Annotated in this window: 43 protein-coding genes and 3 pseudogenes; 17 read left to right on the top strand and 29 right to left on the bottom strand. The window is 65.9% G+C overall.

Features of this window, described 5'->3' with window-relative positions; all coding sequences use genetic code 11:
• The coding region (locus ACLQI9_RS13690; RefSeq protein ID WP_442391770.1) for a heme o synthase at positions 1-566 on the bottom strand (566 nt) is incomplete at its 3' end.
• A gap of 194 nt (positions 567-760) precedes the next feature.
• Between ACLQI9_RS13690 and tkt the strand changes: the two genes are divergently transcribed.
• The 7 genes from tkt (at position 761) to ACLQI9_RS13655 (ending at position 9,243) form a co-directional block, all read left to right on the top strand.
• Positions 761-2,851, top strand: a complete 2,091-nt coding sequence (gene tkt / locus ACLQI9_RS13685) for a transketolase (RefSeq protein WP_442391769.1) — start codon at positions 761-763, stop codon at positions 2,849-2,851.
• Between the two features lie 14 nt (positions 2,852-2,865).
• Positions 2,866-3,984: a transaldolase gene (tal, locus tag ACLQI9_RS13680; RefSeq protein ID WP_442391768.1), complete on the top strand. Its 1,119-nt coding sequence runs from the start codon at positions 2,866-2,868 to the stop codon at positions 3,982-3,984.
• Positions 3,981-5,534, top strand: coding sequence for a glucose-6-phosphate dehydrogenase (zwf, locus tag ACLQI9_RS13675; RefSeq protein ID WP_442378172.1), 1,554 nt, complete (start codon positions 3,981-3,983; stop codon positions 5,532-5,534). Before tal ends, zwf begins: the two co-directional genes overlap by 4 nt.
• 76 nt (positions 5,535-5,610) lie before the next feature.
• Positions 5,611-6,522: a glucose-6-phosphate dehydrogenase assembly protein OpcA gene (gene opcA / locus ACLQI9_RS13670; RefSeq protein WP_442378171.1), complete on the top strand. Its 912-nt coding sequence runs from the start codon at positions 5,611-5,613 to the stop codon at positions 6,520-6,522.
• Positions 6,523-6,628: 106 nt separating this feature from the next.
• A complete protein-coding gene (gene pgl, locus ACLQI9_RS13665) occupies positions 6,629-7,372 on the top strand; it encodes a 6-phosphogluconolactonase (RefSeq protein WP_442378170.1) in 744 nt (247 codons plus the stop codon).
• A 176-nt stretch (positions 7,373-7,548) separates the two neighbouring features.
• Positions 7,549-7,947: an ATPase gene (locus tag ACLQI9_RS13660; RefSeq protein WP_442378169.1), complete on the top strand. Its 399-nt coding sequence runs from the start codon at positions 7,549-7,551 to the stop codon at positions 7,945-7,947.
• Positions 7,948-7,950: 3 nt separating this feature from the next.
• Positions 7,951-9,243: a cytochrome P450 gene (locus ACLQI9_RS13655; RefSeq protein ID WP_442378168.1), complete on the top strand. Its 1,293-nt coding sequence runs from the start codon at positions 7,951-7,953 to the stop codon at positions 9,241-9,243.
• 109 nt (positions 9,244-9,352) lie between these two features.
• Here ACLQI9_RS13655 and ACLQI9_RS13650 read toward each other — a convergent pair whose 3' ends face one another.
• Entirely contained in the window at positions 9,353-10,519 is a 1,167-nt protein-coding gene (locus ACLQI9_RS13650; RefSeq protein ID WP_442391767.1) for a C40 family peptidase, read from the bottom strand.
• Positions 10,520-10,573: 54 nt separating this feature from the next.
• Here ACLQI9_RS13650 and ACLQI9_RS13645 point away from each other — a divergent pair, with 54 nt between their 5' ends.
• Positions 10,574-11,380, top strand: a complete 807-nt coding sequence (locus tag ACLQI9_RS13645) for an adenylate/guanylate cyclase domain-containing protein (RefSeq protein WP_442378519.1) — start codon at positions 10,574-10,576, stop codon at positions 11,378-11,380.
• Between the two features lie 896 nt (positions 11,381-12,276).
• Here the strand turns inward: ACLQI9_RS13645 and ppc are convergent.
• The 9 genes and pseudogenes from ppc to ACLQI9_RS13600 form a co-directional block, all read right to left on the bottom strand.
• Positions 12,277-15,060 (bottom strand): phosphoenolpyruvate carboxylase, encoded by a 2,784-nt coding sequence (gene ppc, locus ACLQI9_RS13640; protein ID WP_442378517.1) that lies wholly within the window; start codon positions 15,058-15,060, stop codon positions 12,277-12,279.
• 50 nt (positions 15,061-15,110) lie between these two features.
• Positions 15,111-15,347 carry a preprotein translocase subunit SecG gene (secG, locus tag ACLQI9_RS13635; RefSeq protein ID WP_442391766.1) on the bottom strand — a complete coding sequence of 79 codons (237 nt, stop codon included), beginning with the start codon at positions 15,345-15,347 and terminating at the stop codon, positions 15,111-15,113.
• Positions 15,348-15,391: 44 nt separating this feature from the next.
• Positions 15,392-16,594 carry a PecA family PE domain-processing aspartic protease gene (locus tag ACLQI9_RS13630; protein WP_442378640.1) on the bottom strand — a complete coding sequence of 401 codons (1,203 nt, stop codon included), beginning with the start codon at positions 16,592-16,594 and terminating at the stop codon, positions 15,392-15,394.
• Positions 16,595-16,833: 239 nt separating this feature from the next.
• A complete protein-coding gene (locus tag ACLQI9_RS13625; RefSeq protein ID WP_442378639.1) occupies positions 16,834-18,570 on the bottom strand; it encodes an FUSC family protein in 1,737 nt (578 codons plus the stop codon).
• Between the two features lie 26 nt (positions 18,571-18,596).
• Positions 18,597-19,382, bottom strand: a complete 786-nt coding sequence (gene tpiA, locus ACLQI9_RS13620; RefSeq protein ID WP_442378638.1) for a triose-phosphate isomerase — start codon at positions 19,380-19,382, stop codon at positions 18,597-18,599.
• Between the two features lie 13 nt (positions 19,383-19,395).
• The gene (locus ACLQI9_RS13615; RefSeq protein WP_442378637.1) at positions 19,396-20,607 is read right to left on the bottom strand and encodes a phosphoglycerate kinase; all 1,212 of its coding nucleotides are present in this window, start codon (positions 20,605-20,607) and stop codon (positions 19,396-19,398) included.
• A 2-nt stretch (positions 20,608-20,609) separates the two neighbouring features.
• Entirely contained in the window at positions 20,610-21,632 is a 1,023-nt protein-coding gene (gene gap, locus ACLQI9_RS13610; protein ID WP_442383214.1) for a type I glyceraldehyde-3-phosphate dehydrogenase, read from the bottom strand.
• 99 nt (positions 21,633-21,731) lie between these two features.
• A pseudogene (locus ACLQI9_RS13605) lies at positions 21,732-22,901 on the bottom strand (phytoene desaturase family protein).
• Positions 22,898-24,664, bottom strand: a complete 1,767-nt coding sequence (locus ACLQI9_RS13600; RefSeq protein ID WP_442383216.1) for a DUF3556 domain-containing protein — start codon at positions 24,662-24,664, stop codon at positions 22,898-22,900. The pseudogene ACLQI9_RS13605 and the gene ACLQI9_RS13600 overlap by 4 nt, the downstream one beginning before the upstream one ends.
• Before the next feature lie 220 nt (positions 24,665-24,884).
• Here ACLQI9_RS13600 and glnA point away from each other — a divergent pair, with 220 nt between their 5' ends.
• Positions 24,885-26,321, top strand: a complete 1,437-nt coding sequence (glnA, locus tag ACLQI9_RS13595; protein WP_442383218.1) for a type I glutamate--ammonia ligase — start codon at positions 24,885-24,887, stop codon at positions 26,319-26,321.
• A 131-nt stretch (positions 26,322-26,452) separates the two neighbouring features.
• Here glnA and ACLQI9_RS13590 read toward each other — a convergent pair whose 3' ends face one another.
• Positions 26,453-27,079, bottom strand: coding sequence for a helix-turn-helix domain-containing protein (locus ACLQI9_RS13590; RefSeq protein WP_442383220.1), 627 nt, complete (start codon positions 27,077-27,079; stop codon positions 26,453-26,455).
• A gap of 110 nt (positions 27,080-27,189) precedes the next feature.
• Between ACLQI9_RS13590 and ACLQI9_RS13585 the strand changes: the two genes are divergently transcribed.
• Positions 27,190-27,609: a limonene-1,2-epoxide hydrolase family protein gene (locus tag ACLQI9_RS13585; RefSeq protein WP_442383222.1), complete on the top strand. Its 420-nt coding sequence runs from the start codon at positions 27,190-27,192 to the stop codon at positions 27,607-27,609.
• Positions 27,610-27,829: 220 nt separating this feature from the next.
• On the opposite strand, the gene ACLQI9_RS13580 is transcribed toward ACLQI9_RS13585, so the two are convergent.
• Together ACLQI9_RS13580 and ACLQI9_RS13575 are read right to left on the bottom strand one after the other, a co-directional pair.
• A complete protein-coding gene (locus ACLQI9_RS13580) occupies positions 27,830-28,639 on the bottom strand; it encodes a sulfatase-like hydrolase/transferase (RefSeq protein WP_442391771.1) in 810 nt (269 codons plus the stop codon).
• A complete protein-coding gene (locus tag ACLQI9_RS13575; protein ID WP_442391765.1) occupies positions 28,567-29,730 on the bottom strand; it encodes a restriction endonuclease in 1,164 nt (387 codons plus the stop codon). Before ACLQI9_RS13575 ends, ACLQI9_RS13580 begins: the two co-directional genes overlap by 73 nt.
• 306 nt (positions 29,731-30,036) lie before the next feature.
• Between ACLQI9_RS13575 and ACLQI9_RS13570 the strand changes: the two genes are divergently transcribed.
• Positions 30,037-30,249: a hypothetical protein gene (locus ACLQI9_RS13570; RefSeq protein ID WP_442383226.1), complete on the top strand. Its 213-nt coding sequence runs from the start codon at positions 30,037-30,039 to the stop codon at positions 30,247-30,249.
• Positions 30,250-31,226: 977 nt separating this feature from the next.
• On the opposite strand, the gene ACLQI9_RS13565 is transcribed toward ACLQI9_RS13570, so the two are convergent.
• The 8 genes from ACLQI9_RS13565 to ACLQI9_RS13530 form a co-directional block, all read right to left on the bottom strand.
• Positions 31,227-32,987, bottom strand: coding sequence for an NAD-binding protein (locus tag ACLQI9_RS13565; protein ID WP_442383228.1), 1,761 nt, complete (start codon positions 32,985-32,987; stop codon positions 31,227-31,229).
• Between the two features lie 368 nt (positions 32,988-33,355).
• Positions 33,356-34,333 carry a DNA-binding protein WhiA gene (gene whiA / locus ACLQI9_RS13560; RefSeq protein ID WP_442383230.1) on the bottom strand — a complete coding sequence of 326 codons (978 nt, stop codon included), beginning with the start codon at positions 34,331-34,333 and terminating at the stop codon, positions 33,356-33,358.
• Positions 34,330-35,394, bottom strand: a complete 1,065-nt coding sequence (yvcK, locus tag ACLQI9_RS13555) for a uridine diphosphate-N-acetylglucosamine-binding protein YvcK (RefSeq protein ID WP_442383232.1) — start codon at positions 35,392-35,394, stop codon at positions 34,330-34,332. Before yvcK ends, whiA begins: the two co-directional genes overlap by 4 nt.
• The gene (gene rapZ, locus ACLQI9_RS13550; RefSeq protein WP_442383234.1) at positions 35,391-36,347 is read right to left on the bottom strand and encodes an RNase adapter RapZ; all 957 of its coding nucleotides are present in this window, start codon (positions 36,345-36,347) and stop codon (positions 35,391-35,393) included. Before rapZ ends, yvcK begins: the two co-directional genes overlap by 4 nt.
• Before the next feature lie 11 nt (positions 36,348-36,358).
• Positions 36,359-38,335: an excinuclease ABC subunit UvrC gene (uvrC, locus tag ACLQI9_RS13545; RefSeq protein ID WP_442383237.1), complete on the bottom strand. Its 1,977-nt coding sequence runs from the start codon at positions 38,333-38,335 to the stop codon at positions 36,359-36,361.
• Between the two features lie 88 nt (positions 38,336-38,423).
• Positions 38,424-38,903, bottom strand: coding sequence for a PH domain-containing protein (locus ACLQI9_RS13540; RefSeq protein ID WP_442383255.1), 480 nt, complete (start codon positions 38,901-38,903; stop codon positions 38,424-38,426).
• On the bottom strand, positions 38,903-39,382 hold the full coding sequence (gene ribH / locus ACLQI9_RS13535; RefSeq protein ID WP_442383239.1) for a 6,7-dimethyl-8-ribityllumazine synthase: 480 nt from the start codon (positions 39,380-39,382) through the stop codon (positions 38,903-38,905). Before ribH ends, ACLQI9_RS13540 begins: the two co-directional genes overlap by 1 nt.
• Before the next feature lie 22 nt (positions 39,383-39,404).
• A complete protein-coding gene (locus ACLQI9_RS13530) occupies positions 39,405-40,682 on the bottom strand; it encodes a bifunctional 3,4-dihydroxy-2-butanone-4-phosphate synthase/GTP cyclohydrolase II (RefSeq protein ID WP_442383241.1) in 1,278 nt (425 codons plus the stop codon).
• Between the two features lie 256 nt (positions 40,683-40,938).
• On the opposite strand from ACLQI9_RS13530, the gene ACLQI9_RS13525 reads away from it, so the two are divergent.
• Positions 40,939-41,490, top strand: coding sequence for a chitin-binding protein (locus tag ACLQI9_RS13525; protein ID WP_442391764.1), 552 nt, complete (start codon positions 40,939-40,941; stop codon positions 41,488-41,490).
• A gap of 53 nt (positions 41,491-41,543) precedes the next feature.
• Here ACLQI9_RS13525 and ACLQI9_RS13520 read toward each other — a convergent pair whose 3' ends face one another.
• The gene (locus ACLQI9_RS13520) at positions 41,544-42,146 is read right to left on the bottom strand and encodes a riboflavin synthase (protein WP_442383245.1); all 603 of its coding nucleotides are present in this window, start codon (positions 42,144-42,146) and stop codon (positions 41,544-41,546) included.
• Between the two features lie 102 nt (positions 42,147-42,248).
• Between ACLQI9_RS13520 and ACLQI9_RS13515 the strand changes: the two genes are divergently transcribed.
• Genes ACLQI9_RS13515 through mddA form a run of 3 tightly spaced genes read left to right on the top strand, consistent with a single transcriptional unit; the run spans position 42,249 to position 45,342 of the window.
• The gene (locus ACLQI9_RS13515; RefSeq protein WP_442383247.1) at positions 42,249-42,953 is read left to right on the top strand and encodes an LppX_LprAFG lipoprotein; all 705 of its coding nucleotides are present in this window, start codon (positions 42,249-42,251) and stop codon (positions 42,951-42,953) included.
• Positions 42,950-44,497: an MFS transporter gene (locus ACLQI9_RS13510; RefSeq protein WP_442391763.1), complete on the top strand. Its 1,548-nt coding sequence runs from the start codon at positions 42,950-42,952 to the stop codon at positions 44,495-44,497. The genes ACLQI9_RS13515 and ACLQI9_RS13510 overlap by 4 nt, the downstream gene beginning before the upstream one ends.
• A 32-nt stretch (positions 44,498-44,529) precedes the next feature.
• Positions 44,530-45,342 carry a methanethiol S-methyltransferase gene (gene mddA, locus ACLQI9_RS13505; RefSeq protein ID WP_442384647.1) on the top strand — a complete coding sequence of 271 codons (813 nt, stop codon included), beginning with the start codon at positions 44,530-44,532 and terminating at the stop codon, positions 45,340-45,342.
• Here the strand turns inward: mddA and ribD are convergent.
• The 5 genes from ribD to ACLQI9_RS13480 all read right to left on the bottom strand — a co-directional run bounded on the left by ribD (position 45,260) and on the right by ACLQI9_RS13480 (position 50,118).
• A complete protein-coding gene (gene ribD / locus ACLQI9_RS13500; RefSeq protein WP_442384649.1) occupies positions 45,260-46,381 on the bottom strand; it encodes a bifunctional diaminohydroxyphosphoribosylaminopyrimidine deaminase/5-amino-6-(5-phosphoribosylamino)uracil reductase RibD in 1,122 nt (373 codons plus the stop codon). The genes mddA and ribD overlap by 83 nt on opposite strands.
• Positions 46,382-46,436: 55 nt before the next feature.
• Positions 46,437-47,123, bottom strand: a complete 687-nt coding sequence (gene rpe, locus ACLQI9_RS13495; RefSeq protein ID WP_442384651.1) for a ribulose-phosphate 3-epimerase — start codon at positions 47,121-47,123, stop codon at positions 46,437-46,439.
• 90 nt (positions 47,124-47,213) lie between these two features.
• The gene (locus tag ACLQI9_RS13490; RefSeq protein WP_442391762.1) at positions 47,214-48,635 is read right to left on the bottom strand and encodes an RsmB/NOP family class I SAM-dependent RNA methyltransferase; all 1,422 of its coding nucleotides are present in this window, start codon (positions 48,633-48,635) and stop codon (positions 47,214-47,216) included.
• On the bottom strand, positions 48,632-49,573 hold the full coding sequence (fmt, locus tag ACLQI9_RS13485) for a methionyl-tRNA formyltransferase (protein WP_442384655.1): 942 nt from the start codon (positions 49,571-49,573) through the stop codon (positions 48,632-48,634). Before fmt ends, ACLQI9_RS13490 begins: the two co-directional genes overlap by 4 nt.
• A gap of 59 nt (positions 49,574-49,632) precedes the next feature.
• Positions 49,633-50,118 carry a MarR family transcriptional regulator gene (locus ACLQI9_RS13480; RefSeq protein ID WP_442384657.1) on the bottom strand — a complete coding sequence of 162 codons (486 nt, stop codon included), beginning with the start codon at positions 50,116-50,118 and terminating at the stop codon, positions 49,633-49,635.
• Positions 50,119-50,330: 212 nt separating this feature from the next.
• Here ACLQI9_RS13480 and ACLQI9_RS13475 point away from each other — a divergent pair, with 212 nt between their 5' ends.
• Positions 50,331-51,209 carry a class I SAM-dependent methyltransferase gene (locus ACLQI9_RS13475; RefSeq protein ID WP_442384659.1) on the top strand — a complete coding sequence of 293 codons (879 nt, stop codon included), beginning with the start codon at positions 50,331-50,333 and terminating at the stop codon, positions 51,207-51,209.
• Here ACLQI9_RS13475 and ACLQI9_RS13470 read toward each other — a convergent pair.
• Positions 51,193-51,747: pseudogene (locus ACLQI9_RS13470) on the bottom strand (LpqN/LpqT family lipoprotein). The gene ACLQI9_RS13475 and the pseudogene ACLQI9_RS13470 sit on opposite strands and share 17 nt — an antisense overlap.
• A 364-nt stretch (positions 51,748-52,111) precedes the next feature.
• Here ACLQI9_RS13470 and ACLQI9_RS13465 point away from each other — a divergent pair.
• Positions 52,112-54,562, top strand: a pseudogene (locus ACLQI9_RS13465) (NB-ARC domain-containing protein); the annotation flags it as partial.

The following is a 54,562-nucleotide window of genomic DNA, read 5'->3' as shown; positions in this document are numbered from 1 at the left end:
TGCGGCGGCGTCCAGAAGAAGATGATCGCGAACATCACCAGCGCCGGCCAACCGATGGTGCCGGTGACGGCCGACCAGGCGATCATCACCGGCATGCAGCCGGCCGCCCCGCCCCAGACCACGTTCTGCGAGGTGCGGCGCTTGAGCAACAAGGTGTAGACGAACACGTAGAACGCGATGGTGGCCACCGCCAGCAACCCCGACAGCAGGTTCGTTGTCCACCACAACCAGAAGAACGAAGCGACACTCAACACCACCCCGAACGCCAGGGCGTTCCGGGTGGGCACGGCAGCGCGCGCCAGCGGCCGTCGGGCGGTCCGCTTCATCAACTTGTCGATGTCGGCATCGGCCACACAGTTGAGCGTGTTGGCGCCCCCGGCGGCCAGCATCCCGCCGATCAGGGTATTGAGGATCAGCAGCGGGTTCACCGTGCCGCGGTCGGCCAGCAACATCGCCGGGATCGCGGTGACCAGCAACAGCTCAATGACCCGCGGCTTGGTCAGCGCCAAATAAGCCAACAAAGTCGTGCTGACTCGACTCGGCGCAACGCGCTCGCGAATGCTCACGCAATAACTCCTTGGATCGCAGCAGCGCGCAGCTTCTACTACAGAGGATGGTAGACCGCTTGCACGCACCGCTCGCAGTGCAGGGTCGACTCACAACAATTTGCCCGGAGTTCATGTGCTTCTGGACCTGCATCGACGTAGGTTCCCGCACTAGGGTAGGGGTCAATCACGTTGTCGACCCGAGGACCACATCTGTGACCACACTCGAAGACATCTCGACCCTCACCCAACCGCACCATCCCGACGACTGGGCCGAGATCGATTCGGCCGCAGTGGACACCGTCCGGGTGCTGGCCGCCGACGCGGTCCAGAAAGTCGGCAACGGGCATCCCGGGACGGCGATGAGCCTGGCCCCGCTGGCCTACACGCTGTTTCAGCGGGCCATGCGGCATGACCCGAACGACACCACCTGGCTCGGCCGCGACCGGTTCGTGCTGTCGGCCGGGCACAGCAGCCTCACCCTCTATATCCAGCTCTATCTGGGCGGTTTCGGTCTGGAGCTCTCCGACATCGAATCGCTGCGCACCTGGGGATCCAAGACGCCCGGACACCCGGAATTCCGGCACACCAGGGGCGTGGAGATGACCACCGGCCCGCTTGGCCAGGGTCTCGCGTCGGCGGTGGGGATGGCGATGGCGTCACGCTACGAGCGCGGCCTGTTCGATCCGGACGCCGCCCCCGGGACCAGCCCGTTCGACCACTACATCTTCGTGATCGCCTCCGACGGCGACATCGAAGAAGGGGTTACCTCGGAGGCATCGTCGCTGGCCGCGGTCCAGGAACTGGGCAACCTGATCGTGTTCTACGACCACAACCAGATCTCCATCGAGGACGACACCAACATCGCGCTCTGTGAGGACACCGCTGCCCGATATGAGGCCTACGGCTGGCACGTGCAGCGCGTCGAGGGCGGCGAGAACGTCGTCGGTATCGAGGAGGCCATCGCCAATGCCAAGGCCGTCACCGACCGGCCGTCGTTCATCGCGTTGCGGACCATCATCGGCTACCCGGCCCCGAATGCGATGAACACCGGGAAGGCGCACGGCTCAGCTCTCGGCGACGAAGAAGTCGCCGCCGTCAAGAAGATCCTGGGCTTCGATCCCGACAAGAAGTTCGAGGTCCGTGAGGACGTCCTCACCCACACCCGGGGGCTGGTGGCCCGCGGCAAACAGGCCCACGCTCGCTGGCAACCGGAGTTCGAGGCCTGGGCGCAACGCGAACCGGAACGCAAAGCGCTGCTGGACCGATTGACCGCGGAAAAGTTGCCCGACGGGTGGGACGCCGACATCCCGCACTGGGAACCGGGATCCAAAGCTCTGGCCACCCGCGCCGCGTCCGGGGCGGTGCTCTCCGCGGTGGGACCGAAACTGCCTGAGCTGTGGGGTGGTTCGGCCGATTTGGCGGGCAGCAACGACACCACCATGAAGGGCGTGGACTCCTTTGGCCCGCCGTCGATTTCGACCAAGGACTACACCGCCCACTGGTACGGCCGCACCCTGCATTTCGGTATCCGTGAGCACGCGATGGGGGCGATCTTGTCCGGCATCGTGCTGCACGGCCCCACCCGCGCCTACGGTGGCACCTTCCTGCAATTCTCCGACTACATGCGCCCGTCGGTACGGCTGGCCTCGTTGATGGAGATCGACACCATCTACGTGTGGACGCACGATTCGATCGGACTCGGCGAAGACGGCCCGACTCACCAGCCGATCGAGCACCTCTCGGCGCTGCGCGCCATCCCCCAGCTGTCGGTGGTGCGTCCCGCCGACGCCAACGAAACCGCGTACGCCTGGCGCACGGTCTTGGCTCGCGGCAACGGGAGCGGTCCAGTGGGCCTCATCCTGACCCGTCAAGGCCTGCCGGTGCTGGAGGGAACCAACGCCGAGGGCGTGGCCAGGGGCGGATACATCCTGGGCGATGACGGCGGCCAAGAACCAGACGTCATTTTGATCGCCACCGGCTCCGAGGTCCAGCTAGCCGTCGAGGCACAAAAGTTGTTGGCCGACAAGAACATTGTCGCGCGACTCGTGTCGATGCCGTGCGTCGAATGGTTCGAGTCGCAACCGTACGAATACCGTGACAGCGTGCTGCCGCCGTCGGTGTCGGCACGCGTCGCCGTCGAGGCCGGCATCGCACAGTGTTGGCACAAGCTGGTCGGCGACACCGGCGAGATCGTGTCGATCGAGCACTACGGGGCATCCGCCGACGCCAAGACTTTGTTCCATGAGTACGGGTTCACCCCGGAAGCCGTAGTCGACGCCGCCGAACGAACACTGGATAACTAAAAGAAGGAAATTCGATGACTCAGAATCCCAACCTCGCCGCGCTCAGCGCCGCGGGCGTATCCGTGTGGCTGGACGACCTGTCCCGACAGCGCTTGCAGTCCGGCAACCTACAAGAACTCATTGACACCAAGAGCGTCGTCGGCGTCACCACCAACCCGTCGATCTTCCAGGCTGCGCTGTCGCACGGCGATGCCTACGACGCCCAGGTCGCCGAGCTGGCCGAGCGCGGCGCTGACGTCGACGCCACCATCCGCACCGTCACCACCGACGACGTCCGCAACGGATGCGACGTGCTGGCACCGCAGTGGGAGGCGTCGGGCGGGGTCGACGGTCGTGTCTCCATCGAGGTCGACCCGCGGTTGGCGCACGAAACCGACAAGACGATCCAGCAGGCCATCGAGCTGTGGAAGATCGTCGACCGGCCGAATCTGTTCATCAAGATCCCGGCCACCAAGGCCGGGCTGCCGGCCATCACCGCCGTTCTGGCGGAAGGGATTTCGGTCAACGTCACGCTGATCTTCTCAGTGGAGCGGCACCGCGAGGTGATAGACGCCTACCTGGCGGGACTGGAGGGGGCCAAGCAGGCCGGACACGACCTCTCCAAGATTCATTCGGTGGCATCGTTTTTCGTCTCACGAGTCGACACCGAGATCGACAAGCGCCTGGAGAAGATCGGCTCCGGCGAAGCGCTGGCGCTGCGCGGACAGGCCGGAGTGGCCAACGCACGACTGGCCTATGCCGCCTACCAGGAAGTCTTCATCGGTGGCGATCGCTACACGCAGCTCGAGAAAGATGGTGCGCGGGTCCAGCGGCCGTTGTGGGCGTCGACCGGCGTGAAAAACCCCGACTACTCCGACACGTTGTACGTCACCGGGCTGGTCGCCCCGAACACGGTGAACACCATGCCGGAGAAGACGATTGACGCGGTAGCCGATCACGGTGTGGTTACCGGTGACACGATCACCGGCACTGCCTCGGAAGCCCAAGAGGTCTTCGACAAGCTCGGGGCGGTCGGCATCGACCTGACCGACGTGTTCCTCGTGCTGGAGAGCGAAGGCGTGGAGAAATTCGAAGCGTCCTGGAAGGAGCTCCTCGACGCGACTCAGGCGCAGCTGGATAGCGCCGCCAAATGAGTCCGGCCCGCAGCGCGGCCGGTGCCGCACGGTGGCAAAACCCGCTGCGAGACAAGCGCGATAAGCGGCTGCCGCGAATCGCCGCGCCGTGCGCGGTGGTGATCTTCGGCGTGACCGGGGACCTCGCCCGTAAGAAGGTTGTGCCAGCTATCTATGACCTGGCCAACCGTGGCTTACTACCACCCAACTTTGCCCTTGTCGGGTTCGCCCGCCGAGACTGGAACCACGACGACTTCACCAAGGAGATCTACGACTCCGTCAAGGAGCATTCGCGCACGCCGTTCCGCCAGGCGATCTGGGACAGGCTGGCCGAGGGATGCCGGTTCGTCAAAGGCACCTTCGACGACGACGCCGCATTCGCGCGGCTGGCCGAGACCCTGGACAAGCTCGACGCGGAACGCGGCACCAGCGGCAATCACGCGTTCTACCTGGCAATCCCGCCCAACAGCTTTCCCGCGGTCTGCGAGCAGTTGAGCAAAGCCGGGTTGGCCCGTCCCCAGGACGACAGCTGGAGGCGCGTGGTCATCGAAAAGCCGTTCGGCCACGACCTGGACAGTGCACGCGAGCTCAACCACGTGGTCAACAGTGTGTTCCCCGAGGAATCGGTGTTCCGCATCGACCACTACCTGGGCAAGGAAACGGTGCAGAACATCATGGCGCTGCGGTTCGCCAATCAGTTGTTCGACCCGATCTGGAACGCCCACTACGTCGACCACGTGCAGATCACCATGGCCGAGGACATCGGACTTGGCGGGCGCGCAGGCTATTACGACGGGATCGGCGCTGCCCGCGACGTGATCCAGAACCACCTGATGCAACTGATGGCGTTGACCGCCATGGAAGAGCCGGTGAGTTTTCATCCGTCGGAACTGCAGACCGAGAAGATCAAGGTGCTCTCCGCAACGCAACTCGCAGAGCCGCTCGACGAGACCACGTCTCGCGGCCAGTACAGCGCCGGTTGGCAGGGCGGAGAGCATGTGGTTGGCCTGCTCGACGAAGAGGGCTTTTCCAAAGACTCCACCACCGAGACGTTCGCCGCGATCACACTGGAAGTCGATACCCGTCGCTGGGCCGGCGTGCCGTTTTACCTTCGGACCGGAAAACGACTGGGCCGCAGGGTGACCGAGATCGCCCTGGTGTTCAAACGGGCACCGCATCTGCCGTTCGACGCAACGATGACCGATGAGCTGGGGGCCAACGCGCTGGTGATCCGGGTCCAGCCGGACGAAGGGATTACGTTGCGATTCGGTTCGAAGGTGCCGGACAGCGCAATGGAAGTACGCGACGTCAACATGGACTTCTCCTACGGCTCAGCGTTCGCCGAGGAATCACCCGAGGCCTACGAACGGTTGATCCTCGACGTGCTGCTCGGCGAACCGTCGCTCTTTCCGGTCAATGAGGAAGTCGAACTGGCTTGGGAGATACTGGATCCGGTGCTCGACAACTGGGCCGAAGACGGCAAGCCCGAACCGTACGAGGCGGGCACCTGGGGCCCGGCATCGTCGTTCGAGATGCTCCGCCGGACGGGCCGGGAATGGCGGCGGCCATGAGCGCCGGCGACGATGCAGAGCGAAGCGATGCTGAGGAGCGGCGCATGAGCCCCGCGGGCGGGGAGGAGCGGCGCAAATGATCGTCGATTTGCCGGAAAGCAGTACTAACGAAATCAACAAGAAGCTCGACGAGCTGCGCGAGAAGGTCGGCGCAGTGACGCTCGGCCGGGTACTGACACTGGTTATCGCGCCCGACAGCGAGACGATCCTCGAAGAATCCATCGAAGCGGCCAACGCGGCCAGCCACGAGCACCCCAGCCGGGTAATCGTGGTGATGACCGGCGACGCGGATGCCGCCGAGGCGCGTTTGGACGCGCAACTGCGGGCCGGCGGTGACAGCGGCGCCACCGAGGTGGTGGTGCTCCGGCTCGCGGGCCCACTCGCCGGACACAGCAGCAGCGTCGTCGTCCCCTTCCTGCTGCCCGATATCCCGGTGGTGGCGTGGTGGCCGGATCTCGCCCCGGCCGTGCCAGCGCAGGATCCGTTGGGCCAACTGGCAGTTCGGCGTATCACCGACGCAACCAACGGGGCTGACCCATTGGCTTGCATCAAAAGCAGGCTGCCCGGATACACCCCTGGTGACACCGACCTGGCCTGGAGCCGCATTACCTACTGGCGGGCGCTGCTCACGTCGGCGATCGACCTGCCACCGCACGAACCGATCACGTCGGCGTTGGTGTCCGGGCTCAAGACCGAACCCGCGCTCGACGTCCTCGCGGGCTGGCTGGCGAGCCGAATCGACGGGCCGGTGCGGCGCGCGGTCGGCGAGCTCAAGGTCGAACTGGTGCGCAACAGCGAGACGGTGACGCTGAGCAGACCGCAGGAAGGCGTGACGGCGACGTTGAGCCGGACGGCTAAGCCGGACGCGCTTGTTCCGTTGCAGCGCAGGGAAACCCGCGAGTGCCTCGCCGAGGATCTGCGCCGGTTGGACGCGGACGCGATCTACTTTTCAGCGCTGGAAGGCATCGACCACGTGGAGTACGCGTGAGCCGCGCCGGCGACGATGCAGCGGGGGCACCCCCAGCCGCGCAGCGGCGAGGGGGATGCAGCGATGGGGTGGGGGCACCTCCCGCTTGCGGGGGAGAGCGGCGCAAATGAGCACGACCGTCGAGACCTTCGCCGACAGCGACGGGCTGGTCGCTGCGGCCGGCGAGCGCCTGATCGGCGTCATCGACGCGGCCGCCGCCGCTCGCGGGCGAGCACTGATCGTGCTGACCGGCGGCGGAAACGGCAACCGGCTGTTGAGTTATCTCGGCGCCCAGGGGCAGCGCATCGACTGGGCCAAGGTGCATCTGTTCTGGGGCGACGAGCGCTACGTGGCCGAAGACGACGACGAACGCAACGACAAGCAGGCCCGCGATGCGCTGCTGAATCACATCGACATTCCGGCGCGCAACGTGCACGCGATGCCGGCGCTTGACGGCGAATTCGGCAATGATCTTGCGGCCGCCGCATTGTCCTACGAGCAACTCCTGGCCGCGAACGCCGAACCGGGCTATCCCGCACCGAATTTCGACGTCCACCTGCTCGGCATGGGACCCGAAGGCCACATCAATTCGCTGTTCCCGGACACTCCAGCCGTGCGCGAAACCACCCGGCTGGTGGTCGGTGTGGAGGATTCACCCAAGCCTCCGCCGCAACGAATTACGTTGACACTGCCGGCAATCCAGCGCTCTCGCGAGGTGTGGATACTGGTGTCCGGCGCGGAGAAAGCCGAGGCGGTGGCCGCCGCGATCGGCGGCGCCGACCCCGTGTCGGTGCCGGCCGCCGGTGCGGTCGGCCGGGAAGACACGGTCTGGTTCCTCGACAACCAGGCGGCAGCCAAACTTTCCGGCTAACGGCGCCGCTCGGCCAGCCGATCGGTGTAGCCGAGCGCGTAGTCCTGCAGCCGCCGAATGATGTCGGGTGGCGCGGGGCCCGTCGTCACGACGGGGCGGCAATGTTCGCAATGTCTGGGTTGCATACCCGATCAGATGCCGATTCGAGTCCGGGGGTTCCCGACCGGGCAGTAATAATGAGCGTCATGGCAGACAAAAGCGCCGGCAGCCGCCCGCCGAGACAGCGGATCAGGACGCTCACCCAGGCGGCAATGAACGCCGACGTCACCGTGGGGCAACTGGAAGACGTGCTCGGCGGCCTGGGCGATACCCTCTCGGACCTGAACAATTCGCTCTCCCACTTGAACGAGGCGGTGGACCGCCTGGACGCCGGCTTGGACCACTTCGAGGCCACGCTAGTCAGGATTGACGACCTGATGGGCCGGCTGGTCACGCTCGTCGCGCCGGTCGAGGCCATCGTCGAGCGAATCGACTACATGGTGGGAGTCGGCGAGACGGTGATGTCGCCGCTGTCAGTGGCCGACCACGCAGTGCGAAACCTGTTCAATTCCCTACGAAATCGAACGGCGCGCTAGACGGTGCCGGAGCCCTGCCCGGCTGCAGCGGCGCCTTATGCCGAAGGAACCGGCCTGCCGTGGGACGTCCCGGTCTCGGACGCGGTCGCTGCGATCGCGGCGGCCCGGGCCAGACACGGCGACACCTTCGCCGTGCAGAGCGGTCAGGATCACTACCTGTTCACGTTCTCTCCGACCGGCGTCGAATCGTTCTACGGACTGCCCGAGGAGAAGGCCAGCAAAGGCGTCGCCGACTACCTGATGCTGCGCCGCAAACTTCCCGACGAGATCTTCGACGGACGGCGCATCCTGCCCAACACCCTGTTCCGCCGCGACGACGTCGCGGGCTACTTGGCCAACCTGGATTGGGCGCTGCGGGAGACCACCATCGAGTTGGGCTCGTCAGGCTCGGTGGACGTCTTCGAGCTGACCCGCCGACTCGGCCACCGGATGGGGCTCGCGTCCTGGGCGGGGCCCGGATGTGCCGAAGGCGAGGCGTTTGATCGTCTCGTGCGGGCCTTCGACATCCTCGACGGCGCCGACGCATTCGTGCATCCCGACGCGATGGCCGCCGTCGCCGCCTCCAACAAGCGAGCCGAGCGTGCGGCCCTCGACGAGATTGTCGATATCGTCGCGGCCGCCGCGCACCGCTGGGACACCGGCGGTATGGACGATCAGGGTCTGTTCGGCAGGATCGTGGATGCCTGGTGTTCGAAGGCGCAGGACAACAGATTTCGCGGGATCGCGCTCGATGTCGCGCTGATACACATCGCCTCGATGTCCAATCTGGCCGCCGCACTCGGGTGGGCTTTGGTCGACCTGCTTGAGCACCCGGCACATCTGGAGCGGGTAGTCGCCGGCGATGCCGACCTCGCGCAGCGCTGTGCGCTGGAGTCCACCCGTCTGGCGCAGCGCTCGATCATGTCCCGCACCGTGCTGTCCCCGGTCTGTTTGGACACCGGCGAGGTCAGCTACCAGGTACCGCCGGGGTGGACCATCGCCACGTTGCTGCCCCTGCTCAACACGTCCGTTGCACCGGGGCTGGACAACTGGGACCCGGACCGATGGACGCGGCATCGGCTGACCGACGAGAAGACACTCCCCTCACCCATGTTGGTGACGGCGTTCGGCCACGGACGGCACTCGTGTCCGGCGCAGCCGTTCTCGCTCTCGGCCATGACGGCGGCGATGACGCACTTGTTCGGCCGCTACCAGATGACGCCGGACTGGACGACGCACCCGCGGCCCGTCCCGGCCCAGATCGGTGGCGTCGCAAGGGCGGACGGACCGTGCCGGCTCGACTACGTTTGCGGCTAAGGCGCCACCGGCCACACGAGCCAGGTACTTCAGCCCGCTCTCCAGGTGAGGAGGGCGCGGTTAATCTTCGCGCGTTGAGGCCAGCTGACCCGGAGATCAGCGGGGTCTATCACGGCGGTTGGTCGAGGTAGCGGCGCGCGCCCCAGTAGTCTGCGTCCAGTCGAACCGGGGTGATGCGCACTGGTGCCGTCTTGTCGAATGCCTCGATCATGTCGCCGTTCCCGGAATACATCGCCACGTGGTAGATCGCGTCGGGATTGTCGGGCTCCCTGCTGCCGTGCGAGTAGAAGAGCAGATCGCCGGGTTGCAACGCGGATTTGTCGACGGGGCGGCCCCGGCTGTCGGCGGCTTGCGGGCCGGCATCGCGCGGCAGGGTGATGCCGTACACCTGGTAGATGGTGGAGGTGAAACCGGAGCAATCGAACCCGAACCCGGCACGGCCGCCCCACAGGTAGGGGACGTTCACGAACACGGCGGCGTACCGGACCAGATCGGCTCCGGTGGGATGCGGTATGTCCGTGGGCTTTTCGTAGACCGCCACCGTTCGAGCATCCAGCCACTTCGGGCCGCGATCGGGGGTGGCCACCTGAACGGCCTTGTCGGTGCGGCTCAGGACGGGAAGCCTGGTGTTGGTACTGATCTCGAGGTCCTGATCGGAGAGTCCGGATTCGCGGTACAGCCAGGTGGTGATGCCGCGATCGGCCAGCGCGAAGGGAGCGTGTTCCTTCAGTGCGCCGTAGCCCGGGTCGGTCGTCAACTGGGCCTTGGGAATCCAGCCGGGATAGCCCAGGGAGTCCTTCGGTGTGGGCTGGCCGGGGACCAGTACCTCGTCCCAGTCGCCCTGCTCCCCCACCACAAAGACGCGGTCGCCGAAGAGGGCCTGCGTGTGGTTGAGATTGTCCGAGGTGAGCGCTTCCTGCTCGGCCGGCGTCATGTCCGACAGCCAGCCGCGAATATCGACCGGATTTGTCAGGGCGGGATGGTCGACTGGACGCGGGCTCTGCGGCGTGGTCCACACCGTGGCCACCGAAACGGCGACATAAGCGCTGCGTGCCACCGGCGACGCGGAGAGGTTGGCAGGGTCAGCGGTTGCGGATACTGCCGCCAGCCCGGTGGACAAGACACCGGCAAGCACTGTTCGGATGGCGGCGCCGGTCACGTCCGTCGACGTTATCGGAGCCGCGCTGGTGTTTCCGGTCGGCGCGCTGGCGGCGAACACTTCGGCAAGCGGTTCGAGCTCGGGGAAGACGACGAGCTGCGCGTGCTGGTGAACCACGACAGAGATCTGATGAGAGCTGCCGCCTATGGGCATGCGGTGCGAGAATGAGGGATGTCGAATAAGCGTACGCCCCCACGTCCCCAGGGTGCGCAAACCAACGCGGAGGAGTGGGCGCGATTCTTCGAACAATTTGGCCACGCCAAGGTTCGGCGCGGGGTTCGGCTCCTCTCGAAGCTGCCGTCCGCCCCGCGGTGCGAGGCCTGTGGCAACCCGTTCGCGGGCGTCGGCGGCTGGCTGATGCGACGGATGGACAAGAGCCCGTCGCGCAAGAATCCGCGGTGGTGCAAGGTGTGCTTCGAGGCGGCGCCCCAGGGTGGCATGACCCTGACCATCGGGGTGCTCTTCGCCGATGTCCGCAACTCAACCGCCCTCGCTGAGACGCTGCCACCGGACGAGATGGCCGAACGTCTCAATCGCTTCTACTCCGAGCTCACGCAGGTGATCGTCCAGCACGGGATCGTCGACAAGCTCATCGGTGACGAAGTGATGGGCCTCTACTTTCCGCCCCTCACACGCAACGGCCGGTACGTCGATGCGATGGTGAGTGACGCTCTCGCCATTCTGCGCACGCAGGGTCGCGGCTCGCCCAAGGGCCCGCGGCTCGAGGTGGGCATCGGCTTGGACGTCGGCCCGGCGTACGTCGGGATCGTCGGCGAGGGCGAGATCCGCGACTTCACCGCAATTGGCGACGTCGTGAACACCGCGTCGCGGCTCCAAGGCGTTGCGGCGGGGGGCGAGATCGTCATGCCCGAGACTGTCGCGCGCATCGCTGCCGTCGACGGGGGCGAGGTCGTCACGCTCGACCTCAAGGGCAAAGCCGAACCCGTAACGGCACGCCGGATCACCGTCGCGAGCTAGCAGCGTTACGCTCACGCCATTCATCGACGAGACGGGGTTGACATGTTCGCCCGCCCTGTCCGTACCGGGGTCAATCTAGTCCGCGACGGGCGACGTTGAGCCGAGCCCGTCATAAGCCCGGTATTTCCATCTAGTGATCACTCAGGCACCTCCGGGGCCGGGGCCGTTCGCCTTACAGTTACAAGGCTGAGGCTGTAGTTCGCGGTCGACGTCCTCCGGTTACATGCCCCACGCCATGAGGTGACCCCTTTCGGGCGCAGATAACTCTCCCGCCGCGCGCAACTCCCAACTCGCCGCGCAGAGGGAAGACGGGCGCTAATCCACTAACGCTTACTGTTGCGGGACGCCGGGCGCGGCCGGGACGCCAGGCGCTGCCGGGACGCCGGGCGCGGCTGGGACGCCAGGCGGTGCCGGTACCGGTGGCGGAGAGGGCGGGTCTGCATTTGCCGTGCCCATACCAAGTCCGACGGCGGTCAAGCCTAAGCCACCGGCGAACATTGCTTTGGCGATGAATTGTTTGAGCTTCATTGCACATCTCCTCGTCCCGTAGACGTTGAACGTGATTGCGTCGTCAACTCCAACCTCAGCAAAAGTAACGTTAAGTCCGATCAGGGCATGCGCTCAAGCGGTTTGCCGCCCGGCCGTTCTGGTGATGTCGGTGGTCGACGACTAAAAAGTCGCCCCTGCCTGGGTATTTCCCTCTAGGGTATTTCGACTTAGTGATTGCTCAGGCACCTCTGCACCGCCAACTTGATACACACATCGTGTCGGAAACGGTGGCGTATGTGATATCAGGCGTCGCTTGATGGGTGGCTTGATATCACCCGCGGTATCAACCTGAGCAAGGCACTAATCCTTCAGCTAGCGACTCAAGGGGCTGATGAGACCTTCGAGGTCTAGCCACTGTTGCGTAGCGCGCTGGCCAGCCCGTTCATTGTCAGCAGGATCCCGCGCTGGACGAGCTCGGCGTCGTCGCCGGAGCGGTAGCGCCGAAGTAGCTCGACCTGCAAGTGGTTCAGCGGTTCCAGATACGGGAAGCGGTTGAACACCGACCGTGCCAGCGCCGGGTTGTCCGCCAGCAGGTTGTCTTGACCGGTGATGAGCTTGTGCGCATTGATGGTGCAGGTGTGCTCCTTGGTGATCTTGTCGAACACTCGGCGGCGCAACGCTTTATCGTCGACCAGCTCGGCGTAGCGAGCCGCCAGGCCTAGATCGGATTTGGCCAGCACTTGGGCCAGATTCGACAGCACGGTGCGAAAGAACGGCCACCGTTGATAGAGCTCATGCAACACCTCGATGCGTCCACCGTCAGCCAGCCAGCCGTCAACGGCCGAACCGGTGCCGTACCAGCCCGGCAGCATGACCCGCGACTGACTCCACGCCAGCACCCACGGGATCGCCCGCAGGTCCGCGATCGACTGGGTGGGCTTACGCGACGTCGGCCGGCTGCCGATGTTCAGCGACCCGATTTCGCTGACCGGGGTGGAGGCCAGGAAATACTCAACGAAACCCGGTGTGTCGTGCACTAATTCGGCATAGGCGCGCTGCGCCCGGCCGGCCAGGTCGTCGAGGATGTCATAAGCCGGACCCGCGGCGTCACCGAGCCCCTCGACGTCGAGCAGGGTGGACTCCAGCGTGGCGGCCACCAACGTCTCCAGGTTGCGCCGCGCCATCTGCGGTTCAGCGTATTTGGCGGCGATGACCTCGCCCTGCTCGGTAAGCCGCAGCGATCCGTTCACCGCTCCGGGCGGCTGGGCCAGGATCGCCTCGTAGCTGGGTCCCCCACCGCGGCCGACCGTGCCTCCGCGACCGTGGAAGAGCCGCAACCGGATTCCGGTCTTGCGGGCCGACTCGACCAAGTCCAGTTCGGCGCGGTACAGCGCCCAGTTGGCGGCCAGATACCCACCGTCCTTGTTGGAGTCGGAGTAGCCGAGCATCACCTCCTGGTTCTCGTCGCGGGCGTGCACGATCGCCCGGTAGAGCGGTATTTCCAGCGCCGCTTCCAAGATCGACGCGCCGCCGCGCAGGTCGTCGATCGTCTCGAACAGCGGCACGACGCCGACCGGGCAGTATGGCTGCGGCCCGGAAACATCTAGCAGGCCAACCTCTTTCAGCAGGATTGCCGCCTCCAGGATGTCGGACACCGACCGGCACATCGAGATGATGTAGTTGGGTATCGCGCGCGGTCCGTAGATCTCGATCGCGCGTGCGGCGGCTTCGATGACGCCGAGCTCGCTGCGGGCCAACTCCGAGAGTTGTGCACGCTCGCTGAGCAGCGGCCGGCGGGTGCCGAGCTCCTCGATAAGCACGCTTACCCGCTCATCTTCGGGCAGCGACGCGTAGTCCGGGTGTACGCCGGCCCATGCCAGCAGCTCGCTGACCACCTCTTCGTGCACGTCGGAGTTCTGTCGCACATCCAGAGCGGACAGATGAAATCCGAAGACGTCCACGGCCTCTCGCAGCTGGGCAAGCCGGTCGTCAGCTAGCAGCGCGCTGCCGTTCGCACGAAGCGAGGCGTCGACGGTGTCCAGGTCGGCCCGCAGCTCGACCGGGCTGGTATACGGTTCCAACCCCAGGTCGAGCCGGTTTTCCGGCTCGTGGTCCAGGATTTGGGCCGCAGTCGCGCTGAGGCGGGCACGGATCATCCGTACCGCGCGCCGGTAGGGCTCATCCGCGCGGGCCGCCTCCTCGCCGGAGTCGGCCAGCGCGGCCAACTCCGGTGTGACGGTGACCAGCCGCGACGACATCGACAGCTCCTGCTCCAGCGCGGTCAATTCGGAGAGATAGTGCGCGAGCGCGGTATAGGCGGCGCTCGCGGTGGCCAACCTGACCACGTGGGCGGTCACATTGGGATTGCCGTCGCGGTCGCCGCCAATCCAGGAGCCGGGCCGCAGGATGGGCTCGGGCAGCAGATCCGCGTCGGGCCAGCGGCTCCGCAACGCTTCGCGAACCTCGGCGTTGACCTTCGGGATCACCTCGAAGAACGCGGCCGGGTAATAGCGCAGCCCGACCTCGATCTCGTCGGTGATCTGCAGCCGCGACAACCGGACCAGCGCGGTCTGCCACAGCGTCAGGATCTGGCGGCGCAGCTCGGGCAGGATGACGTCGGTGTCGGTGTGACCTTCGGCACGCAGCCGCATCAGCTCGGTGATCCGGTGCTGGGCCGCGAAAACCGTGCGGCGGCGGGTTTCGGTCGGGTGTGCGGTGATGACGGGAGCAACCAGCGCATCGGTCAGCGCCTCGGCGACGGTGGCCGCGTCCAAGTCGGCGGCGTCGAGTTTGTGGTACGTGGCGGCCAGGCTGCTGTCTTGCGGCGGATCACCGGCGGCCACGTGAATCGCCCGGCGCCGCTCCCGGTGGACGTCTTCGGCCAGGTTGGCCAACAACGCGAAGTGGCTGAACGCCCGGATGACAGGAACCGCTTGGTGGATGTCGATGCCCTCGAACATGCGGGCCACCTCGGCCCGTTCGATCTCCGAGCGACGCACCCGAAATGACGCCACCCGGGCCCGCTCGACCAGCGCGAACACCTCGTCGCCGTTCTGCTCGCGCACCGTATCGCCCAGAATCGTGCCGAGCAGCCGGATGTCCGCGCGCATCGGCTCGGTCGCCTCACGGCCCGTGCGGGTGCGTTGTACGGCGCCGATCGGCTCCAGCCCGGTGTCGGAAACGCCAACCATCAATCCAGTATCGGGGCGCGGAGGCTAGCCCGCGCTGCGAGCAGAGCGGCTCAGGTGTTGTATTTGATGCGCAGCGCCATACCGATGATGGCCACCAGCCAGATTCCGACGACGAACAACGTCAGTCGGTCCAGGTTCTTCTCCACCACCGTCGACCCGGACAAGCTGGACTGCACTCCGCCGCCGAACAGCGTCGACAGACCGCCACCCTTGGCGCGGTGCAGCAGCACCAGCAGGACCACCAGGACGCTGGTGACCACCAGGGTGATCTGCAGGGCCAATTCCATGGCCAATAGCTTACCGGCCGCCGATCGGCCGGCTCAGACCGGCGCTAGCTCGGGTAGAAGGTCATCGTGTCGTCGGTGTAGTCGATGTAAATCGGTTCTACAAGGTACGGTTCGACGCCGCTGTCGATCGAGGTCCCCGACGTCGACGTTGGCGCGGTGTCGACCCCGCCGGTGTCGGTCACCGTGTACGTGTACAGCGGAGTACCCGTACCGGCGGCGTTGTCGTAGACCGAAATCGTGGTTCCCGGTGTCACGCCGGAATCCAGGGATGACGGGATGTTTCCGTACACACCGCCGGAATCGACATCGTCGGAAACCTCTACCGGGGGCCCGCCATTGACCGACTCGTACAAGCTGCTGATCGGGGCACCGCTGACCGTGTCGCCGCCCGTCGGGGCGGTGGGCTCGACGATCAGCTCGTTATTGTGAACGTCGACGAGCACGCCCTCGTAGCCGTCCGCTTCCAAGGGGCTCTCGGTCGGACCCGCGGTGTTGTCCCCGATACCCAGAATGCCGGTCACATCGTTATCGGAAAGAAATTGCTGGAAATCCAACGGTGAGCCTGAGCTGAAGGATGTGGGCCAGGACAAGATCTCCACATCGATGGGGGTATTCGTGGTGTCGAGGGCGCCATCGCCGTAATCGACTGTTGCGTCGTTGTACTCGAGATAGATGTAGTCGACCCCACCGCTGTAGCCGCTCTCGTTGATTCCGGTGGGAATCCCGAGATCGAACAGTTGTGTCAGCGAGAGGTCTGTCGAGGGGATGACGAGGCCGCTGGAGCCGGTGTCGACGAGCAGCGTCTGATCCGCGCTCCCGTCAATCGAAGCCTGCACGGTCGGCTCGGTGCCCTCTTGGACGGTTATCGGAATGTCGTAGGTGCCCGTTGTCGGGTCAGAACTTGCCGGCAAGGCGGCGCTGGCCACGGGCTCTGCGGTCGACGGCAGCGCAGCCCCCAGATCGATCGAATTCAGGCTGCTGAGGAGACTGTCGCTCCAACTGGTCAGATCCGTCGCGGCGGCGGGATCGAAGCCGGCGATTGCATCGCTCAGCGACGTGATCAGGGGCTGGATGATCGGGTCGAGCAGCGTGTCGATGTCGGCCTTGGCCGGAGCCGCCGAGCCGGTCGCCATCGCCGCCGCGGCCGCGAACGCACCGACGGCCGCACCCACGACGACTAAACCACGCCGACGCACCTTGGAATTGCCTGAGTTCTTGATGCCCTTGGCGCTGTCGCGACCAGCCATTCGGATGCCTCCCCGACGTTGGTAGAGCTGCCTAACCACCAAAACTTAACGGCCCTGTATTTCTATCAGGTTTCGTTAAGCTAAATGCCATCTGGCGGGCCGTCAACTCGAAACGCCCCAGCAGCCCCGCCTGCCTCACTGGTTACGGCAGTGGTCCTCCGGCGGCGATCGCAGACAGCGTCGCGAACTTTTCGTCGTCGAGCGACCCGCTGGCGACAAAGGCGCCAACGACCGCGTCTTCATCGCGATGCTGGCGGCGATTCCAAAGCCACGGCAGTCCGGCCGAGGAGTTTCAGCCCACGCTGGACGTCCTCGATCAGCGCCGTCGAGTCGCTGCCGGCGTCAACCGCCGAACTGACCGCTGTGATCGCGTCCACGGTGTCTTCCAGCTCGATGGCGGCCGGAATAACCTGCAGGGCGAGTGAACTCACTCCCAGCGGCTCGATCACAGCGGCCTCGGCGGTGGCACGCGCCTGATGCGCCAGCCGGTAGGCGTCGGCGCGGACGGATTGCCAATGACGGCGTTCCGCGGCGGGTTCGACCGCCTCGGCCAGGTAGCCGTGGGCTGCCTGCAACGCCGCGGACAACTGCGCATTTGCGGGAGACCGGCGCGCGCCCGGCCACAACAGGTAGCCGAACACGACCGCGACCGCGGCTCCGATCAGGGTGTCTTGCAGTCGGAGCGCGGGAGCGACCGGATCGACGTGCCCGATCGACTGCGACAGCAGGGCCGAGGTGGTGATACCAATCACGCTGAGGCCGTACAATTTCGGCGCCGACAGCACCACGAAGCCCAGCGCCAGCGCGGTCGCGGCCACCAGCGGCAGGCCCGACGAGAGCACAGCCAACAGGCCGGTGGTCACGAGCGCTCCGATGACAGTGCCAAAAATCCGGTTCACCGTCCGCACGAACACCGACGCGTACTCGGGTCGCACGATGACGGCGGTGGTCAGCGGCAGCCAGAACGCGTGGGCTCGTTCCGGCAGGGCGACCGTGATGCCAGTGGCCACGGCCAGGCACAATCCGATCCGCACACCATTGGCCAGGGCGGTAGGCGAGGTTGCCGCGCGAATCACGCCCGACAGCCGCTGGGTTGCCGGCCTCAGCGCACCCGGACGCTGCGGCTCGGGGCTCAGCGCATCGGCCAGCTCCACCAACCCGGGATCCCCACCGGCATCGGCTTCCGAGAAGCCGACCGATACCGGCGCGGCGTCCCGGATCTGCCCTCCGGCCTGCCGGATTGCGGCGATGGCAACGTCCGGTACCGGCCGGCCCTGGGCGTAGAGAGTGGCTGCGGCGTAGGCCACCAGGTCGGCTCCGCGGCGGTTCCGGGAGGCACGCGCGACGGCGGAAGCGGCAGCCAGCCGGGTGCGGGACGGACCAGCCTCGTCGGTGCCGATCGCTGCGCACAGGTCCGCGGCGGCAAAGTACACCGCCGCGGCCGCCCGGCGTTCGGGCAGATCCCGATGCAACGCCCAGGGAGCCAGCACCGACACCGCGGCAACCGCCGTGCCAACCAGGTAGCCCAGCGCCTGCTGCCACCACGGCAGCGATGACCCGCCGAACTGGCTGAACGCCACACCGACCGACAGCATCAACCCGAAAGCCGGCGCGCTCGGGCCGAGACCACCGGCCATTCCCGAGATCGCGCCCGCGACCCCCGCCGTAAGGGTTTGCGCGATGCCGGAGCCGGGCATGATCAACGCGCCCGCGCTGATACCTGCTGCTCCACCGACGGCCTGGGCCACCCACGCCCACCACCTAGCCCGGTAGAAACCGCTGTGAATGAAGACGACCGCGCAAGCGGCGCCGACGTACGCCAAGCCGACGAGCTGTAGTTGGCCGACCAGCGCGCCGGTGCCCGCGATCAGGGCCGCGGCGCCCATCGCCCACAGGGCAGGCCCGACGGCCCAGGGCGCGCCGCTGGGACGAAGCGCCGCGGCAACGCTACGGCTCAGCGCCGCAAGGGAATTCATCAGTCGACGTGATGGTGGCCCGTCGGCTACGGCAGTGGTCCTCCGGCGGCGATCGCAGACAGCGTCGCGAACTGCTCGCCGTCCAGCGACGCGCCGCCGACCAGGGCGCCGTCGACGTCCTCCTGCGCGACGATGTCGCCGATGTTCTTGGCGTTCACCGAGCCGCCGTAGAGCACCCGGACGGTGTCGGCGATGTGCGCTGAGGCCAGCGCGCCCAGCTCCTTGCGGATGGCCGCGCACACCTCCTGAGCATCGGCGGCGCTGGCCACCCGCCCGGTGCCGATCGCCCACACCGGCTCGTAGGCGATGACGACCTTGGCGATCTGCTCGGCGGACAGCCCGGCCACCGATCCACGCAACTGTTCCTGACAGTGGGCGACGTGCTCACCGGCTTCCCGGACTTCCAGGTGCTCGCCGATGCAGATGATCGGGGTCAGCTCGTGCTTGAGCGCGGCGGCGGCCTTGGCGGCCACCAGCGCGTCGTTCTCGTCGTGGTAGGTGCGTCGCTCAGAGTGACCGACGACGACGTAGCTGCAGCCCAGCTTGGCCAGGAAGGCCCCGCTGATCTCGCCGGTGTACGCGCCCGAGTCGTGCTGTGAGAGGTCCTGGGCGCCGTAGGTCAGCCGCAGCTTGTCCCCGTCGACCAGCGTCTGCACGCTGCGCAGATCGGTGAACGGCGGAATCACCGAGACGTCGACCCGGTCGTAGTACTTGTCGGGCAGCGAGAAAGCGATCTTCTGGACCAGCGCGATCGCCTCGAAGTGATTGAGGTTCATCTTCCAGTTGCCGGCTATCAGCGGCTTGCGGCTCATCGGCGTCCTTAGCTCAGGTACTCAGCACTTCTAGACCGGGCAACGTCTTGCCCTCAAGGTATTCCAGCGACGCCCCACCGCCGGTGGAGATGTGCGAGAAGCCGTCCTCGGGCAGGCCCAGCGCGCGCACAGCCGCGGCGGAGTCGCCGCCACCGACCACGCTGAACGCGCCCTTGGCAGTCGCCTTGGCGATCACTTCGGCGACGCCCTTGGTGCCTGCGGCGAACGCCGGAAACTCAAAGACACCCATCGGGCCGTTCCAGAAGATGGTCTCGGCGTTGGACAGCAGCGTACTGAAGCGAATTACCGACCCCGGCCCGATGTCCAACCCCATCTTGCCGTCCGGGATCGCATCGGCGGCGACGAGCTGCGGCGGCGCATCGGCGGCGAACTTGTCGGCCACCACGATGTCCACCGGCAGGCGCAACACGTCGGCGTAGGTGTCGAGCAGTCGGCGGCAGGTGTCGATCATCTCGGTTTGCAGCAGCGATGTGCCCACCGAAAGGCCAGCTGCGGCAAGGAATGTGAAGCACATGCCACCACCGATGACAATGCTGTCCGCCTTGGTGGCCAGCTTCTCGACGACGCCGAGCTTGTCGGAGACCTTCGAACCGCCGAGCACCACGGCATAGGGTCGCCGCGTCGAGCTGGTCAGCCGCTCGAGCACGCTGACCTCGTCGGCGACCAGCTTGCCGGCGTAGTGCGGCAGCAGCGTGGCGATGTCGTAGACCGAGGCTTGCTTGCGGTGCACCACTCCAAACCCGTCGGACACGAAAGCGCCTGTTGGCCCGACCAGTTCGGCAAGCTCTTTCGCCAGCGCCAGCCGCTCCCCGTCGTCTTTGCTGGTTTCCCGGGGATCGAAGCGGATGTTCTCCAGCAGCAGCACATCCCCGTCGGTCAGACGCGCAGCGCGGGCCCGCGCGTCACGGCCGACGACGTCGTCGGCCAGCTGCACATCCTGTCCCAGCGCCTCACCAAGTGCCGCGGCAACCGGGGCCAACGACAGCTTCAGGTCAGGTTCGCCCGTGGGTCGTCCCAAATGCGCGGTCACCACCACCTTGGCGCCGCCGTCGACCAGCGCCTTCAGCGTCGGCGCCGAGGCGGTGATACGGCCCGGATCGGTGATCACGCCGTTGTCGAGCGGCACGTTGAGGTCGGAGCGAACCAGCACACCACGACCTGAAACTCCCTGTGCAAGAAGGTCTTTGAGGCTAGGGATGCTCACGGCTACAGCGACTTGCCGACCAGCGCGACGAGGTCGACGAGGCGGTTGGAGTAGCCCCATTCGTTGTCGTACCAGGACACCACCTTGGCCTGGTTGTCGATCACCTTGGTGAGACCGGAGTCGAAGATCGAGCTGTGTGGGTCGGTGACGATGTCGCTGGACACGATCGGGGCATCGTAGTACTTGAGGATTCCCTTGAGCTTGCCCTCCGCGGCAGCCTTGAACGCCGAGTTGATCTCGTCGGCGCTGGATGACTTGGTCAGATCGGCGGTGAGGTCGGTGACCGAGCCGGTCGGGATCGGCACCCGCAGCGCGTACCCGTCGAGCTTGCCCTTCAACTCGGGCAGCACCAGACCGATGGCCTTGGCGGCACCGGTTGACGTCGGGACGATGTTGAGTGCGGCGGCGCGGGCGCGACGGAGATCCTTGTGCGGCCCGTCCTGGAGGTTCTGGTCCTGGGTGTAGGCGTGGATGGTGGTCATCAGACCTTTGACGATGCCGAATTCGTCGTGCAGCACTTTGGCAAGGGGCGCAAGACAGTTCGTCGTACAGGAGGCGTTGGAGATGATGTTCTGGCTGCCGTCGTACTTGTCGTCGTTGACGCCAAGCACGACAGTGAGGTCGGGGTCGGTGGCCGGCGCGGAAATGATCACCTTCTTGGCACCGGCCTCCAGGTGACCTTTGGCCTTGGCGGCGTCGGTGAAGATGCCGGTGGATTCGACGACGACGTCGGCGCCCAGATCACCCCAGGGCAGCGCCGCCGGACCCTCCTTGATCGCCAGCGACTTGATCTTGGTGTTGCCGACGACGATGGTGTCGTCGCCTTCCAGGCTGACGTCGTAGGGCAGCCGGCCCAGGATCGAGTCGAATTTCAGCAGATGCGCCAGCGTCGCGTTGTCGGTCAGGTCGTTGACCGCGACCAACTCGACGTCGGTGCCGGCGCCCTCGGCTTGCTGCGCCAGTAGGGCCCGGTAGAAGTTGCGTCCGATGCGACCGAAGCCGTTGATGCCTACCCGGACCGTCACTTGTCTCTCCTTAAACGCTGACGAATTGCTCGCTGCCAGCCTAGTAGCTGCGGGAATGCACCGCGAATCGCGGACGGTCAGGCCGATTGGGCTGCTGATTCACCTGCGTAGCCGGCGCAAGGCCGACTGGGCGGCGTGATAGCCGCACAGCCCGTGGATACCGGCGCCCGGCGGCGTGGATTGCGAGCACAGGTAGACGCCGGGCACGCCTGTGAAGTAGGGATCGATCGCCACCCGGGGCCGGAACAGCACCTGCAGCCGGTCGTTGGCACCGCCGATGATGTCGCCGCCGATGTAATTGGGGTTGTAGGCCTGCAACTCGGCAGTGCTCTTGCTGACGGTGGCGACGATGCGCTCGCGGAAGCCGGGTGCAAACCGCTCGTTCTGGTCGGTGATGCTGGCGGTGGCGTCGCCCGGGTAGCCGGACGGCACATGGGCGTAGGTCCAGATTGGGTTGATGTTGCCGGACGAACGCGATGGGTCGGCCAGGTATTGCTGCCCGACGAGCGTGAAGGGCCGCTCCGACATCCGCCCTTGTGCCCGCTCGCGTTCGGTGAAGGCGATCTCGGCGAACGTCCCGCCGAGGTGGACCATGCCGGCACGGGCGCACTCGGGGTTGGTCCACGGAATATGGCCCTCGATGGCGAAGTCGACCTTGAAGGCCGATGAGCCCTCGCGGTAGCGTCGATAGGACCGCTTGATCCGCGCGGGCATCACGTCGCCGTAAATCGCGAGAGCCGCGGCCGGGCTCAGGTCGAGCATCACGATGTCGGCTTCGGGGATGCCGCCGCGACTGGTGACGGTGACGCCGGTGGTGATCGCGCCGCCATGCTCGCGCAGCGCGGCGGCCAGGGCGGCGATGATCGACCCCGATCCGCCCTCAGCGACGGGCCAGCCGTACCGGTGCCCGCCGGCCAGGAACAACAGTCCCATCGCTGCGGTCAATGGCTGATCCAGCCGGCTGAACATGTGCGCGGCCGCACCGCCGAATAGGGCGCGCGCCTGCTCGGTGCGAAACCACCGCGCCGCCACGGTGGCCGGCAATACGGCGCGCGGCCCAAAGGCCGCGAGACGGATCATCCACTCCCAGCGGATGAGCGGCCGAGCAGTAATCGTGGATGACACCGGGTACCGTCAGCTCCCCCGAACGCGCTCCTCCCCCGACAGATTCCGCGGCCTCCAGCAGTTGAACGTCTAAACCGTTGCGCGCCAGATGTATTGCCGCGGCCAAACCGTTGGGTCCGGCACGACGACGACTGCGTTCGTCATTGGCGAGCGTCGGCGCCGTGCGTTGTGAGATGGACCGGGAACTCGTCGTCGGGCTCCGGCCACGGCTGGCGGGCCAGCATGTCCGCAACGGTGACGTAGCCTTCCTCGATCAGGCCGGTCTTGGCGTCGACAATGCGATACCACTGCCGCTGCGTCTGGATCGGCTGGCCTTCGAGGATGATCACCCGAAGATCACCCTCGTCGAAGTTGCAGCGCCGCTGTACTGCCTCCAGTAACTGCTCGTTGTGCAGGTGGCCTTCGCCGAAATTCCAGCCGATGAGCGACCCAGCGACGAGTTCGCCCTCACGAAACGTGTAGTCCGCCTCGTTCGCTTCTTCCCCGAGCGCACGGGGTACTAGCCCGTTGAGCGCCCGGCCATGGACGTGCATGGACCGGAACGCCCGAGCCTTGTCGGTGATGATTTCGGCGGTCGCCGGGTCGTAGAGCTTGGCCAGTTGGTTGGCGGTCAGCGCCGAGCTTTTGATGACGTCGGCATCCAGCTTTTCCTCAGCACCCGAGCGGAAGCACCAAACACTGGACGCCCAGTTGCCCGCGTAGTAGCGCAATGCGGGCAAGAATGAAATCTGTTGCGGGAAAACATTTCCCACTATCGGGACCACGACGAGCGCTGCCATCAGGAAGGCAAGCAACAGCGGCGAATTGAGATCGTAGATGGTGATGCTGCCGTAGTGCCCGAACAGGTAGAACAGCGAGAAGATGAAGAACACGTTCCACTCCAACGGAACGCCCATCGGGAGGTTGGAAATGATGTTGAGATGGAAGATCACCATGAACCCGATCAGCCACCACCGCCACGGATGACTGTCGGCGAAGAACACCAGCACCGCAGGCACAATGAATTCGGCCGTGGTCCCGCCGACGTGGGCCATGAACTTCGGTATCCAGGTGGGGCGCAAGTCGTTGACAGGGTCGCGGTAGAGCATGCGCTTCAACCAGTTGAAAGCCCTGCCTCTCAGCAGCGCGTTGTTGCTCATCATCGCCGCGACCACGTAGGGAAAATGGTGGTTGAGCTTTGATGTTGCCGCTCCCCACCACAGCCCCAGCATGATGATCTTGAAGGCGGCGATCTGGTCGGTGAACGGGAACAAGAACACCAACAGTTTCAGCCAGTAGTGCTCGCCGCGGGCGGCCAGGAAGATGGTCTTGTCGCGCAGACCCAGCAGCGCCAAGGCGACGATCGTCGGCACCACCACAGTGGGATCGATCAGACCGACGTCACCAGTGCCGGTGACCGACCCGCCATGGCCGGGTGACAGCAGCGCCCAGATGCCCGAGGCCAGCACGAGGGCGTAGAGGCCGACATCGACGATGGTGCGGGTATCGCCTCTGGTGAACGGAACCTCGTTGGGCCACGGTGGCAGACGAATCGTCTTGGGCCGCAACCAATAAAGAAACCCGCCGATCGGCGGCCAGAATCTCGCGGTGAGCGGGCCGGATCCACAGCCCAATCCCAAGACCTCGAACAGCAGGGTGAAGATGACGAACTTCTGATACACGATCGGCTGCGTCCACCACGTCCCGATGTGACCGAGCCCGCCCAGCCCCGGGGTCAGCGAGATGACCGCGGCAGCGCCCGCTGCGTACACGGCCATCTTGATCATGTACAGCAGATAGATCGCGGACGGGGTACCGAAGCCATGCTCCACCCAATGCCGGGTGACCACTTGCAGTCTCGAAGCCGCCGGCAGCGTCGGCCAGGTGTCGGGATCGACGTCTGGAAGCTCCGGTGTGATGAATCCCATGATCGCCTCGCTGCACGTGTGAAACCAATTGGCGATGCCAATGTAACGGCATCGCGAGGCCACCGTATCGATCTTGCAAACTGGCCGAAACATCAAGCTTTTGTCCACACACTGCTTGACGAGCGACTTTGCCCCGCACATTGAATACTCAAGGGACAGCAAATTATGGCCGGCTGGGGTTCGCCGTCAGCCCGCGGATATCCAGGCAAAGGAGGATCCTGTGTCCGACAACACCCCAGACGATATCTTCAAACTCGTCAAGGACGCGAACATTGAGTACGTCGACGTCCGTTTCTGTGACCTGCCAGGCACCATGCAGCACTTCACAATTCCGGTTTACGTCTTCGACGAGACCGTCTTTGAAGAAGGTTTGGCCTTCGACGGTTCCTCGATTCGCGGGTTCCAATCGATCCACGAGTCCGACATGCTGCTGCTGCCCGATCCGGAAACCGCGACCCTCGACCCATTCCGCGCCGCCAAAACGCTGAACGTGAACTTCTCCGTGCACGACCCGTTCACCCTCGAGCTGTACTCACGCGACCCGCGCAACGTCGCCCGCAAGGCCGAGAACTACCTGATCAGCACCGGCATTGCGGACGCCGCCTACTTCGGCCCAGAAGCCGAGTTCTACATCTTCGACTCGGTGAAGTTCGACTCGAACATCAACAGCTCGTTCTACAAGGTGGACGCGACATCCGGGTGGTGGAATACCGGAGAAGAGACCCAGCCCGACGGCAGCCCCAACCTCGGCTACAAGGTCCGCCCCAAGGGTGGCTACTTCCCGGTAGCCCCCACCGACCACTACGTGGACCTGCGGGACGCGATGCTGACCAACCTGACCAATGCGGGATTCGTTCTGGAGAAGGGTCACCATGAAGTCGGCAGTGGCGGCCAGGCCGAAATCAACTACAAATTCAACACTTTGCTGCACGCGGCTGACGACCATCAAATGTACAAATACATCGTCAAGCAAACCGCATGGCAGGCCGGCAAGACGGTGACGTTCATGCCGAAGCCGCTCTTCGGTGATAACGGCTCCGGTATGCACTGCCACCAGTCGTTGTGGAAAGACGGCGTCCCGCTGATGTACGACGAGGAGGGGTACGCCGGCCTGTCGAACACCGCCCGCCACTACATCGGCGGTTTGCTGTACCACGCGCCATCGTTGCTGGCCTTCACCAACCCCACGGTCAACTCCTATAAGCGGCTAGTCGCCGGTTTCGAGGCGCCGATCAACCTGGTGTACAGCCAGCGGAACCGATCGGCGTGCGTGCGCATCCCGATCACCGGCAACAACCCGAAGGCCAAGCGGCTGGAGTTCCGCTGCCCCGACTCGTCGGGCAACCCCTACCTGGCGTTCTCGGCCATGCTGATGGCCGGGCTGGACGGCATCAAGAACCAGATCGAGCCGCCTCCACCCGTCGACAAGGACCTCTACGAGCTGCCGCCGGAAGAGGCCGCGGAAATCGTTCAAGCTCCGACGTCGCTGGCGGCGGTGATCGATCGTCTGGAAGAAGACAGCGAATACCTCACCGAGGGAGGCGTGTTCACGCCCGATCTGATCGAGACGTGGATCAACTACAAGCGCGACTACGAGATTGCGCCGTTCAACCTCCGGGTGACCCCGTACGAGTTCGCGCTCTATTACGACGTGTGACCTGGCTAAGCCGTCTGACCAGGCTTTTCGGCCCAGCTAAGGCCGTTTCGCCCGCAGACCGCCCGCAGAATCCCCGCTAGACGACGCCGCCCGCGCTGCGATCACACCCCCGATTGCGACTCGGGTGGGCGCTACCTCGCCCGCAGACCGTCGAGAAGTGCGTTCAGTGCCTGGACCCCTTCGTCGCGAGCCGTGAGCCGATCCGGCGAGTTCGCGATGAACAGAGCTGTCTCATCGGCGGCGGCCAGCAAGACATGAGCGAGCGCGTCAACGGGTTGGCCCGATGCGAGGTCACCTTCTTCCACGGCGCGCTCCAACATCGCCCGGATGGCTCCCAGTCCGTAGAGGCTCTCTAACTCCCGCCATCTCACCCAGCCCAGAACTGCCGGGCCGTCGATGAGAAGAATCCGCTGGACATGCGGGGTGAGCGAGGCATCGAGAAAGCCAATCAAACCCTGCCGCAATTGATTTAACGCCCCGTCAGCCGGATCGGCGAGATTCTGGGCGGCTGCCATCACCAGGTCCTGCTCGACCGCGATGAACACTGCCTCGAAGAGCGCCTGCTTGTCGGCGAAATGATGGTAGAGCGCGCCGCGTGTGCCAACTCCGGCCTCGGCGACGACTTCTTCGGTGCCGGTGCGGTGATACCCCTTCTCGACAAACAGTCGCCGTGCAGCATCCACGAGCGCGGCGCGGGTGGCCTCGGCTTGCGCGGCACGTCGCGCCTTCGTGTCGAGCCGTTCCTGACGCCGTGGCATCGCCACAGCCTATTGCATACAGCCTGTAGGTCACATACAGTCGCATGTCACATACAGCCAGTATGTGAGGGGTGCCAATAGTCGTTGCCAGCCTGCCGTGGAGGTTCGCTATGTCTAATCCTGTCGATGTTGTCCGCGAGTTCTGCGCGCTGATGGAGCAGCGCAACCCCGAGGCTTTGAGGCCACTGCTCGCCGACGACGCGGTGTATCAGAACGTAGGCATGCCCGCGTTTATCGGAGCCGAGGCCATTGTCGACAACATGGGAGCGCAGTTCTCGATGTTCCCCGACGCTTACGCATTCGAGATCGTCAACATCGCCAGCGACGGCCCGGTCGTTCTCACCGAACGACTTGACTACATCCAGGCACCCGACGGAACCAAACCGGGCGTACCTGTCATGGGCACGTTCGTCGTTGACGACGACGGCAAGATCGCCCGCTGGACGGACTATTTCGACCTGTCCTTGACGATCAAGCTCTTGCAAGGCGAAGACATCAGCGCACTGGTCCCTGCCGCGCCCGCACGATAGACGGGCCGTAACCAAGCGACTGCGCGGGTTGCAAGACCAAGGTTTAGCGCCACGTAGGTCAGGTTCGTCGAGCGGCTTCAGGGTCGTGGCGTTTGGAGAGGACGAGCAGCACCATGATGGCCGACGCCATCTCCGTGCCCGCGTCGATTGCGTCGTCGTCACTGGGTCCACGGACCCGCATCGGTCGCGGCGCGTGAGCAGGGGACGTGAGTCGCTGCGGTCACCGTTGTTTCTGGTAACCAGTGAAATCCTCGCCGGTCTTGATGTGCGGGAAGCGTTTCGCGCTTTCTTGGAGGGCCACCACCGGCCGCAGCGCCGCACCGATCGCCCACGCGTCGCTCATGGTCGTTTCCATGATGTCGTTTTTCTCCTGTGGGTCGGCCACAAGGTCATAGATCGCCGGAATCTGTGGCCGGACGTACGGCCCGAATAGCGAACCCTCCTGGGCTTTTCGGAAATGCACCTTCATCGTCTTCCATTTGACGGTGAGCAGCTCGCCGTCGGTGCCATAGAGGATGAAGTCATCACGGCCCGATGCCTCCGATTGGCCGAGCAAGTGCGCCGACACGTCGATCCCGTCGCTGGGGCGATCGGTAGGAACCCGCTCACTCGCGTCGACCATCGCCGCCAACGTGGGCATCCAGTCGGTGGCGGCGACGATCTCCTGGCTTACCCGCCCAGCCGGGATCCTGCCGGGCCAGCGGACGATCGCCGGTGCCCGCACCGACCCCTCCCATGTCTGCCCGAACGATCCACGCCAGGGGCCACTAGATCCGCCCGCCACGCCGATCGTGTCGCCTGCGGCGTTGTCGCTGTTCCAGACCACGATCGTGTTGTCGGCCACCCCAGCAGCATCGAGGGCATCGAGGATTTGGCCCGCCCGGTGATCAAGCTCCACCAGACTGTTCGGCACAATCCCAGGCGACCCGGAACTGCCTACGAAGTCGGGGTGCACCGTCAGGGGCGGATGGATCGTGGTGAAGCTGGCGTAGAGGAAGAACGGTGTGTCTGCGGCGGCGTTTCGTGCGATGAAATCAATGGATCGGTTGGTGATCCGCTCGTCCCCATGAACGGGCGCGTCGTCGGGTCGAACTTCTCGACCGCCTTGCATGCCTCGCCCTTGGCCCCTTCCAGGATCATCGGGATGGGGAAGTCCTTCGGGTACAGCGGGTGTTGGGTGTAGAACGCCTCGTCACTGGAGTTGGGGATCCCCCACCACTCGTCGAAGCCCTGCGCGTTGGGCAGACGATCCGGGGCCGAACCGACATGCCATTTACCAAAGCACGCGGTGCGATAACCCAGGTCGCCGAACAGCTCGGCCAAGGTGTATTCCCATGGGGAAAGGCCATATTCGCCACCCTCGCCGGGCGCTGGTACTCGACAGGTGCCCGAACGTACGTCCTCCTCACGCCGTCCCACCGTCTCGTCGGAACAGACGGCAGCGCATCGAACGGCACCGTGGCGTTGACCCGCCAGACCTGCATGGTCTGCTTCAACAAGGACAGGGAGGGTACGAGGAAGAGGACCCGCTCGCCGTCGAGCTTCTCCCTGATGTTCCGCACGCCATGATGAGTTGACCGCGACCCGACTTCGTGAACCCCTCACCACATCGCGGATCGCCTCGCACTGGTGCTCCCTCGGCTTGGCGGGCCTCGGCGGCAACGACGGGCGCATGTCGAGGGGGTTGGTGCGCCAGTTCACTTCCGAGGTGAGAAGGTCGCTCGACCCGACGAAGGCGACCTGCTGCTCCTGGTCGTTGATCGTCCGCCGCGCTACGTGGTGCAGCCTGTCGGTGGTGGCGATTAGCAGTCGGTAGGAGAAGATTGCCCGCGAGGACTCCGCCAGGAACTTGTCCACGTCCGCCTTAGTGACGGTGTTCTCGGGGGCGTACGCCTTCGCCTGGATCGCCCACAGCCGCCCGTCGTGGTCCTCAGCGACGAGGTCGATCCCCGAGTCTCTGCCCCACCGACCCGTCCACTCGCTCCACAACCACACCCTTCGCAAAGTGTTCTTGTATGTCGGGTCGTTGGTGAGAAACCACTTGCAGACATGCTCGAACTGCTTGCCTCGGACCCTCGGGTCGGGGTCGAGGCGGGCGAACAAGTCGCTGAATGTCGCCACGATGGGGATGCTATTCGAGGGCTACGACGAGGAAAGTTGCACGGAACAACATGATGCGCCCAACCTCCTTGTTGGATGACGCAGCACGACTCAAGGGCACGTCAGATGTTGCGCATCCCGTTTGGCTCGTGGCAACTCACAAGGGGCGAACTCACAGCGAGGCGTCTAGTAATTACCTTTGTACCAACGGCGGGATGTACACCGGATGAAAGCCCCCATTTAACAGGCCCGTAACTTTACGGTCGGCCAGGCGGCTGATAATTCCATCTCGCTCAAGATCGAAATCCCGTGAAAGGGGTTTAAGACATGTCGAAGCAAGCAGCTGAACATCACAAGCAAGCAGCTGAACATCTCGAACAGGCCGCCAAGCACCACGCGGAAGCCGCTAAACATCACGTGGAGGGAGCGGTTGAGAAAGCCGCCCACCAGGCCCACTTGGCGCATGCCCACCACGTTGAGGCCCTCGAGCACGCGAAGAATGCTGCCAAGGAGCACCTAAAGGCGCACGGCAAAAAGTAGAGCCTGGACGGCGCAGGTGGCGGCGGCACCCTCGATCGGCCGCACATCAAGATGCTGCACTGAGTTCCAGCAGACCAGCCTGGTGAAGTCGTCGTCGATCAACTTGCCGGTTTGGCGTTCGAGAGACGCCAGTCGCGGCCACCTGGATGATCGGATCGTCGATCATTACCGTCTGAATCAGGGTCATGCTCGGTTCGTTCGACGGCACGGGTCACTCACGCGTTCCAGGTTAATAGGCCAGATGTGCCATTTTTCGCATCCGGCATTGGTGACTGTTTGGTGACGTTGCCCGATTCGTCGATGGGAGCGTATGCGCCTGCGGGGTTGATCACATCGGATTTGTGAAAATTTCGTGTGAGGTTGCGGTCCAGCAACCGCTGACCCCCGCCGACCGCCTGGACCGGTCCGCACACGGTCCGCAGTTGGTCATCGTTGGTCAGTTTTGGCCAGGCTGGGTTTGTGCCTGGTCAGGCCCACACTCCCAACACTGACCAACGTGGATCAATACCGTGAAACGCCTAGCACGTAGTCGGCGTACAACTTCGACGAGATCGAATGCTCGGTTCGCCAGGAGATCCGCACCGCGTCGCCCGCGCGACGCGGCAAATTTGCCATCGGGGGTAAGGCCAGGTGACGCTTATGCGCCGCAAATGACACGGAACAGACCGGAATCGATCGGCTGCACCAAGAAGTGATGAACTAGGCGAAGCCTTGCCGCGCAACGGGATAAGGCGCACAACCGGACACAGCGGGAAGTGACCAGAACCGCCCGCCGTTAATCAGCGGTTATGAAGTCAGAGGTCCCGTCCCGCCCGCAGACCGCCCGCAGGAACATCGAACCATGCACACACCCGCCAACGCGTCCAAACTATAACTTCGCAGGTCAGAGGCGCTTTACCAACAAGGTCAAATCCAGCAAACGCCAGCAAACGCCCAGGTAACAGTTCGCGCTCTACTACGACGTGTAAACCAGTTCGTCAAACCTCAGCGTCTTCTGGCGCCCATAGTGGGCGACGCGTCGGCGGCCTGTGCAGCGCACGCGCCGCTGCCAGTGTCGCCGCGCCACTGTTGATCGCGGTCAGCGGCGGAGGCTGGCCCTTGCGCAGCGTCGCGATCAGCTCGCGGTAAGGGCCGATGAGGTAGACGGTGTCGCCGGCTTTCAGTCGCGCGTCGCGGCGGGGGCGCAAGCTGACCGGCCCTTCCGGTCGAGTGATCGCGATGACGCGCGTTTGGGTCGACATATCGACCAATCGCAGTCCATCTAGCTCGCTGCCCGCCGTCACGAGCATTCCGCCGACCATGAAGGAGCGCTGCCCGACCCAAAACGTCCCCAGCACCTGCAAGCCCATCGCGGCACCGATGAACCAGGGGGCTGCCAGATCGACGATCGACCGCACATTTTCAAAACCGAATTGCCGGTTCACCGCGGCGGCCAGGGCGCGGCCTTGAACGCGCATCACAATCGGCACCTGAGTATCGGATCCCAAGATTTCCAGCAGGACGATCCCGGTCCCGATGTTCTGCATGTCGTGCTGGGTCAGCACCGCCACTCCGCGGGCGCGATCGACACGCGCTGATTCCAGCGTCTGGCGCATCGTCGAGTCACCGAAAATCACCGGCACGTCGAGTTCTGCCGCGATCGACAGGAAGCGGTTGTTCTCGTCCCGCTCGATGACTACGACGTCGTATCCGGCAGCGGCCAGGTCACTCACGACGCGGATGCCGGTTGACCCCAGTCCGACAACGACGACGTGGTCGCGCATATGCCGTGCCCGTCGGACTCCCGCGGTATGGACGAAGCGGCGCGACAACAGCATGTCCGCAATGAACGCGACAAGGATGGCGGTAACGATCGCGCCGCCGAACATCAACCCGACAGCGAACAGTCGCAGGAAAGGGGATTGTTGGCCGAAGCTGAAATCGCCATAGCCCACGGTCGAAATTGTCTCGGAGGCGAAGTACAGGGCGTCGAGCCACGACATCCGCGGTCTCTCGTAGGTGAAGCGCAGCACAGCTGTCGAGCCGAGCGTGACGAACAGCGCGAATGCCAACGAGGGAACAAGCAACGGGTTGACGTCATTGCGCAGGGCCCGCACGGCATCGATTGCGCGTCGCACCCGGGATTGGTGAGAGCGCGTCGCGGTCGGCGGAGGCACGGTGATTCCGCGGGCTTCCAATTCGTCTTCCACCCCGATCATCGAGGTCCAGTCGCCGGCGTAGACCTGAAGATCCCGTCCCGGACATGGCACCACCTCGCCCGGGGTAGGTGAGTTCTTGCCGTGGACCACCGCCACGGGTGCCAGGTCGTTGTAAATCTGGCGCAGAGTCCCGTCGCGCGGCGCCTCGGCTCCCCAGACAACGAAGCCGATACCGGCTGTCTCGAACTGGTGCGCGTTACGCGACAGAACTGCCTCGACGATGGATGGTGCCGCGAGGTCGGCGACGTCCAAGATCGCGCCGGGCCCGCTAACGGCGGATACCGCTCCACGCAGCACGTCGTTGGACAGACGTGCCACCACGCGGACATTTTGGCTGTATTCCCTTGCCAGTAAAGCGATTTCAAGATTTACTGCGTCATCGGGCCCAGCGCAGACGACGGCGCGCGCGCGATGTACCCCGGCGCCCAGGAGATCGGCGGCAGTGGTGATCTGGATTATCCGCGCGCCGGCGCCCCTGAGTTCCTCGGCGATCGTCTTCGCCAGCGGGTCGTCACCGCAGACGATGATTTCGCGATGCATGAGCTCGCGCTGTTGGCGAGAACGGGGTTGTGGTTTCGTAAGCTTGCTGACAAGGTCAGTCGCGACATTCGGCCGTTGCTTTGTGTCTTGCGGCATAGTGTTTACTACGCCTGAACTATTGCGTCTGCATGACCTGCTTGAGTCGTACGTGTTGCACCCCAAGAGAACGCGACTTCGATCAGCCCGGGGCCGGTCCCGTTGCCGGTCGTAGCGGGCGACTCCGCTTGCAGGACAACGATGTTCCCCGCACCAGCCACCCGTGCAAGTCGAGCAGGCCACGTTTATCCGGCAGCGGTACGCGCCACCGGCGCGCAGGTCAGAACAAGCTGGGCAAAATATCGACCAGGTATGGACGCCGTGATTTGGTGTCAGGCGTCTTCCAACAGATCCGGGGTCACCGCCGATTCGGTGTCCGGGATGCCTTCGACCTTCGCCTTGCGGTCGGCCATCGAAAGCAATCGCCGAATACGCCCGGCCACAGCGTCTTTCGTCATCGGTGGATCGGCAAGCCGGCCCAGCTCCTCCAGGGAGGCCTGCCGGTGCTCGATGCGCAACTTGCCGGCCGCGGCAAGATGATCGGGCACACCCTCACCAAGGATCTCCAGCGCACGCTCGACGCGGGCGGCCGCTGCCACCGCGGCCCGAGCCGAGCGCCGCAGATTGGCATCGTCGAAATTCGCCAGCCGGTTAGCCGTTGCCCGGACTTCGCGGCGCATCCGCCGCTCCTCCCAGACCAACCGGGTGTCCTGGGCGCCCATCCGGGTCAGCAACGCCCCGATCGCCTCACCGTCACGGACCACCACCCGGTCGGCGCCGCGGACCTCCCGCGCTTTGGCGCTGATCCCGAGCCGGCGCGCCGCCCCTACCAGGGCCAGTGCCGCCTCCGGACCGGGACAGCTGACCTCCAGCGCCGACGAGCGACCCGGCTCGGTCAACGATCCGTGCGCTAAGAAGGCTCCGCGCCAAGCCGCTTCGGCGTCGGCGATGCTGCCGCCGACCACCTGAGCGGGCAACCCCCGCACCGGGCGCCCGCGCAAGTCGAGCAGGCCGGTCTGGCGCGCCAGCGCCTCACCGTCGTTGGCGACCCGCAACACGTAGCGCGTCGTCTTGCGGATTCCGCTGGCCGACAACACATGCACGATGGAGTTGTAGCCGTACAGATCGAAGATGTCCTTGCGCAGCCGTCGCGCGATGCTGCCCAAATCCACCTCGGCTTCGACGACCACGCGGCCACCCACGATGTGCAGCCCGCCGGCGAATCGCAGCAGGGAGGTCACTTCGGCGCGCCTCGCGCTCACCGCACTCACCACCAGGCGGCTCAACTCGTCTTTGACTTCGGCCGTCATCGCCACACGTCGTCACCCCTCGGTCCGTTACGACCCGGTCCATCTGCGCCGGTCTGTTGACGTTCCTTTTCCACCGGCATCGCATCTGTCGCCTTCGCCGAAGGTGGCAACGGACCTATGTCGCGCACGCCCACCCCATCCAGCGCCGCGGCCAACTTGCCCGGGTCATGTAAAGGTGTACCAGACCTAGCCACATCTGCGAATTGAACCTGCGCATGAAGCTGAGTTGCGGTACGTCGAAGCTGCTCGCGCTCCCGCTCACTCGGTACCCGCTCGGCGTCGATGATCACGTCGTGGACGGTGAAGTCCGGCGCATGCTGGGCAAGTACGTGCAGGTGACGCTCTGCCGAGAAGCCGGCCGTCTCCCCCGGCTCGGCCACCAGGTTGAGCACCAGCGCCCGGCGGGCCGTGGTCGCCTGCAGCGCCGCAGCAAGCCCCGGCACCAGAACGTGCGGGATCACGCTGGTGAACCACGATCCGGGCCCCAGTACCACCAAATCGGCGGACATGATCGCGTCGACGGCCTGCCGGGTGGCCGGCGGGTTGCCAGGCAGCAGCCGGACGCGGCGAACCTTTCCCGGCGTGGTGGCGATGGCCACCTGCCCGCGGATCAAGCGGAACATCCGCGGGTCGGCTTCCAAGCCGGAGACGTCGGCCTCGATTTGCAGCGCGATCGGGCACATCGGTAGCACCCGGCCCCGCAGACCGAGCATGCGGCCGAGTTCGTCGAGCGCCGCGACCGGGTCGGCTAACACTTCGTTGAGGCCGGCGAGCAACAAGTTGCCGATAGGGTGTCCCGCCAGCGCGCCGCTACCGCCGAACCTGTGCTGCAGAATAGTCGCCCACAGTCGGCCATGCGGACTGTCGGATGCCAACGCCGCCAACGCCATTCGCAGATCGCCCGGAGGCACCACGTCGAGTTCGCTGCGCAGCCGGCCAGACGAGCCACCGTCGTCTGCGACCGTGACGACGGCGGTGACGTGAGGGGTCAGTCGCCGGGCTGCCGACAGCGTCGCATACAAACCGTGTCCGCCGCCCAAGGCGACGATGCGTGGACTCATTCGCGACCCAGATCCCGGTGCAGTACCCGCACCGACAACTGCTCGTCCGGCTCCAGCAGTGTCGCCAACGCCTCGGCGATGGCGACACTGCGGTGCTTGCCGCCGGTACAGCCGATCGCGACGGTCATGTAGCGCTTCCCCTCCCTGCGATAGCCGTCGACAATCAGCGTCAGCAATCGATGGTAAGTCTCCAGGAACTCCGCCGCGCCGGTCTGGCTCAGCACGTAGTCACGGACCGCCGGATGTTGGCCGGTGTGCGGACGCAGCTCGTCGACCCAGTGCGGATTGGGCAGAAATCGCACGTCCATCACCATGTCGGCGTCCATCGGCAGACCGTACTTGAAGCCGAAGGACTCCACGGTGACGCTGGTGTTCGCGACGGTGTCGCCGCCGAAGGCCCGTTCGATGCTTTCCCGCAGTTCGCGCACCGACAGTGTCGAGGTGTCGATGATCAGGTCGGCCGTGGCGCGAACCGGAGCCAGCATGTCGCGCTCAGCGGCGATGCCTTCGGCCAATGTCTGCTCTCCCTGTAGCGGGTGGCTGCGGCGATTCTGCTCGTAGCGGCGCACCAGCATGTCATCGGAGGCCTCCATGAATAACACACGCGGGGTGATGTCGCGGGTGGCCAGGTCGTTGCGCACCCAGTCCAGGTCACCGGTGAACCCGCGGGAGCGTACGTCCATCACCACGGCCAGCTGCGTGATCCGGGATCCCGCGGCCAGCCCGAAGTCGACCATCCGGGTGATCAGCTGAGGGGGCAGATTGTCGGCCACGTACCAGCCGAGGTCCTCGAGCACCTTGGCCGCGGTGCCGCGTCCGGCGCCGGACAAACCGGTGACCAACACCACGTCGATGCCGGATTCCGTTGCGCCACCGTGGTTATCGGCCTGATTCGCCGCGCCCTCCGCGGGCGCGGTGTTGTCCACCGGCCCGGCCTGATTCGCCCCGTCCATCCCCTACCCCGTCATCCCGATGCCCGTTCGGCGACCCTGTCCGCGGCCGCCGCATTCGATCCGGCGCCGCCTCGCAGCGCGTCGAGCACCGCGGTCGCCGTCGCCACCCCGATGCCCGGGACAGATGTGATCTCGTCGACCGTGGCCTCCCTGAGGCGGGCCAGCGACCCGAAATGGGTCACCAGCGCCTTGCGGCGATGCTCGCCTAAGCCGGGCACCGCATCCAGCGCTGACGCGGTCATCCGCTTGGACCGCTTGCTGCGGTGGTAGTTAATGGCAAAGCGGTGCGCCTCGTCGCGCACTCGCTGCAGCAGATACAGGCCCTCGCTGTTGCGCGGCAAGATGATCGGGTCGGGCTCCGACGGCACCCAGACCTCCTCCAACCGCTTGGCTAGGCCGATCACCGCGACGTCGGTGATTCCCAATTCGTCGAGGACGGCGCTGGCGGCGTTGACCTGCGGAGCCCCGCCGTCGACGACGTACAGGTTGGGTGGGTAGGCGAACTTACGCGACTTTCCTTCCGGTGATAAGACTTTGGGATCCTGCTGGTCTTGCAAGTGGCGCGTGAACCGGCGCCGCGTCACCTCGGCGATCGACGCGACGTCGTCGGAACGACCGTGGCCCGCGGCTTCCCGGATGGCGAAATGGCGGTAATCGGACTTGCGCGGCAGCCCGTCCTCGAACACCACCAGCGAGCCCACCACGTCGGTGCCCTGGACGTGGCTGATGTCCACACATTCGATCCGAAGTGGCGCGTCGGCCAGACCCAGCGCCTCCTGAATATTCTGCAGCGCAGCCGATCTGGCGGTGAAATCCCCGGCCCGCTTGAGTTTGTGCTGCTGCAGAGCCTCTTTGGCGTTTCGGTGCACGGTCTCGGCCAGTGCCCGCTTGTCGCCGCGGCGAGGTGCCCGCAATGTCACCCGCGAACCGCGCAGCTCCGACAGCCAGGTCGTCAACTCGTCGGCGTTGGGCGGCAGGCAGGGCACCAGGACTTCCCGCGGCACCGGGTTAGCGGATTCGTCTGCGGCGCCGTCGAGTTCGGCCTGATCGGCGTAAAACTGAGTCAAGAACTGCTCGACCAGCTGCGCTTCACCGGAATCACCAGGGTCACCGGGCTTTTCGACGATCCAGCCACGCTGGCCGCGAACCCGGCCGCCCCGAACATGGAACACCTGGACGGCCGCTTCCAGCTCGTCGTCGGCGAACGCCACCACATCGGCATCGGTGCCGTCGCCGAGCACCACGGCCTGCTTCTCCAGGGCCCGCTTCAAAGCCGAGAGGTCGTCACGCAGCCGCGCCGCACGTTCGAAATCGAGTTGGTCGGCCGCGGCATTCATCTGCTGTTCCAGGTTGCGGGCGTAGCGGTCGGTTTTTCCGGACAGGAAGTCACAGAAGTCCAGCACGATCTGGCGATGCTGCTCTGCGCTGACTCTCCCGATGCACGGCGCCGAGCACTTATCGATATAGCCAAGCAGGCACGGTCGGTTAATTTGATTGTGCCGCTTGAATACTCCGGCTGAGCATGTGCGCGCGGGGAAGACGCGGGTGAGCAGGTCCAGGGTCTCCCGGATAGCCCAGGCATGGGAGTAGGGCCCGAAATAGCGCACGCCTTTGCGGCGCGGGCCGCGATAGACCATCAACCGCGGGAATTCCTCATTGAGGGTGACCGCCAACACTGGGTAGGACTTGTCATCGCGGTAGCGGACGTTGAACCGCGGGTCGAACTCCTTGATCCAGTTGTATTCCAGCTGCAGCGCCTCGACCTCGGTGTTGACCACCGTCCACTCGACCTTGGCGGCGGTGGTCACCATCTGACGGGTGCGCGGGTGCAGGCTCGCAACGTCGGCGAAGTAGGACGTCAGCCGGCTGCGCAGGCTCTTGGCCTTGCCGACATAGATCACCCGTCCGTGCTGGTCCCGGAATCGGTATACGCCGGGCTCGACCGGGATGGACCCGGGCGCGGGGCGGTACGTCGCGGGATCAGGCACGTGTTTAAGGCTAGTCCGGCGGGCCGACGTTGCCGACGCATACTCGATGCGCCGAGCGTCACGCTGGCGTCACGCAGAGCGCTTGGCGTCACTCTGGCGTGACGCTCGGCGGCAGGTCGGGTCGGTATCGCGCCAGCAGCGTCCGCACGGTGTCCATGGCGTCCACCGCGCGGTCCTTGTCGACGGCCTGGATCGCCATCAAAGGGATGTACTCGTCGTCGGGTAGGTCGATCCGCGCCCAGCGTGCCCCGGCGGGAAACGACACACCGACCACGTCCGACCATGGCACCAATCGGTCGCCGAGCAGGTTGCGCACCGACAATCCGGCAGCCCCAACGCGCAGCCGTGGCCGGGCGAACAGCAGTACGAGCCCGGCAATCACGAGACCCAGCCCCGCCATGGCCACTTGATCGGCAGTTTGGAAGATCACGCCGCTGGACTTGATCTTGAGCAGCAGGCCCACCACGACGTGGGCCGCAGCGATCACGAACGCGGCCGCATAGGCGAAATACGGCGTGAGATGGGGACGAATTTGCACATCCCAGCTGTCCCGCTCCGGTTTGACGATCACGGCTTTCCGCGCAGATCGCGCAGGGTCAGTGCGGTGCTCAGCGCCGCAGCCGTCGCTTGGGCGCCATTGTCTTCAGCGGACTCCGGCAGCCCCGCGCGGTCGAGGGCCTGCTGTTCGTCGTTGGTGGTCAGCACGCCGTTCGCGACCGGCGTGGATTCGTCCAGCGAGACCCGCGTGAGTCCCTGGGTCACCGCGTCGCATACATAGTCGAAATGCGGTGTCTGCCCGCGGATCACCACTCCCAACGCGACGACGGCGTCGTGGTCACGGGCCACGGCCTGCGCAACGACCGGAATCTCGATGGCGCCGCGAACCCGCAGCACCGTCGGATTTTCGACGCCCCATTCGTCGGCGATTCTGCAGGCGCCGGCCAGCAACGCGTCGCATATCTGCTTGTGCCAAGTGCTGGCCACGATCGCGAGGCTGATGGCAGAGGCGTCCAGTGGGGCGATGTCGGGTACGCCGGCACCGCTCATATGCGCCGCTTCTCAGCATCGCTCATAGTGCTCCCCCGAATTCGCCATGTAGATGGATGGATTCGTCGTAGTCGTCGAGCCCGACCAGGTCGTGGCCCATCCGGTCGCGTTTGGTCATCAGGTATCGAATGTTCTCCGCGTTGACCCGAACCGGCAGCGGCACCCGCTCGATGATGTGCAGTCCGTAACCGTCTAATCCGACTCGTTTGGCGGGATTGTTGGTCAGCAGCCGCATCGAACGAACGCCGAGATCGACCAGGATTTGGGCGCCAATGCCGTAATCCCGCGCGTCGGCTGGCAATCCGAGCTTCAGGTTGGCGTCGACGGTGTCGTCGCCGGCGTCCTGCAGCTGATAGGCCTGCAGCTTGTGCATCAGACCGATGCCGCGGCCCTCGTGGCCGCGCATGTAGAGCACAATGCCGCGGCCTTCCCGCGCGACCATGGCCATCGCGGCGTCCAGCTGCGGACCGCAGTCGCAGCGGCGTGATCCGAACACGTCCCCGGTCAGGCACTCCGAGTGCACCCGCACCAGCACGTCGTCGCCGTCGTAGTTAGGCCCGGCGATCTCACCACGTACCAGGGCCACGTGCTCGACGTCCTCGTAAATGCTGGTGTAGCCGACCGCGCGGAATTCGCCGTGGCGGGTCGGGATCCTGGCCTCGGCGATCCGCTCGATGTGCTTCTCGTGCTTGCGGCGATACTCGATCAAGTCCGCGATAGCGATCAGCGCCAGACCGTGTTCGTCGGCGAAGACCCGTAATTCGTCGGTCTGCGCCATCGCGCCCTCGTCCTTCTGGCTGACGATTTCGCAGATCGCTCCCGCGGGCGATAGTCCCGCCATCCGGGCCAGGTCGACGGCGGCTTCGGTGTGGCCGGGGCGCCGCAACACGCCACCTTCCTTGGCGCGCAACGGAACCACGTGCCCGGGTCGGGTGAAATCATCGGCAACACTGCCCGGATCGGCCAGCAGCCGCATGGTGGTAGCCCGGTCGGACGCCGAAATCCCAGTTCCTACACCATTTTTCGCGTCGACGGTGACGGTGTAAGCGGTGCCATGCTTGTCCTGGTTGACCGCGTACATCGGCAGCAGGCCCAGCCGGTCGCAGACCGCGCCGTCCAACGGCACGCAGAGGTATCCCGAGGTGTAGCGCACCATGAACGCCACCAGTTCGGGAGTGGCCTTCTCGGCGGCGAAGATGAGGTCTCCCTCGTTTTCCCGGTCCTCGTCGTCGATGACGACGACAGCCTTGCCGGCCGCGATGTCGGCGATCGCCCGCTCGACGGAGTCCAACCTCGTCATCGCTGCCACCTCGTCAGGACAATCCACCTGAAGCGCTCAGGTGTTGCATCCAGTATGAACCACCACGTCGCCGCCGTTATTGCCACGGCTCACTGACCGGGAACGTTCAGCAGTCGCTCGCGTATGTGGCGACGACGGGCATATCCGCAAAAGATCTCCAGAGGCTTCTCGTAGCTGACTCATAGGAACGCTCTCTAGCGTTCGTTGTGTCGGGGGCGATTGTCCACTGAATACGCAGGTAGACAGGTGAAGGACCATGAAACTGAAGCAATTGATGGCAGGAGTCACCATCGCCGGCGCTCTTGGAGCGGCGGCGATGGGTATGGGTGCCGGCCCGGCCAGCGCCGCTCCTGGAGCGCCGCCAGCCGACCACGGCGGGCAGCCAGCAGGGAATTTCCATGCCCAGGGCGGCCCCGCACCCCGTGGACCGAGCGGCCCAGGTGACCCCGGTGGACCTGGACCCGGACCGGGTGGTCACGGTCCCAGCGGGCCCGGTCCCGGCGGACCTGGCGGGCCTGGTGGCCCCGGCCCCGGGATGCACGGGCCCGGCGGACCTGGCGGTCCCGGCGGCCCGTGGCATGGCGACGACCAGCGCGGCTACTTCCACGGCGCCCCGTGGGGTGATGGACCCGCACCCTGGGGACCGGGCGCACCACCGCGGCCGGACTGGAACCGACCGCTCCCACCGCCCGGGGGGCAGTGGGGGTATGGCCCCATCAACTACTGGGGCTACCAGGAAAACCCGATGTGGAATCCCGGGTTCAACCAGTGGGGCTTCAACTTCTTCGGAGTCTGGATCCCGCTGTAACGAGTCACCTCACACGACGCCCGCTTCGCCAATCGGCGAGGCGGGCGTTGTGCTTATCCGCCTGACGACGCACCCAGCAGCCGCTCAACATACTTGGCGATGACGTCGACTTCGAGGTTCACCGGCGTCCCGGGCGCGGCCTGACCCAGTGTGGTCAGCTCGCGGGTGGTTGGGATCAGCGATACCTCAAACCAGTCGTCGCCTAGTCCGGAGACGGTCAGCGAAATACCGTCGACGGTGATAGAGCCCTTTTCGACCACGTAGCGGGCCAGCCCGGCGGGTAGCCCGATCCGGACCACCTCCCAGTGCTCGGCGGGCGTGCGGGCCTGGACCTGCCCGGTACCGTCCACGTGTCCTTGCACGATGTGCCCGCCAAGCCGACTGTTCAAGGCCGCGGCGCGCTCGAGGTTGACCGGGCTGCCGGCCGCCAGCCGGCCCAAACTGGATCGGCTGAGCGTCTCGCCCATCACATCGGCGGTGAACTGACCCTCAGGCAGCACCTCAACCACCGTCAGGCACACGCCGTTGACGGCGATCGAATCGCCGTGACCGGCATCGGCGGTAACGACAGGACCACGGATGGTAAAGCGCGCGGAATCGCCCAGGTCGTCCTTGCCGACGACCTCACCCAATTCCTCGACGATTCCGGTGAACACCGCCTCAGGCTAGTGAGTCGGGCGGTCCGGGCGCTACGTGGCCGTCACTGCCGTCACCTCGGGCTTCGGCGTCGGGTGAATGGCACCCTCTACGATGCACCTATGCCGACGCGTCGCCCAATCCTCGCCGTCCTCGCCGCCCTCAGTATCGCCGCCGCTCTGGTCGGCGGCTGCTCGTCATCCAAGCAGTCCGCCGCGCCCCTTCCGGATGCGGCCACGCTGCTCAGCACGTCCAACCTCACCACCAGAAACGTCAAGAGCGTGCACTTGGTGTTGTCGGTAACCGGCAAGATCAAGGGACTACCGGTCACGACGCTGACCGGCGACCTGACCACGTCACCTGACACCGCGGCCAAGGGCGAGGCCAACCTCACGGTGTTGGGCTCGAGCGTCGATGCTCAGTTCGTGGTCGACGATGGAACCCTGTACGCGGCGCTGACTCCGGGCCATTGGGAGAGCTTTGGCCCTGCGGCCGCTATCTATGACCCGTCCGAGATCCTCAACCCGAACACCGGTCTGGCCAACGTGTTGACCAACATCAGCAATCCCAAGTCGGAATCGCGCGAGACCATCAACGGGCAAAGCACGGTAAAGATCACCGGAACGGCCTCGGCCGACGCCGTGAATGGGCTTGCGCCGCAACTGAAAGCGACCCAGCCGCTGCCGGCGACGGTCTGGATCCAGGAAACCGGTGACCACCAACTGATGCAGGCCAAGCTGGACCAAAGCCCGGGCAACTCCGTCCAGATGACGCTGTCGAACTGGAACGCGCCGGTGCAGGTCACCAAGCCGCCGGTAGCCGGATGACGGCGCCGCACGCCGGCCGCGGCGTCGCAATTGGCGCGGGCAGCCTCGCCGTACTGCTCGGTGCCCTCGACACCTATGTCGTGGTCACCATCATGCGCGACATCATCAACACCATCGGCATCCCGATCAACCAGCTGCAACGCATCACGCCGATCGTCACCTGGTACTTGCTGGGCTACATCGCCGCGATGCCGCTGCTGGGCCGCGCCTCGGACCGATTCGGCCGCAAACGGCTGCTTCAGGCCAGCCTGGCCGCGTTCATCGTCGGCTCGGTGGTGACCGCGCTTTCCACCGACCTGCATGTGCTGGTGGTCGGCCGCACCATTCAAGGCGTGGCCAGCGGTGCACTGCTGCCGGTGACGCTGGCCCTCGGTGCCGATCTGTGGTCTCAACGCAACCGCGCCGGGATACTCGGCGGCATCGGTGCCGCGCAGGAGCTGGGCAGCGTGCTCGGCCCGCTCTACGGAATCTTCATCGTCTGGCTGACGAGTCGCTGGCAGGACGTGTTCTGGATCAACGTGCCGCTGGCGCTGGCCGCAATGGTGATGATCCAGTTCAGCCTGCCGTCGCGGGATCGCAGCGCCGACCCGGAAAAGATCGACGTGGTCGGTGGACTGCTGCTGGCAATCACGTTGGGGCTGGCGGTGATCGGGCTGTATAACCCGTCCCCTAACGGTCAGGAGGTGCTGCCCAGCTACGGAAAGCCGCTGCTGATCGCGGCGGTGGTCGTCGCGGTGATCTTCGCGGTGTGGGAGCGGTTTGCGCGTACCAAGCTGATCGAGCCCACCGGCGTGCACTTCGGGCCGTTCCTGTCCGCGCTCGGCGCGTCGCTGTGCGCCGGTGCGGCGCTGATGGTGACGCTGGTCGATGTCGAGCTGTTCGCTCAGGGCGTGCTCGGCAAGGAGCAAGACCAGGCCGCCATTCTGCTGCTGCGTTTCCTGATCGCGCTGCCGATCGGCGCGCTGCTGGGCGGCTGGATCGCGACCAAGGTCGGCGACCGGGCCATGGCCTTCGTCGGGCTGATGATCGCGGCCGGCGGCTATTGGCTGATCTCGAAGTGGTCGATCGACCTATTGGACCAGCGCCACAACATCTTTGGGCTGTTGTCATTGCCCGCGTTGGACACCGACCTGGTGGTCGCCGGCCTGGGGCTGGGTCTGGTGATCGGCCCGCTGACGTCCGCCAGCTTGCGGGTGGTGCCGTCGGCGCAGCACGGTATCGCGTCGGCGGCGGTGGTGGTGGCGCGGATGACAGGCATGCTGATCGGGGTGGCCGCGCTGAGTGCGTGGGGCTTTTATCAGCTGCCCCACATCGTTTCGAAGCTGTCGGCGCAGGTCCCGGAGAACGCCAGCCTGGCGATCCGGATTGCCGCGCAGGCCACCCTCTACCGGCAGGCGTTCGCCCAAATGTATGGAGGCATCTTCACCGTCACGGCGGTCGTCTGCGTGGTTGGTGCGGTGTTGGGCCTGCTGATCAGCAGCCGCCGCACCCATGCCGAAGAACCCGAACTGCGCGAGGAGCAACCCGTCGGGCCTCGGGCCTAGGCAGCGGCCGAGAAGCGGAGCACAATCGTGGTGTGGCTCGGGGCGATGGGCCATCCTTGCGGCCGGCCGGCAGTTCTGCCGGTGGTGTCCTGATCGCGGCCTACGGCGTGGCCGTGTATGTGTTTTTCCTGGCCGTCTTCCTCTACCTGATCGGATTCGTCGCCGACGCTGATTTCTCGGTCCGCGGTGTGCATGTGGTCGGCAAGAGCGTCGATCGCGGCGGCATCGGCGACGGCAGCCTTACCGTCGCTGCGGTGGTCATCGACGTGGCGTTGCTCGCGCTGTTCGCGGTCCAGCACAGCGTCATGGCCAGGGGCGCCTTCAAACGTCGGTGGACCCGCATCGTGCCGCCCAGCGCCGAGCGGTCGACGTACGTCCTTGCATCCACCGTCTGCTTGGTCGTTCTCGTCGCCGCGTGGCACCCGATCACCGACGACGTGTGGCGGGTCAGCGCCCAGCCTTGGCGGACGCTGCTGACCGTCGTCGCTCTTGCGGGCTGGGCGATCGTCCTGCTGAGCACCTTTCTCATCGATCATTTCGACCTGTTCGGGCTGCGTCAGGTGTTGGCCCGGCTGCGGGGGCGACAACCCGCCGAGCACGAGTTCGCGACGCCGCTTCTCTACCGGGTGGTCCGGCACCCGATCTACCTGGGTTTCCTGATCGCGTTCTGGGTCACACCCAGAATGACTTTGGGGCACTTGCTTTTTGCGGTCGCGACGACCGGATACATCCTGTTCGCGGTCCGCTTGGAGGAGCGTGACCTCATCCGCGCGTTTGGTCAGCAGTACCAGGACTATCGTCGCCGGGTGCCGTTGCTGATTCCCGGCTTGGGCGGTCGCCCCTGACGGATCCGGTCGCAGGCTCGCGGGGCACCAGGCTCAGCAGCAGATCCGGGCCGACCCGTTCGACGCCGTCGTAGCGCCAGCGCAGCGCCCGGGCGATGCTCGGCACCCCGACGTCGTCGACTGCGGTGATCGGTCCGCCCAACAGGATCGGCGCGACGTAGGCCAGGATGCGGTCGATCACGCCCGCCCGCAGAAACGCTCCGGCAAGTGTGGGTCCGCCCTCGAGTAGGACGTCGGTGCGATCGGACAGCGCCTTGAGCACCTCGGCCGGATCGCGGGTGCGGATCACCATCGTGCGCGAGTCATCGTTGAGAACGTTTGCTTCCGAAGGGATTTCACGCTTGCCCACAACCACACGCAGCGGCTGGCGGTCCGCTAGGCCGCCGTCGGCCAACCGGGCGGTCAATGTCGGATCGTCGGCGAGCACCGTGCCAGTCCCAACCACGATGGCGTCGGCGGCCGCCCGGCGGCGGTGCAGGTCAGCCCGCGCGCCCTCGCTGGTGATCCACTGGCTCGAGCCATCGGCGGCCGCACTGCGCCCGTCGATGCTGGTGGCGTACTTCCACGTCACGTGCGGCAAGCCGGTGCGTTGCTTGTGCAGCCATTCGCGCAGCGGTCCGGCCGTGACCAGATCCGCTTCCACGTCGCTAACGACATGCACGCCTGCGGCTGCCAGCCGTGCGGCACCACCGGCCGCCTTTGGGTTCGGGTCGGTGACCGCGTACACCACCGATGCGACGCCCGCCTCGAGCAGCGCATCCACGCACGGCGGGGTCTTGCCGTGGTGGTTGCAGGGCTCCAGGGTGACCACCGCGGCGCCGCCCTGGGCCAGGCGTCCCGCCCGGCGCAGCGCCACCACCTCGGCATGGGCGCTGCCCGCCGGTTCGGTGCCACCGGCGCCGGCGATCCGGCCGTCGCGGTCCAGGATGACCGCACCGACCGGCGGGTTGGGGTAGGTGCTGCCCTTGACCAGGTCGGCATGCTCGATCGCGAGTCGCATGGCGGCGTCGTAGCCGATGGCCGCCGCCGCAGTGCTCATCAGCGCCACTCCTCAATCCCGGCTACGCCGGCATCATCGTCGTCGGCGCGGCTCATCAGCGCAGGTGCGGTGACGCGGCACCGGCCCGTCGCCGTAGTGCCTCGACCGCGACCGCCGGGTCCTCGGCACCGTAGACGGCGGATCCGGCGACGAAGCAGTCGACACCGGCCTCGGCGGCCTGCTCGATGGTCTCGGCGTTGATGCCGCCGTCGATCTCAACGAGGATCGTCAATTCGCCGGAGTCGACCAACTTTCGCACCGTGCGCACCTTGCTCAGCACCTCGGGAATGAAGTCTTGGCCTCCGAAACCGGGCTCAACCGACATGACCAGAAAGGTGTCGAAGTCCTTGAGGATATCCAGGTAGGGCTCCAACGGAGTGCCGGGCTTGATGCTCAGTCCCGCCTTGGCGCCGGCGGCGCGGATGTCGCGGGCCACGCCGACGGGGTTGTCGGTCGCCTCGGCGTGGAAGGTGACGTTGTAGGCGCCGGCTTCGGCGTACGGCGGTGCCCACCGGTCGGGGTCCTCGATCATCAGGTGGCAGTCCATCGGAATGTCACTGGCGGCCAACAGACTTTCCACCACTGGTAGCCCGATCGTCAGGTTCGGCACGAAATGTGCGTCCATCACGTCGACATGCAACCAGTCGGCGCCTTCGACGGCGGCGGCCTCGTCGGCCAGCCGGGCGAAATCAGCGGCCAGTATCGACGGCGCGATCAGCGGCCGATCGGTCTTGCCTGACATGGGCTCAGCCTAGTCTGGCGACGATGCGCGCCGTGGCAAGGCGCGGTGTGGCAGCACCCCCAGCCGCGTAGCTGCCGGGGGGCGAGCCGGTCACTCCAGCTTCGTGAGCGCTGCGGCGAACATGGCGTCGGTGCCGTGCCGGTGTGGCCACAGCTGAACGTAGGGGCCCTCCCCCAGATCTGCGACGGGCTCGAACACCGGCCGGGTGTCCAGCGCGGACACCGGATGGCGGCGCAGCGCGTCAGCGGCCACGCCGACCGTCTCGGCCAGGTGCGGCGAGCAGGTGGCATACAGGATGACACCGCCGGGCCGGGTCAGCTCGATCGCGGCTCCCAGCAGCTCGCGTTGCAGCCGGGTCAGCGCCGGAATGTCGGCGGGTTGACGACGCCAGCGCGATTCGGGCCTGCGGCGCAACGCGCCCAGCCCGGTGCAGGGCACGTCCACCAGCACCCGGTCGAAACCCGGTTCGAGACCGCTGCGGCGTCCGTCGGCGCGCACCACCTCGACCGGTAGGCCCCGGGTGTTCTCCGCAACCAGGTCGGCGCGGTGTTCTGCCGGTTCCACCGCCGTGACCCGGGCCCCCGACCCGGCGCCCAGCGCGGCCAGCAGCGCGGTCTTGCCACCCGGCCCGGCGCACAGGTCCAGCCACCGTCCGGCGTCGTCGGCTACCGGCGCCAGCGTCAGCGCGCGGGCGACCAATTGGCTGCCCTCGTCCTGAACCAAGGCTTGGCCGTCGCGCACCGCGGGCAGCTGCGCGGGGTCGCCGCCGGGCAGGTACACCGCATAGGGCGAATACCGGCCGACGGTGCCGTTCACGGCACCGGCCAACTCCTCGGCGGTCAGCACTCCCGGGCGGGCGGCCAGGTGCACCTGGGGTCGCTCGTCGTCGCTGGCCAGAGCCGCGTCGAGCTCACCGGCGCCGGCACCCAGCGCGTCGACGAAGGCCTGCGCGATCCAGCGCGGGTGGGCATAGACGAAGGCGGCGTGGCCGACCGGATCGGCTACCCGGTCGGGCGCGAGCTCGTCGACCCAGGATTTCTCGTCGCGACCGCTGATCGTGCGCAGCACGCCGTTGACGAAACCAGCTCGCGCCGTGTCGAGTTCGATTCCGGCCTGCTCGACGGTGGTGGAAACCGCGGCGTGCGCGTCGACCCGGGTGCGCAGCAGCTGATACGCCCCGAGCCGCAGCAGATCGAGCAACACCGGGTCGATGGCGTCCGGTGACCGACCGGCCGCTGCGCCGATGATCGCGTCAAGTAGGCCGCGAGTGCGGCAGCTGCCGTAGGTCAGCTCGGTGGCGAAGGCGGCGTCGCGGTCACTGATCTTCCTTTCCCGCAACAGAACTGGCAGCAGCAGGTTGGGGTAGGCGTCGCGCTCGCTCACGGCCCGCAGGACATCGAAGGCCGCCTGTCGCGCCGGATCCAGCGGCCGGCGCCGCGGTGGCCTAGCCGGCCGCTGTGTCGACCGCGCCGGCGGTCGGCCGCGTCGCGGCTTGTCTTGGGGTGGGGTCATGACGCTCGCGCCCTCGAGTCCAGGCGGGCCCCGCGAGCCCAGTCGACGGCGTTCATCAACTTCTTGCCCGGCGCCTGGACTTGGCCCAGCCGCACCGGCTCCGAGCCGGTGCCGATCCGCACGCCGCGGCGGTCGACGTGAATATCGCCGGGCGACAACGGCTGTGGAAGGTTCGGCGCATCGTCGTCGACGTGCACCGGCCCGAGCTTGACCCGCAAGTCACCGATCAGGGTCCAAGCGCCCGGATTCGGCGTGACGGCGCGGATGCGTCGCTCGACGACTTGGGCCGGAAGGTCCCAGCGCACCCGAGCCTCCTCGACAGTGACCTTCGGCGCGACGCTGACCCCGTCGGCCGGTTGCGGCACCGGCGTCAGCGCCCCGTCAGCGATACCGTCCAGGGTGGTTGACAGTAACGCTGCACCCGAAATCGCCAGCCGGTCAAGGAGATCGCCGGCGGTGTCGGTCGGCCGGACAGCCTCGGTGACCACCCCGTAGACCGGCCCGGAGTCCAGACCCGCCTCGATCTGGAACGTGGTGGCTCCGGTGACGGTGTCCCCCGCGGCAATCACGGCCTGCACCGGGGCCGCCCCCCGCCAGGCGGGCAGCAGCGAGAAGTGCAGGTTGACCCAGCCATGTGCCGGTACCGCGAGCAACTCGTCGCGCAGCAGCGCACCGTAGGCCACTACCGGGCAACAATCGGGCGCTAGCTGTGACAGCTCGGCGACGAACTCAGCGGTGTTGGGCCGCTGCGGTCGCAGCACTGGGATGCCCTGCTGCAGCGCGAGACGAGCCACTGGCGACGGCTCCGGTTTGCCGCGACGCCCAGAGGCGGCATCTGGCCGGGTGAGCACCGCGATCACGTCGTGGCGCGGCGAGTCGATGAGACTGCGCAGCGCGGGCAGCGCGGGTTCGGGGGTGCCGGCGAAGACGAGGCGCACCGGACCAGTCTAGGAACTTGGCATCTCGCCGGATTACAGGCGCGATAGGTCTCCGAGACCTAAGCCTCGACGTCCTCCAGGTAGGCCGCGGGCTCGCCGCCGGCGGCAGTAAACGCAATGAGAGCACATACCAGACCCCGGCGATCAGCCGGTGACATCGCTTCGACGACGCGGGCGATTTCGGTGCGGCGGTGCGCGGTGACCTGTCGCACGACTTGCTGGCCTCGCGACGTGAGCGCGGCCAGCAGCTCGCGTCGTGAAGTCGGATGCATCTGCCGGTCGATCAGTCCAGCGCCGACGAGCCGGTCGACCATGCGGCCGGTCGCCGATGGTTGCACCCCCAGCCGGCCCGCCAGCGTGGCGAGGTTCATCGGACCCTCGTTGGACAAGATGACCAGGGTTCGAAACTGCGCAGTCGTGATGGTCTCGTCGACCTGTGCGATCGAGCGCGCCGAGATGGCCACCAACAACCGGGACGCAGTCAGCAACGCGTCGGTGATCAAGTCGACCGAATCTTCTTGTACCGCAGCGTTTTCGGTGGGCATCGATACCCCCCGTCCGGTCCGCTCGACGTTGCGCTTGTGCCGCAGAGAATGCAGCCTGGGAACAGGCTAGCAGTTATCTACTATATCGCTGAGCAATTATTTCTTAGTGCTACTGTCGTATACGGCGTCATTGAGCGGAGCGTGCATCCGCCTCCGCGCCGCCGACGACGACGAGGTCGCAGACATCCCCTATGTCTTCATCAGGAGGTCGTATGACCATCGACACCTCAACCGACAGTGCTCAGCCGCTGGCGACGACGCCGCGAGCGATGTGGGCGCTGGGCGATTACGCGCTGATGGCCGAGGAGGTGATGGCCCCGCTCGGCCCGGTGCTGGTCGCCGCAGCAGACATTGGTCCCGACGATCTGGTGCTCGACGTTGCCGCAGGATCCGGAAACGTCTCGATCCCGGCCGCCAAGACGGGTGCCACCGTCATTTCCAGCGACCTCACGCCGGAGCTGCTGGCCCGCGCCCAGAGCAGGGCCGCCGCGCAAGGCGTGACGCTGCAGTGGCGGGAAGCCAACGCGGAATCGCTGCCGTTCGGCGACGGCGAGTTCGACGCCGTCGTTTCGGCGATCGGGGTGATGTTCGCGCCGCATCATCAATCGGCGGCCGACGAGATGGTCCGGGTGTGCCGATCCGGGGGCACCATCGGCGTGATCAGCTGGACAACCGAAGGGTTCTTCGGTCGGATGCTCAACACCCTCAGGCCATATGAGCCGACTGTGCGACCGGGTGTACCGCCAGCGTCGTTGTGGGGACGCGAGGACTATGCGGCTGGTCTGTTCGGCGACCGGATCGGGGATGTCAGCGCTCGGCGGGGAATGCTAACGGTCGACCGCTTCGACAGCGCCTACGCTCTGCACAACTACTTCAAAAACCATTACGGCCCGACGATCAACGCTTACCGCGCGATCGGCAACAATCATGTGCTGGCCGCCACGCTCGACGCCCAACTCGTCGAACTCGCCGAGCAATACCTCCGGGACGGCGTGATGGGGTGGGAGTACCTGCTCGTCACCGCCAAAAAAGCGGTGAGGGCCCACGCTCCTAGATTCCGGCATCGGACGGCCGCTATCCACCTACGTTGATCGTCGTCTTTTCGTCGATGGTGGCTGTTGCGGGTAGCACCTGGTCGATCTGGTCTGCGAGGCAGTCGATATTGAGCCGCAGCAGGTAGACGGCGTCGTTGGCCTCGATGACGACGGTTTTCTGCGCGACAGCCTTCGTCTGGCCATTGTCCACCCAGGTGCCGCCCGACTCGTAGGCGGGAAAACCGCTCAGGTTGTCGTCAGAGCCGTCGCCCTTGGGCTGAAACCCGGGCGGGTTTTTCAGTTCGCCAGGCGCGAGGTCGAGAATTTTCTGCTGGTCTACATCGCCGACGAGCTTGGATACCGTCGCCACGATGCTGGGTGTGTATTTCGCAGCCTCGGGGCCGTTGTCGATGATGGCCTAGTAGGCCGTGCCCGGGGTGTCGGGTCCGGCGTCGGCCCAGCCGTCGGGGATTGGCAGGTTGATGGTGGGCGCGCCGGGATCGCCGCGGTGGACGGGAGCGTCGGCGATGCCGCTCTGTTGGATATAGCTGGCGATTGTCGGGTTAGGACCCGGAACGGTGGTGCGCGGCGCCACTTTCGATTGCGGTTTGCTAGTGGTTGTCGTGGTTGACGTGGTTGACGTCTTGCTCGCCGCATGGTTGCTGCTGGAGGGGGAACCACACCCAACCAAGCCGATGCCTAGAGCCTTAATGGCGATTGCCACACCGTTGATTGCTGCTATCCGCTTCATTCAAATAGTTCCTGTCGATCAGGCTGCACGGCTGGACCAAAATGTCGACGAACATAGCCCGAGCCGCGCAGGCTCGTAAGTTCCGTCGTCGGCGCCAATGTACGCGTTTGTGCTGATGTTTTGCGGTGGGTGGGGCCGCATGCTGGCTAGCATGAGCGAGATCAATCCCCGCGCGGACCTACCGCAGGTGGACTGGAGCGAGCTGGGCGTGAGCGGGCTTTTGCCGACGGGCACCGTGACGTTGCTGCTGGCCGACGTCGAGGGCTCCACCCGGCTCTGGGAAACCCAGCCCGAGCAGATGACCACAGCCATGGCTCGGCTGAATCAGACGGTGTCGCAGACCATCACCGCCCACGACGGCGTGCGCCCGGTCGAACAGGGTGAGGGCGACAGCTTCGTGGCGGCCTTCGCCCGCGCCTCCGATGCGGTGGCGGCGGCCCTGGAGATGCAGCGAGCTCCGCTGGCGCCGATCCGGTTACGGATCGGTGTGCACTCCGGCGAAATCCAGCTGCGCGACGAAGGCAACTACGCCGGCCCGACCATCAACCGCACCGCAAGGCTGCGCGATCTGGGCCACGGCGGCCAAACCCTGCTATCGGGTGTCACCGAAGCGCTAGTCCTCGACCGACTCCCCGACGACGCGTGGCTGACCGAACTGGGAAGCCACCGGTTGCGGGATCTGCCCCGTCCGGAGCGGGTGGTGCAGCTGTGCCACCCCGACCTGGTGAACGAGTTCCCGCCGCTACGCACGCCGAAAGCCGTTGCGGACACTAATCTTCCGGTACAGCTGACCAGTTTCGTGGGCCGCGACGCGCAGCTGACCCAGCTGCGGGAGCTGCTGGCGCAGAACCGGGTGGTGACGTTGACCGGCGCGGGCGGGGTGGGCAAAACCCGGCTGGCGATCCAGGTCGCGGCCCAGATGACCGGTGAGTTCGGCGACGGGGTCTGGTACGTGGATCTGGCGCCGATCACCGACCCCGAGCTGGTGCCGCTGACGGTGGCGCGGGCAGTGGGGCTGCCGGATCAACCGGGCCGCTCCACCATGGACAGCCTGCTGCGGTTTGTTCGCGACCGTCAGCTGCTGGTGGTGCTGGACAACTGCGAGCATCTGCTGGATGCCAGCGCCGAGCTGGTTGTCGCTGTGCTGAGTGGGGCGGCGAGGCTGACCTTGCTCGCGACGAGCCGTGAGGCGATCGGGCTGGCCGGTGAGGTGAGTTGGCGGGTGCCGTCGCTGTCGCTGGCCGATGACGCCATTGAAATGTTCACCGACCGGGCCCGGCACGCGCGGCCCGGTTTCGCGGTCAGCGACGACAATGCCGCGGCGGTGACCGAGATCTGTCGACGCCTCGATGGTTTGCCGCTGGCCATCGAGCTCGCGGCCGCGCGGGTGCGCGCGTTGTCACTGAACGAGATCCTCGACAGCCTGCATGACCGGTTCCGTTTGTTGACCGGTGGTGCGCGCCTCGGTCGACTGGTCGCACGCGCTGTTGACCGAGCCGGAGCGGGTGTTGTTTCGCCGGCTGGCGGTGTTTCTGGGCGGATTCGACTTCGACGCTGCCCGAGCGGTCGCCGGCGGTGGTGACGTGGCGCGCTACCAGGTGCTCGATCAGCTCACCCTGCTAGTGGACAAGTCACTGGTGGTCGCCAGTGAAGGCGGGGTCAGCGGGGACCGAACCCGCTATCGGCTGCTGGAGACGGTGCGCCAATACGCCCTGGAAAAACTCGGCGAATCCGGCGAAGCCGACGCAGTGCGGGCGCGCCACCGCGACCACTTCACGACGCTGGCCGCCGCACTCGACGCGCCGGCAGGCAGTGATTATGAGCGGCGTCTCGAGCAGGCCGAGATCGAGATCGACAATCTGCGCGCCGCTTTTGGGTGGAGCCGGGAAAACTCCGATACCGAGCTGGCGTTGGCGCTGGCGTCCTCGCTGCAGCCATTGTGGCTCGCGCGGGGGCGCCTCCGGGAAGGGCTGGCCTGGTTCGACACCGCCCTCGCCGATCTCAACGCGCAGCACCTCGAGGTGGCGGCCGCGGTGCGCGCGCGGGCGCTCGCCGACAAGGCGGTGCTTGATGCTTGGGCCGGCGCCGCCGCGAGCATGGATGCGAGCATGGATCAGGCCGAACAGGCCCTGGCGATCGCGCGCGAAGTCGATGAGCCGGCTCTGCTGGCCCGGACATTGACAGCCTGCGGCTTTATCGCCGGCTTGAGCTCTCACGTCGAGGTGGCCCGGGGATGCTTCGCCGAGGCGATCGGCCTGGCCCGTGCCGTGGACGATCAGTGGCGGCTCAGCCAGATCCTCGCCCTGCAGGCGATGGCAGCGAGCATCGCGGGTGACCCGATCGCGGTGCGCGCAGCTGGTGAGGAAGGACGCGACCTCGCCGACGCGATCGGCGACGGGTTCAACTCGCGTATCTGTCGCTTTTACCTCGGGGGGGCGCAGCTACAGCAGGGCGATTTAGCCGGAGCCGCCGCACAGTTCGGCGAGGTGGCGGCCGAGGCCGAGGCGGCTCATGACGGGATCTGGAGGGTGGTCAGCCTCGGCGTTCAGAGCATGGCACTCGCACGTCGGGGTGAGACGGCGGCGGCCCGAGCAGCGGCCGAAGCGATCCTTGAGGGCGGCGCGGAGCTTGGCGGAAGGTGGGCAGTAATAGGGCACGC

Source organism: Mycobacterium sp., assembly GCF_052143115.1.
Taxonomy (GTDB): domain Bacteria; phylum Actinomycetota; class Actinomycetes; order Mycobacteriales; family Mycobacteriaceae; genus Mycobacterium.
The sequence above is the reverse complement of the archived record's forward strand: the minus strand, read 5'-3'. Positions and strand labels throughout refer to the sequence as shown.

What these genes read in the sequence shown, in the direction of transcription:
- tal (WP_442391768.1), top strand. Translation starts at nt 2,866, where the DNA reads ATGACTCAGAATCCCAACCTCGCCGCGCTCAGCGCCGCGGGCGTATCC.
- zwf (WP_442378172.1), top strand. Translation starts at nt 3,981, where the DNA reads ATGAGTCCGGCCCGCAGCGCGGCCGGTGCCGCACGGTGGCAAAACCCG.
- opcA (WP_442378171.1), top strand. Translation starts at nt 5,611, where the DNA reads ATGATCGTCGATTTGCCGGAAAGCAGTACTAACGAAATCAACAAGAAG.
- pgl (WP_442378170.1), top strand. Translation starts at nt 6,629, where the DNA reads ATGAGCACGACCGTCGAGACCTTCGCCGACAGCGACGGGCTGGTCGCT.
- ACLQI9_RS13660 (WP_442378169.1), top strand. Translation starts at nt 7,549, where the DNA reads ATGAGCGTCATGGCAGACAAAAGCGCCGGCAGCCGCCCGCCGAGACAG.
- ACLQI9_RS13645 (WP_442378519.1), top strand. Translation starts at nt 10,574, where the DNA reads ATGTCGAATAAGCGTACGCCCCCACGTCCCCAGGGTGCGCAAACCAAC.
- ppc (WP_442378517.1), bottom strand. Translation starts at nt 15,060, where the DNA reads ATGGTTGGCGTTTCCGACACCGGGCTGGAGCCGATCGGCGCCGTACAA.
- secG (WP_442391766.1), bottom strand. Translation starts at nt 15,347, where the DNA reads ATGGAATTGGCCCTGCAGATCACCCTGGTGGTCACCAGCGTCCTGGTG.
- ACLQI9_RS13630 (WP_442378640.1), bottom strand. Translation starts at nt 16,594, where the DNA reads ATGGCTGGTCGCGACAGCGCCAAGGGCATCAAGAACTCAGGCAATTCC.
- ACLQI9_RS13625 (WP_442378639.1), bottom strand. Translation starts at nt 18,570, where the DNA reads ATGAATTCCCTTGCGGCGCTGAGCCGTAGCGTTGCCGCGGCGCTTCGT.
- tpiA (WP_442378638.1), bottom strand. Translation starts at nt 19,382, where the DNA reads ATGAGCCGCAAGCCGCTGATAGCCGGCAACTGGAAGATGAACCTCAAT.
- ACLQI9_RS13600 (WP_442383216.1), bottom strand. Translation starts at nt 24,664, where the DNA reads ATGGGATTCATCACACCGGAGCTTCCAGACGTCGATCCCGACACCTGG.
- ACLQI9_RS13590 (WP_442383220.1), bottom strand. Translation starts at nt 27,079, where the DNA reads ATGCCACGGCGTCAGGAACGGCTCGACACGAAGGCGCGACGTGCCGCG.
- ACLQI9_RS13585 (WP_442383222.1), top strand. Translation starts at nt 27,190, where the DNA reads ATGTCTAATCCTGTCGATGTTGTCCGCGAGTTCTGCGCGCTGATGGAG.
- ACLQI9_RS13570 (WP_442383226.1), top strand. Translation starts at nt 30,037, where the DNA reads ATGTCGAAGCAAGCAGCTGAACATCACAAGCAAGCAGCTGAACATCTC.
- ACLQI9_RS13565 (WP_442383228.1), bottom strand. Translation starts at nt 32,987, where the DNA reads ATGCATCGCGAAATCATCGTCTGCGGTGACGACCCGCTGGCGAAGACG.
- whiA (WP_442383230.1), bottom strand. Translation starts at nt 34,333, where the DNA reads ATGACGGCCGAAGTCAAAGACGAGTTGAGCCGCCTGGTGGTGAGTGCG.
- yvcK (WP_442383232.1), bottom strand. Translation starts at nt 35,394, where the DNA reads ATGAGTCCACGCATCGTCGCCTTGGGCGGCGGACACGGTTTGTATGCG.
- rapZ (WP_442383234.1), bottom strand. Translation starts at nt 36,347, where the DNA reads ATGGACGGGGCGAATCAGGCCGGGCCGGTGGACAACACCGCGCCCGCG.
- ribH (WP_442383239.1), bottom strand. Translation starts at nt 39,382, where the DNA reads ATGAGCGGTGCCGGCGTACCCGACATCGCCCCACTGGACGCCTCTGCC.
- ACLQI9_RS13530 (WP_442383241.1), bottom strand. Translation starts at nt 40,682, where the DNA reads ATGACGAGGTTGGACTCCGTCGAGCGGGCGATCGCCGACATCGCGGCC.
- ACLQI9_RS13525 (WP_442391764.1), top strand. Translation starts at nt 40,939, where the DNA reads ATGAAACTGAAGCAATTGATGGCAGGAGTCACCATCGCCGGCGCTCTT.
- ACLQI9_RS13515 (WP_442383247.1), top strand. Translation starts at nt 42,249, where the DNA reads ATGCCGACGCGTCGCCCAATCCTCGCCGTCCTCGCCGCCCTCAGTATC.
- ACLQI9_RS13510 (WP_442391763.1), top strand. Translation starts at nt 42,950, where the DNA reads ATGACGGCGCCGCACGCCGGCCGCGGCGTCGCAATTGGCGCGGGCAGC.
- ribD (WP_442384649.1), bottom strand. Translation starts at nt 46,381, where the DNA reads ATGAGCACTGCGGCGGCGGCCATCGGCTACGACGCCGCCATGCGACTC.
- rpe (WP_442384651.1), bottom strand. Translation starts at nt 47,123, where the DNA reads ATGTCAGGCAAGACCGATCGGCCGCTGATCGCGCCGTCGATACTGGCC.
- ACLQI9_RS13490 (WP_442391762.1), bottom strand. Translation starts at nt 48,635, where the DNA reads ATGACCCCACCCCAAGACAAGCCGCGACGCGGCCGACCGCCGGCGCGG.
- ACLQI9_RS13480 (WP_442384657.1), bottom strand. Translation starts at nt 50,118, where the DNA reads ATGCCCACCGAAAACGCTGCGGTACAAGAAGATTCGGTCGACTTGATC.
- ACLQI9_RS13475 (WP_442384659.1), top strand. Translation starts at nt 50,331, where the DNA reads ATGACCATCGACACCTCAACCGACAGTGCTCAGCCGCTGGCGACGACG.